A 56780-nucleotide genomic window follows, 5' to 3' on the forward strand; every position below is an offset into this window, starting at 1 on the left:
CGCTCATGCTGCCGGACAGATCCACCGCCAGCATCATCTGTCGCGCCTCGCGCGGCGGCTGGATCACCACGCCCAGCTGTTGCGGACGCGCAAGCGCCGCACACAACAAGAACCAGCCCAACCATGCCAACCAGCGCGGCATCCGCAATGCCGGCACACGTTGCGCCTGTGCAACCGCATGCAATTGATCGGCGTAGGGCACGCGCAGCGCAGCCGCATCGGCACGCCGCTGCGGCCAGAACCACATCAGTAACGGCAGCGGCATCAACCACCATGCCCACGGCCACGCGCAGTGCGCGAGCGCGTCCTGCCATTGCGACCACTGCAGCCAGTTCATCGCTGGCCCCGCATCAGACTCAGAAAACGCTGTCGCGCCAGTGCCTGCACGGCATCCAGATCTGCAACCGCCGGCGCGCGTTGAAATCCGCCATCCAGCACGGTGCGGCCCGGCCCTTGCGAAAACGCTTGGGTCTTGCTTTTGCGGCCATCCAGAAACTGCAACCACGCCTCGCCCTGCAACCGATCGGCCTGCGCATCGACGCTGCGCGCCGCACGCCGCAATAACACCGACAGCGTCGCCAAGCGCTGCGCGGGAGTTGTCGTGCTCTGCAGTTCGGCATCGAATGCCGCCAACCAACGGCGCTGCTGCCGACGACGACGCCACCACCAGAACCATGCGGCACCCAACACCAGCACCACTGCGGCAATCACCAACCACCACCCCATCGCCAACGGCCACCACGACGGCGACGGCGGCAGATGGACATCGCGTAACGGGAGCGATTGCGGCGCCATCGTCATCGACCCCGCACGGTGTTACTGCCGCCCAACCAGGCATCGCTGGCATCGTCGGTAGACAGGCGATGCAAGCGCACACCGCGTGCGTGCAATACCGACGTCAGTTGTTCCAGCGGCGCGACGAATTCGGCCTGCCAGCGCGCGCGTCCGGCCTGCGTGGAGAGATCGATCGCAATGCGCTCGCCCCGCACATCGAAGGTGAGTGCACGTGCAGGTGGTGCCAATTCCAACGGGTCGACCAGCACGATCACCACGACCTCGTGATGCAATGCCAAGCCCGACCAGCGCGCCTCGGAGATCTTGCTGGCGCTACGTGCATCGGCCAACACGGTCAGCCGCGCACCGGGGCGCAGCAAGCGTGCAGCATGATCCAACGCAACATCCAGCCCGGCATCAGCCGACGGCGGCTGCGCGTACCAGCGCGCCAATGCGTCCAGCACCGGCAACACACCGCGCTGGCCGGAACGCGGTGCGATCGGTGCTTCACTGGCGGTGCCACGCAGTGCGGCAATGCGGTCGCCCTGCCGCTGCGCCAACCACGCCGCAACGGCCCCCGCACGCGCCGCCTGCACCGATTTGTAGCGCACCCGCGTGCCGAAGAAGAGCGATGGCGCGGTGTCAGCCACGATCAGGCTCAAGCGTTCGCGCTCGGCCTGGAAGAGTTTGGTATGCGCTCGCCCAGTGCGTGCGGTGACGCGCCAATCGATATGCCGCGCATCGTCGCCGGCCACGTACTCGCGCGATTCGGCGTATTCCATCCCACGCCCGCGCGTTGCCGCCGGCACCGGCCCCACCAAGCCATGCCGGCCACGGCCTGGCTGACCGCGATGGGTCACGGTGCCGCGCAGCGCGATCAACTCCGCAAGCGTTGGGCGCAGACCATCGCCGGCGACGGACGACGGAACAATTGCAGAGGGCGAGGACGGCATCGAAGACATCGGATTCTGGCGAGAGGGCGGCATACCTCAGCGACACGCTACCCGATCAGGGCAGCGGAATCTTTTCCAGCAGGGCGGCGACCAGGCGTTCGCCATCCCAGCCTTCGGCGGTGGCCTCGTAGCTGGGCAGCACGCGGTGGCGCAGCACGTCTGGCGCAATCGCGCGGATATCGTCCGGCGTCACGTAGTCGCGCCCCGCCAGCCACGCACGCGCACGCGCGCAGCGCTCCAGCGCAATCGAACCGCGCGGGCTGGCGCCCCAGGCAATCCGCCGCGCCAATGCCGGGTCATAGCGCTGCGCATCGCGCGAAGCAAGCACGATCTCGATCAGATAGCGCTCAAGCTGCGGCGCCAGATGCACATCCAGCACCACACGTCGCGCAGCGAAGACGTCTTCCAGCGGAATCTTGTCGGGCACCGTCTCGTGCTTTTCCAGCGTATCGCGTGCGGCTTCGCGCGCCAGGCGCAGAATCTCCGCCTCGGCATCGGCCTGCGGGTAGCCGATACGTACATGCATCAGGAAGCGATCCAGCTGCGCCTCGGGCAACGGGAACGTGCCCTCCTGCTCGATCGGATTTTGCGTCGCCATCACCAGAAACAGCTGCGGCAACGCATAGGTGTGCCGCCCGACGGTGACCTGGCGCTCGCCCATCGCCTCGAGAAGTGCCGACTGCACCTTGGCCGGCGCGCGATTGATCTCGTCGGCCAGCAAAATCGGATGGAAGATCGGCCCCGGCATGAATTCGAAACGGCTGTCCTGCGGCCGCCAGATCTCGGTACCGGTCAGATCGGAAGGCAGCAGATCCGGGGTGAACTGCACCCGCGCGAAATCCGCTTCCAGCCGCGAAGCCAGCGCCCGGATCGCGGTGGTCTTGGCCAACCCGGGCGCGCCTTCGACCAGCAAATGACCATCGGCCAGCAAGGCGATCAGCAGCCGTTCGACCAGCGCAGACTGGCCCACGATGCGCTGCGCCAGCGACTCGCGCAGCAAGGTGAATTGACGATGCAGCCGGTCCTCGGTGGGCGCGGCGGCGGCTTCTGGGGGTAGCAGCGGCGGTGCGTTCATAGGCTCAGTGTGACCGATTCGAGCGCGATTGGTTCACTGAGCAGCATCAGGATGTTCAGCGAGTACCCCAAGCATGACGCGCGTCACCGGCATCGCTATCTGGCCGGAAGAGCAAACTGACCGAATCGAACGCTTGGACAGCGTACGCATTCTCAGGCTCGACCAATCTTTGACGTCATAAAAGCTCAAAGACTGACCTTAGCCGGAGCACAGCAAATCGTGTAACTGTTGGCGGTGCAATTCATCACAAAAAAGGCCGCTCTCGCGGCCTTTTCTGAGTCAATCCTATCTCACGGAGTAGCGCTAGCTACACGCAGCACCTTGGGGGTCACGAAGACCAGCAACTCGGCCTTCTCCTTGCTCCGCCCACGCTTTTTAAACAGGTTACCGAGGAACGGGATGTCGCCCAGGAAAGGAACCTTGGAGACGCTCTCGCGGTCCGTAAATTCGTAAACGCCACCAATCACCACCGTCTCGCCATCTCCAACAAGAACGGCAGTATTGACTTCCCTTCGATTGATTTCAGGAACGGTGCCGTAACCATCTAGCACAATAAATCTAGCAACCTCATCCTTCTTTACATTCATATTCAAGAAAACGCGATTGTCGTTGGTAATCGTAGGCGTAACCTTGAGTTCAAGTAACACCTCCTTGAATTGAACGTTTGCCTGTGACTGGCCACCTCCGCTTGCTGCCGTAATGGTCACATAGCCAATTTCTCTACCCTGCTTGATAACGCCTTCACGCTGATTCGCAGTTACGATCCGCGGGTTGGAAACAACCTCACCGCGCCCCTCCTCCTGCATTGCCGACAATTCCATGTCGAGAGCAAAATTCCGCCCCAACAAGGTATAAGCAATTGAACCTGCAGTGCTGGTCGTGAATGTCCCAGCAGGAAGATTAAAATTCAGTCCCGCAGGTACATTGTGTAACCCGTCGTTGATGATAGATACATTATTCGCCGTGCTACCGCTGATAACGCCAGTGTTGTCGCCATACTGACGACGGCCCGCAATACCAAACCGCGCGCCCAGATCTCGCGCGAACGTATCGGTCGCGATCACGATGCGGCTTTCGATCAACACCTGATCCACCGGACGATCGATATGCGAGATCAGCTCGCGCATCTGCGCGACCTTTTTCGGGATGTCGCTGATCATCAACGTATTGGTGCGCTCATCGGCAACCAACCGACCACGAGGAGATAGAAAACCATTGTCCTGCTGACCTGCACCGCCGCCGCCCTGGCCACCGCCCTGACCGCCACCGCCGCCGCCACCAATCCCCTTCGCCTCGGTCAGCGCTTTGAAGATCACAGCTGCATTGTGGTAATTGATCTGCACGTAATCGGTAATCAGATCCTCGCGATTCTCGATCGCGATACGGGCGTCTTCTTTATCCTGCTCGAACTTGGCCAGCTCCGGCTGCGGGGCGACCCACACCACGCCGCCGTCGCGGCGCTTGTCCAGGCCCTTGGCGCGCAGCACGATGTCCAGCGCCTGGTCCCACGGCACGTTCATCAGGCGCAGCGTGACATTGCCCTGCACGGTGTCGGAGGCGACGATGTTGAGGTTGGATTCCTCGGCAATCAGCTGCAGCACGGTGCGCACCGGCACGTCCTGGAAGTTAAACGTCACCGGGCGGCCGCTGTAGCCGCGCGCAGCGATCTGCGCTGCTGCCTGGGTGACCGCTGCAGGGCTCACGCCACCAACCGCAGGCTGGCCTTTGCGCGGGGTGATCTCGACCACGTATTCGTTGCCGGTCTGATAGGCCAGCGAATCGAACGCACCCTTGGTCGACAGCACCAGCTGCGAACCGGAACCGGACGGCTTCACTTCAACCCGCTGCACCGGCGTTGCGAAGTCGGTGACGTTGAGCGGGCGCTGCAGTTCGGCAGGCAGCCGGGCGTTGCTGATGTCGACCAGCACGCTGTCGCCCTGCGTGCGCAGATCCGGGCTGGCGCCCTGCCCGTCGAACTGCAGGATCAGACGGCCAGAACCATCCTCGCCACGTTTGAAATCGATCTTGGACACCGCCAGGCTCGCCGGAGCGACCTTGGCCGGATCCTGCGCAGGCTGCTTCAGCGCCGCCGCTGCGAACGCGCTGCCGCTCGCCACTGCCAGCGCGAACCCCAACGCGCAGGCCTGGAACATCGCGTGGCGTCGAACCGGACGCAGCCGCCGGGCATTGGAAAACGTCATCGTGCTATCCCCTATCACTTTATTGATCATCCAATGCGAGTGCGGCCGGCCGTTCAAGCCATCCACCCGCACCGTCCGGCACAAGTTCAATCAGCTCGATGCGGTCTTCGTAGACCCCGGTCACCCGGCCATCGCTCTGTCCCAGATACACACCCGGCCGCACCCGGTAAGTCACCTTGTCAGGCGCCATCACCAGCGCGATCAAGCCCGACCCACCGCCAATGGTCCCCACCATGTCGAGGGCGTCGAGCGGATAGGCTTCCAACGGTTCCTTGCGCCGGTTCGGATCCGGACGCGTACCGTTGCTGCCTTCCGCAGTGACCCAGGCATCGCTGAACGGGTCGCGCATCACCTGCGCGGCATATTCGAATGTCTCGAACTGCTGCATCACCGGCAATGGCTCCAACGGCGGCGCCGGACGTGCGCGCACCTCGGCGACCCAGGCTTCCAGATTCGGTGCATCGCCCGGTGTGCTGGTCACACCGCGCGTGCACGCCGGCAATACAGCAATTAACGCCACGCAGGACAGGATCTTGAGCAGTTTCATGGTCATTGGCCGCCCTTCTTCGCAGCGTCGGCCGCAGCCTTTTCCTGCTCGGCCATTTCCTCATCGTCCAGATAACGATAGGTCTTGACCGTGCCGGAAAGTTCCAGCGCCCCGCGCGGGGTGATACCGGCCTTGGGGTCCTTCGGCTTGAGGTTGATGTCGTGCATGGTCAGGATCACCACGCGCGGCAGCGAGGCGACACCGCTGACGAAGGCACCGAACTGGTGGTAACTGCCCACCATGCGCAGCGCGATCGGCTTTTCGGCATAGAACTCCTTCGGCGATTCCGGACCCGGCTGGAACAGCTCGTTGGACAGGCCGCTGGACAACGCGGTCTGCGAGATGTCGATGATCAGGTCCGGCATCTCGGTCTTGCTGGGCAGCTGACGCAGCATCTGCTGCAGCACCTGTTCCATCTGCGCGAGCTGCTGCTTGAGCGGCTCCAGATTCACCGCGCGACCCTGCTGGGTCTCGAACTCGGTGCGCAGCTGCGTTTCGGTGCCTTCCAGACCTTCGAGTTCATCGCGCTTGCCGCTGATCAACAGGAACCAGGCCAGCACCAGGATGAACAGACCGACCACCACGCAGAACACGATGCGTGCCTGCTGCGGCCAACCGCCGATGTTGTTGAAGTCCAGATCGCTGAGCTTGAAGGATTTCTTACTCATGACGCTGCCCCCTGCTGCGGCAGATTGGCGGGCGCTGGCGCTGGCTGCGGTGCTGCCGCAGGTGCGCTCGGCGGCGTTGCAGGCGCAGGCGCCGCTGCAGGAGCAGCAGGCGTGGTACCAGTAGGCGTTGCACCCGGCGCAGCCGGATCCACCACCGCGGGCGCGGTGCCGTTCTTGTCGGCCTCGTTCGGATTGGCCAACTTGACCTTGAGCGTGAACACGTACGGCAGCGCCTTGGTTTCCATCGACGATCCCGCAGGTTGCCCGGCCTTGTCCTGGCTCTTGGCCTCGATGATCGACAGATCAGGATTGGTCATCCAGCCCGAGCCTTCCAGGTTGCGCATGTAGGCACTGACGCGCGCATTGGATTGCGAGCGGCCTTCCAGGGTCAGGATGTCTCCGTCCTGCTTGATGTTGGTCAGCGCCACGCCATCGGGAATGGTGCGCACCAGCGAATCGAACAGATGCACCATCTGCGAGCGATTGGCCTGCAGTTCCTCGATGACCTTCTTGCGCGCAAGCAGGCGGTCCTTCTTCTTGTCGAGTTCCTTGATCTCTTCGTTCTGCGCCTTAACCTTGTCGATCTCGGTGGTCAGGAACGCATTGCGTTCGGTCTGGCCACTGATCTGCGCGTCGTAATAGAACCAGATCAGTCCGGACAGCAGCACGCCAGCAAGCGCTGCGAAGCCGAGCATCGAATAGAACTCACGCTCACGCGCCTTCCGGCGCTCGGCGCGCCAGGGCAATAGATTGATTCTTGCCATCAGTCAAAGCTCCTCAGGGCCAGGCCGGTGGCAATCATCAATGCAGGCGCATCCAGCGCCAGCGCATGGGCCTGAACCTTCGGGCCGAGCGTCATCTGTGCAAGCGGGTTGGCGACCACGGTGGTCACGCCGAGCTGCTCTTCCACCATCTCCGGCAGGCGCGACAGCGCGGCGCAACCGCCGGCCAGCACGATGCAGTCGACGCGATTGAATTCACTGCCCGCGTAGAAGAACTGCAACAGGCGGCTGATCTGCTGCACCGTCGCCTCTTTGAACGGCTCCAGCACTTCGACCTCGTAGCTCTCCGGCAACCCGCCCTGACGCTTGGCCAGGCCGGCTTCTTCATAGGTCAGGCCGTAACGGCGCATCACTTCATCGGTGAGCTGCTTGCCGCCGAACACCTGCTCGCGGCTATACAGACTGCGACCGGAACGCAGCACGCTCAGCGTGGTCATGGTCGCGCCGATGTCCACCAGCGCAACCACTGCATCGGCAGCCACCGGCAGCTCGCTGGCGACCAGGGCAAACGCGTTTTCGACCGCAAAGGCCTCCACGTCCATCACCTTGGCAACCAGACCACCGAGTTCCAGCGCGGACTGGCGCAGTTCCACATTCTCCGAACGCGAGGCAGCCAGCAGCACCTGGACCATGTCCGGGCTGTTGGGCATCGGGCCGAGCACTTCGAAATCGAGATTCACTTCCTCGATCGGGTACGGAATGTAATTGGTGGCCTCGAGTTCGACCTGGGCTTCCATATCACTGTCGTCCAGATCGGCCGGCATCGGGATCAACTTGGTGATCACCGCCGACCCGGCCACGGCCGCAGCCGCGTTCCTGGCCTTGCTGCCGGAACGATTGATGGCGCGGCGAATGGCTTCGCCCACCGCCTCCACTTCGACGATGTTCTTTTCCACGACCGCGTTCGGCGGCAACGGTTCCACCGCGTAATGATCCACGCGAAAACGATTCCCGCTACGTGACAGCTGCAAGAGCTTGACCGCAGTGGAACTGATATCGACACCAATCAGTGGCGATTGACTCTTGGGTAGAAGCCCCACGGAAACTCCCCTGCCGACGGGCACTTGGACGCATGTCTGCGCCCTCGTATTAATAATCAAATTTTAACAGTTGACAAGCCCTTCACGCGCAAAGCAATCGCCCCACGACGTGATCCCCAGCGCTATCTTCTGCGATCCCCAGAGTTCGGCCCCAGCCAAACCCGGCGTCATCTATACTCTGTGACCAAGAAATCTGCAATCGGAATCTCTCTTACATGCCCCGTATTCGCCGTTGGTTGGGCTGGATCCTGGCCACGCTCGTCGTGCTCGCACTGCTTGGCGCTATTGCTGCCGGCGGCCTGTATTACGCCATTTCCTCGAAGTTGCCGGACGTGCAGTCGCTCAAGCAGGTCGAGCTGCAGGAGCCGATGTACGTCTATGCCAGCGACGGCCGCCTGATGGCAGTGTATGGCGAGACCCGGCGCTACCCGATCCAGATGAAGGACGTGCCGCTGCGCCTCAAGCAGGCCTTTCTGGCGACCGAGGATGCGCGCTTCTATCAACATGGCGGTGTGGACTACAAGGGCATCGGCCGTGCGGTCTGGCTGCTGGCCACTACCGACGCCAAGCGCGTGCCGGGTGGGTCGACGATCACCCAGCAGGTGGCGCGCCAGTTCTTCCTCAGTTCCGAGTACAGCTACACCCGCAAGCTCGCCGAGATCCTGTTGGCGCGCAAGATCGAGAGTGAACTGAGCAAGGACGAAATCTTCGAGCTGTATCTCAACAAGAGCTTCTTCGGCAACCGCGCCTACGGCGTGGGTGCCGCGGCCGAGTACTACTACGGCAAGAAGATGAGCGAGTTGAGCCTGGACGAGATGGCTTCGCTGGCCGGTATCCCCAAGTTCCCGTCCAGCGGCAACCCGATCAGCAACCCGGAGCGTGCGCAGGAACGGCGCGATTACTATGTGTTGCAACGCATGGCCGAGCTGGGCTTTGTCACCCAGGCCGAAGCCGATGCCGCCAAGGCGGTGCCGATGCACGCGAAGCCTCACGAGCCGCCGGTCGAGGTCTATGCCCCTTATGTGGCCGAGTTGGTGCGCCAGGAAATGATCGCCAAGTACGGCGGCGATGTGCTCAACAAGGGTTACCACGTCACCACCACCATCGACGCGACGCTGCAGACCGGCGCCGATGCGGCGATCGCAGAAGGCCTGCGCCTGTACGACCACCGGCATGGCTGGCACGGCGTGGAGCAGCATTTCGATGTGGCCGCCGATGCCGATGCCGATGCGCCGGCGCTGGCCAAACATCTGTCGGGCGTGTTCACCCAGGGCGGCCTGCGCGCAGTGATCGTGGCGCGCACCAACGCCGACGGCGGCGTGACCGTGGTACAGAGCGACAAGACTGAGTTGACCCTACCGGCCAGCGCCAGCCGCTGGACCAACAAGACGCCGGCCAAGCTGCTGACGCGCGGCGACCTGACCCGCATCCGCGCCGGCGAAAAAGACGGCGAGTGGATCATCGATCAGTTGCCGCGCGGCCAGGCCGCGCTGGTATCGCTGGACGCCAACAGCGGCGCCCTGCGCGCACTGGTCGGCGGCTTCAGCTTTGCCGGCAACAAGTTCAATCGCGCCACCCAGGCGCGCCGCCAGCCGGGCTCGAGCTTCAAGCCGTTCGTATATGCAGCCGCGTTCGAGAAGGGCTTCAATCCGGCCTCGATCGTGCTCGATGCGCCGGTGGTGTTCCGCGACCGCCGCGGCAAGACCTGGTCGCCGCAGAACGACGGCGGCGGTTTCCGCGGCCCGATGCGCCTGCGCGAGGCATTGGTACAATCGCGCAATCTGGTGTCGGTGCGGCTGTTGGACGCAATCAGCGTCGATTTCGCACGCAAGTACATCAGCCAGTTCGGCTTCCAGGAAGCGGAGCTGCCGCCCAACCTGTCGATGTCGCTGGGCACCGCGTCGCTGACGCCGCTCTCGGTCGCGCGTGGCTATGCGGTGTTCGCCAACGGCGGCTCACGGGTGGAGACCTGGATCGTGGACGAGGTCAAGGACCGCGACGGCAACGTCATCTTCAAGGAAGTGCCGGCCGTGGCCTGCCGCACCTGCGCGACGCAGGGCGGCACCGCCGCACCGGTCAGCCAGGTGGTGGACGGCTTCAACTTCGGCGCGCCTGCGTTGCCCAAGTCGATCGAACCGGCGACCGCAGCGCCGGCCACACCAGCGGAGACCACCCCGGCAGCCGTTGCCGAAACCAAGATCGCGCCGCGTGCCATCGACGAGCGCACCGCGTACCAATTGGTGTCGATGATGCGCGACGTGGTCCAGCGCGGCACCGGCACCGCGGCAAAGGTGCTGGGGCGTGAGGACGTGGGCGGCAAGACCGGCTCGACCAACGACCATCGCGATGCCTGGTTCTCCGGGTTCGGCGGCCCTTACGCCACTACGGTGTGGGTGGGTCGCGACGATTTCCGCTCGCTCGGCTATCGCGAGTACGGCGGCAAGGCCGCACTGCCGATCTGGATCGACTACATGCGTGTCGCCTTGAAGGACAAGCCGATCGCCGCCAACGACCCGCCCGACGGCATGACCCAGGCCACCATCAATGGTGCGGTGGAATGGGTGAAGAACGAAGATCTGGATCGTCTGCAGGATTACGACTACGGCCTGCAGGAACAGCAGGACGAGAAGGCGTTCGATATTTTTTGAGTGCCGGGATTGGGGATTCGGGAATCGCAGCGGCATCGCGCCCGATCGGTTCCCCGAACGGTTTGGCGACATCGACTGTCCCCGGCCGCATAGAGCGCACTGGGCAATCATCGTTACGTGTGATTGCCCTTATCAGTGAAGACATGACGCATTCGCCACGCCGTCATGCGGCTGTTGTAGAGTCGAACCAGGTTCATTAGGGGAGCCCGGTCATGCACCACGCGCGCGAGCACGCCGATACGCGAACCCGAGAGCGTCGCCACCGATTGGCGCACGAAGCCGCCCGGCTGATGGCCGAAGGCGGCATCCGCGATTTTCATCAGGCCAAGCTCAAGGCGGCCAGCCGATTGGGCATCCATGACGATGCATCGCTGCCACGCAACCGCGAGATCGAAGACGCATTGCGCGAATATCAACGCCTGTTTGCCGGCCCCGCGCATGGCGTGCGACTACGCCAGCGGCGCGAAGCCGCATTGCGTGCGCTGGAGTTTCTCGGCCCGTTCCAGCCGCGACTGACCGGCCCGGTGCTCGAGGGCACCGCCGACGCCAATGCGCCTGTGCAATTGCAGCTGCATAGCGACGATGCCGACGCAGTGCAGCGGTTTCTCGAAGAACACCGCATCCCGGCCGAATTACGCACGCGCCGGCTGCGCCTGGATCGCGAGCGCAATGGCGAGTTTCCGGTGTGGTTATTCAGTGCCGAGGATCTGACTTTCGACCTGACCGTGCTGCCCTACGACGCATTGCGCCAGGCACCGCTATCGCAGCTGGACGAAAAACCGATGCCGCGCGCATCGGCCGCGCAAGTACGTCAGCTGCTGGCCGACGAGGACGGCCGCAACTCTTTGCAACAGCTGCGCTGACCGCAGCTCGCCGTAACGATCGGCGACCGACGGCAACGCCCCACCCATCAAAGCAAACGCCCCGCAATGCGGGGCGCTGGTTCAAGCAGACAACCGCAAGCGCTTAGCGCTGGCCGGCGTCCTTATAGTCGCGCTGGTCGTAGCCGGTGTAGATCTGGCGCGGACGGCCGATCTTCATTTCCGGGTCGACCTGCTGCTCCAGCCAATGCGACACCCAGCCGGCGGTGCGCGCGATGGCGAACATCACGGTGAACATTTCCACCGGGATATTCAGCGCCTTGTAGATCAGGCCCGAGTAGAAGTCGACGTTCGGGTACAGCTTGCGCTGCACGAAGTAGTCGTCCTTCAGCGCGGCTTCTTCCAGCTTCAGCGCCACTTCCAGCAGCGGGTCGTTGACGCCCAGCTCGCCCAGCACCTTGTGGGTCATCTCGCGGATGATCTTGGCGCGCGGGTCGAAGTTCTTGTAGACGCGGTGACCGAAGCCCATCAGACGGAACGAGGAGTTCTTGTCCTTGGCCTTGGCCACGGCGGATTCGACGTTGTCGGCGGTGCCGATCTCTTCCAGCATCTTCAGCACGGCTTCGTTGGCGCCACCATGTGCCGGGCCCCACAGCGCGGTGATACCGGCAGCGACCGAGGCATACGGATTGGCACCGGTCGAACCGACCAGACGCACGGTCGAGGTCGAGGCGTTCTGCTCGTGATCGGCATGCAGGATGAACAACAGATCCAGCGCCTTGGCGACCACCGGATTGATCTCCAGCGGCTCGCTCGGCACTTCGAACATCATGTGCAGGAAGCGGTCGACGTAGTTGAGGTTGTTGCGCGGGTAGCGGATCGGCCAGCCGATCGAATAGCGGTACGCGGCAGCAGCCAACGTCGGCACCTTGGCGATCAGACGGATGGCAGCCTGACGGCGCTGCTCCGGATCGTTGAGGTCCAGGGTGTCGTGATAGAACGCCGACAGCGAGGCGACCGAACCGGCCAGCATGGCCATCGGGTGCGCGTCGTGGCGGAAGCCACCGAGGAAGTTCTTCAGCGACTCGTGCATCATCGTGTGATGCGTGACTTCGTGGTCGAACTTCTGGAACTCATCCGCCGTCGGCAGTTCGCCGTTCATCAGCAGATACGAGACTTCCAGGAAGCTGGACTTCTCGGCCAACTGTTCGATCGGGTAGCCGCGATACAACAACACGCCGTTGTCGCCATCGATGTAGGTGATGGCCGACTTGCAGCTGGCGGTGGCGGTAAAGCCCGAGTCGTAGGTGAACAGACCGGTTTCTTTGGTCAGCTTTGAAATATCGACGCAATCATTGCCAAGCGTGGGCTTGAGTACCGGCAGAACAACCGACGTGTCGCCGGCGTTGAGCGTGACCTGATCAAGATCGGACACTGTGTACGCTCCTTCAGTGGAAGGCGCCTGTCACCAAATGGGCAGGCACGTGATGGAAGTCCAGGGCATCGCCCCGGATCACGTCATTATCGCACAGCAACATTTTGGCCGTCGCTTGGACAGAAGTCGTAGACGCACCCCGTCCGGGGCGTAAAAAACGAAGTTGTCACCGCCCAAAAAACAACGGCCGCGCAATGCGCGGCCGTTGCCGGTACAGCCCGTCCTGCAAGTTCAGCGCGCGTAGCGCTTCTGGAACTTGTCGATACGGCCGCCGGTGTCGATCACCTTGTGCTTGCCGGTATAGAACGGGTGCGATGCCGAGGAGATATCCACCTTGATCAGCGGATAGTCCTGGCCGTCTTCCCACTTCACGGTCTCTTTCGAGCTCATGGTGGAACGGGTCAGAATCTTGAAATCGGACGTCACGTCGTGGAAGACGACGTCGTTGTAGCTGGGATGAACGTTATCTTTCATGGACTTGGCGCCGGGCTGCCTGGATAAGCCGGTCATTATAGCGGCCTACCTTTGCCCGGCGCAAGCTGCGTCCTAACCGGCTGCCAACGCCGCCTCGACCAGGCCATGGAACCGCTGGCGGTCGTAGTCCAGCAGCAGGTTTGCGTTGTCGGGCGCGCCATCTCGGCGATTCCAGTCCACCACGGTCATGCCGCGGGTATGGGTGCCGGTCAGCTCGATGTGGACCGGCCGCCGCTCCAGCCGCTGCGCGCCCTCCGGATGCAGCGCGAAGGCCATCGCCAGCGCATCGGCGGCGTACCAGTGCTCGCCACGGCTGTCTTCGGACCACAGCCGGGTCTTGCGCGAGATTTCCTCGTAGAACTTCGCGCGCGCCGAGTCGGCCGCCAGCCATTGCTCGACATCCCGATGCAGCAGGCCGTGCGCGATGGTGGCCTCCCAGTCGGCGACATCGAACTGCGGAAAACTGCGGAACACGATATGCGCCGCTTCCGGGTCGAAGCCGATATTGAATTCGGCCGCCACGGTGATATTGCCGTGCCCGGTCAGCGCCCCGCCCATTACCACCAGCCGCGCCACGCGCTGCGGCAGGGTCGGATCCAGCGTAAGTGCCAGGGCAAGATTGGTCAGCGGGCCGAGCGCGACCAGCAACAGCTTGCCCGCGTGCTCATGCGACAGGCGCAGGATGGCCAGCGCGGCATGCTCGGCCTCGGCAGTGCGCCTGGCCGGCGCGAGACCAACGTCGCCAAAGCCATCGATGCCATGCACATGCGCCGCATCCACCGACGGATGCAGCAGCGGCTGCGGGCAGCCCGCGTAGACCGGCACATCCTCACGGCCCGCAATCTCGCAGACCTTCAAGGCGTTGCGCACGGTGTGCTCCAGGCCCACGTTGCCGGCGGCGATGGTCAGGCCGACCACCTCATGACGCGTGTCATTGAACGCCATCAGCAGCGCCAGCGCGTCATCCACGCCCGGGTCGGTGTCGATCAGCAGCGGTATCTTCTTTGTCATGGGATTCGGGATTGGTCATTCGGGATTCGTTGCCGCATCTTCGCAAGGATCGGCGAGGCACGCGAATCCGCTACACACCCAGATCGCAGCGACCTGGCTTTTACGAATCTCCAATCTCTAATTACCAATCCCCGCTTCACGCTCAAGCGGCGGCGTAACGCACCGCACTGCCGATCCAACGCGCAACCACACGATCGGCGATCTCCGGCGCTTCGGCCAGCAGCCGTTCGGCAAGCACCTGCACGCGCGGCAGCAACCCGGCATCGCGGGCCAGATCGGCAATGCGAAAACTCGCCAGGCCGGTCTGCCGGGTACCCAGCAATTCGCCCGGGCCACGCAACTCCAGATCCTTTTCGGCGATCACGAAGCCGTCGTTGGTCTGGCGCATGGTTTCCAGACGCTGCCGCGCCATCATCGACAACGGCGCCTGATACAGCAGCACGCAACTGGACGCAGCCGCGCCGCGGCCGACCCGTCCGCGCAGCTGATGCAACTGGGCAAGACCCAGGCGCTCGGCGTTCTCGATGATCATCAGCGAGGCGTTGGGGACGTCCACGCCCACTTCGATCACGGTGGTGGCGACCAGCAGATCGGTGTGGCCCTGCTTGAAATCCAGCATGGCTTTTTGTTTTTCGGCCGGCTTCATGCGGCCGTGCACCAGCGCCACGCGCACGCCCGGCAACTGGGCCGATAGCGCTTCAAAGGTGACCTCTGCGGCCTGCGCTTCGATCTTTGGCGGGCCAGGCGGCGCGCCTTTGCCGGGCTCTTCGCTTTCTTCGATCAAGGTGCACACCCAATACGCCTGGCGCCCTTCGGCGCAGGCGGCGCGGATGCGCTCTACCAGGTCCGGGCGACGTTCTGCGCTCAAGACAATCGTCTGCACCGGCGTGCGCCCCGGTGGCAGTTCGTCAATGGCGGAAACATCCAGATCCGCGTAGGTCGACATCGCCAAGGTGCGCGGGATCGGCGTGGCGGTCATCACCAACTGATGCGGTACGCTGCCGGCAGCCGCACCCTTGTCGCGCAGGGCAAGCCGCTGATGCACACCGAAGCGGTGCTGCTCATCGATGATGGCCAGCGCGAGGTCGTGGAAGACCACCGCCTCCTGCATCAATGCATGCGTGCCGACGACGACCTGCGCCTGGCCGGAGGCCACCTCGGCCATCGCCGCAGCACGCGCCTTGCCGGTGACCTTGCCGGCCAGCCAGACGATGCGCACGCCCAGCGGTTCCAGCCAGCCACGCAGGTTGGTGAGGTGCTGCTCGGCCAGCAGTTCGGTCGGCGCGGCCAGCGCCACCTGCTTGCCCTGCTCCACTGCCAGCATCGCCGCCAACGCGGCGACCACGGTTTTACCGCTGCCGACATCGCCCTGCACCAGCCGTAGCATCGGCGATGGCTTGGCAAGATCGCGCGCAATCTGCTCGAACACGCGCTGCTGCGCGCCGGTGAGCTGGAACGGCAATGCCGCGCGCAGTTGCTGCACCAAGGTGCCGTTGCCCGGCAGCCTCGGTGCACGAAAACGCTGCAAGGCGATGCGTTGGCGGCGCAGGCTGAGTTGATGCGCCAACAGTTCTTCGAGTGCCAAGCGTTGCTGCGCCGGGTGACCGCCTGCGAGCAATTGCTGCGGGTCGGTGTTGACCGGCGGGCGATGCATGGTCAGCAACGCGGCGCGCAACGAGGGCAGTTGTTCGTCCTGCAGCCAATGCGGGGGCAGCAATTCCAGCGCGGCCTCCGGCGGCAACCGCTCCAGTGCCTGGCCGATGAGCTTGCGCAGCGTGGCCGGCCCAACGCCCTCCAACACCGGATAGACCGGGTCCAGGCTATCGCCCAGCCCGGCATCTTCGCCCTCCGCCAGCACACGGTAACTGGGGTGCACGATCTCCCAACCGTTCTGCCCCGGTTTGGGCGTGCCGAACACCCGCACCCGCGTGCCCGGCGCGAACTGCGCCACCTGGGCCGCGCGGAAGTGGAAAAAGCGCAGCACCAACGTGCCGTGCGAGTCGTCCGACACCGCTACCCGCAGCACCGGCCGGAAGCGGAAGCCGCGCTCCATCGCATCGACGCGGCCTTCGATCTGGGCCGGCACGCCGCCCTGCAACTGCGCGATCGTGGTCAGCCGCGTGCGGTCTTCGTAACGCAGCGGCAGATGCAGCCACAGATCCTGCAAGGTAAAAATGCCACGCGCAGCGAACTTCTCGGCCACTTTCGGGCCGACCCCGGGCAGGCTGGACAGCGACGCCTGGCCTGCAACGGCCAGGCTCGGCGTGACGGTGAGCGCGCGTGGCACGGCAGATCGAATCGGATCAGTCGAACTGGATCACTCGAGCACCATTACCGCATCGACTTCGAAGCCGGCGCCCTTGGGCAGACCGGAGACTTCGATGGTGGAACGCGCGGGGAACGGCGCCTGGAAATACTCCTGCATCACCGCGTTGACGGCGGCGAACTGGCCGAGATCGGTCAGGTACAGGCCCAGGCGCACGATCTTGTCGAGCGAGCCGCCGGCTGCTTCGGCCACCGCCTTGAGGTTGTCGAAGCAGCGACGCGCTTGCGCACCGATGTCGCCCGGCACGATCTCGCCGGTCGCCGGATCCAGCGGGATCTGCCCGGAGAAATACACCGTGTTGCCGGCACGCACGGCCTGCGAGTACGGGCCAATGGCGGCAGGCGCCTGGTCGGTATGGATGATCTGGGACATGGAAACTCCGCTGCAAAGGTGTGTGCAGCAGTTTAGGCGTTTGTGCGGATTTGCTCGACTGTTGCGCGCGTTTTACTGACGGCCGACGCTTTGCACCACATGCAAGCGCCGCAGCCGGCGCATCACTTCGGCCAGATGGCGGCGGTCGCGGACCTGGATGTTGAAGCGCAGCACCGCCGCATTGAAATCGCGGTCCAGGTAATCCACACGCTCGATGTTGGACTGGCTCTGCGCGATCGCCGCCGCAAGCTGGGCCAGCACGCCGGTGCGGTTTTCCACCTCGACCACCAAGGCGGTGTCGTAATCGCCGGTGACGCCCGAATCCCAGTCGATCGGCACCCAGCGTTCGGGCGATTTGCGCAGTTCGGCCAGGTTGGTGCAATCCAGCCGGTGCACCACGATGCCTTTGCCGGCGGTGTGGTAGCCCATGATTTCGTCGCCGGGAATCGGCTGACAACAGTTGGCGAAGCTGATCACGCCGCGCTCGCTGCCGTCGATCAGGATCTTTTCGTGCGAATGCTTGGAATGACCGCCGCCGCGCAGTTCGGCGTAGGCCATCAGCGCCTGCGCAGCCTGATTGGGCATCCAGTTGCCCAGCGCCACGTCGGCCAGCAAGGCTTCCAGACGCGGATAGCGGTGCTCGCTGAGGAAGGCGTCCAGGCGACCCTTGGGCAACCGTTCCAGCGAGCTGTCCATCGCCTCCAGCGCGCGATCGAGCATGCGGTGGCCGAGTTGTACGGCATCTTCGTGTTCGAGTTGCTTGAGCTGGTGGCGAATCGCGGTGCGCGCCTTGCTGCTGACCACAAATTCCAGCCACTGCGGTTTGGGCGTGGCCGAGCGCGCGGTGATGATTTCCACCGCCTGGCCGCTGACCAGCTTGGTGCGCAAGGGCACCAGCTTCTTGTCCACGCGCGAGGCGACCGCGCGATTGCCCACGTCGGTATGCACCGCGTAGGCAAAATCCAGCGCGGTGGAATTGCGCGGCAACGCCAGGATCTTGCCCTTGGGCGTGAACAGGTAGACCTCGTCGGGAAACAGATCGACCTTGACGTTGTCCAGAAACTCCAGCGACGAGCCGGCGGCGCGCTGCGAATCGATCAACTCCACGATCCAGTCGTGCGCACGGCTCTGCGCGCTGTTGGGCGAGGTGGAACCGACCTTGTAGGTCCAGTGCGCGGCCACGCCGCGTTCGGCGATCAGGTCCATCTCTTCGGTGCGGATCTGCACTTCGATCGGCGAGCCGTACGGGCCGAACAACACGGTGTGCAGCGACTGGTAGCCGTTGGCCTTCGGGATCGCGATGAAATCGCGAAAGCGCCCGTCCAGCGGCTTGAACGTGGCATGCACCGCGCCGAGGGCGTGATAGCAATCGGCCACCGAACGCACCACCAGACGGAAGCCGAATACATCCATCACCTGGTCGAAGGATTTGTTCTCTTCGTGCATCTTGGAATAGATGCTCCAGGGCGTCTTGATGCGACTGACCAGACGATGTTCAAGCCCTTCCTTGGCCAGCCGCTGCGACAGCTGCACTTCCACCTGCGCCATCGATTCGCGCCGCACCACCGGCTGGCTGCGGATGTGCTTTTCGATGATGGCGTGACGCCATGGATACAGCGCGCGAAAGCCCAGGTTCTGCAACTCGGACTTGATCAGGCTCATGCCCAGGCGCTGGGCGATGGGCGCATAGATTTCCAGCGTTTCGCGCGCGATGCGGCTGCGCGCCTCGCTGCTCTGCGCGCCCAGCGTGCGCATGTTGTGCAGGCGGTCGGCCAGCTTGATCATGATCACGCGCAAGTCGCGCGACATCGCCAACAGCATCTTGCGGAAACTTTCTGCCGCCGCTTCCTGGCGGTCGCGGAACTTGAGCTTGTCCAGCTTGGTGACGCCATCGACCAGCTCGGCCACCGCTTCGCCGAACTCGGAGGCCAGCTCTTCGCGGGTCAGCGGCGTATCTTCGATGGTGTCGTGCAGGATCGCGGCGATCAGCGATTCCATGTCCAGGCCGAGTTCGGCGAGTACGCCGGCCACGGCGACCGGATGGGTGATGTAAGGCTCGCCCGACTTGCGGGTCTGGCCGGCATGCGCGGTGGCCCCTACTTCCCAGGCACGGCGCAGGATCGGCAGCTGCTCCTTGGGAAGGTAGCTGGCAGCGCGTTCAAGGTGCAGGACGTAATCGGGGATGGCCGGGTCGGGAGACGAGGACGTCACGACGGTCGCCTGGGCAGTGGGGCCTGGGTTCATGGCGGAAGACTATGCCAGCGGCGCAGTCACGGCAAACGTTTGCGCACTACGCGCGCGAAAGCGGCCCGCAAACGAAAACAGCCCGCACAAGGCGGGCTGTTCGGATCGATCGCAGCGATGCGAGCAATCAATCGTCGTTCTTGGACATGTCTTCGTCGGCGACCACTTCGGCGGCGGCCCATTCCAGCGCTTCGCGCTCTGCGCGCTCGCGCTCGGCCTTCTCGACTTCATCGATCAGCGCGTTGTCGATCCGGCGGGCGGCGATCTCGCGCAGCGCCATCACGGTGGGCTTATCGCTGGCGTCTGCGTTTTCGATCAACGGCTGCACGCCGTTGGCGAGCTGACGGGCACGCTTGGAGGCCATCATGACCAGCTCAAAACGGTTGTTCACGACTTCCAGGCAATCTTCTACGGTAATGCGGGCCATGCGGGCTCCCGGCGACCAGCAACGGCCGCGCATCGAATGAGGGAAAGGGGGCGGAGTGTACGCCGGGGCCGCTGGGCGGGCAACCGGCTGTCATTCAGTTTGCTTTGGAATCAGCCACTTGGAACAAATCGATCAAGACGCAGCGCCTCCTGGTGCGCAGAACAGCCCCGCAGGCCTGGCCGGCCGTTTCCCCCAAGCCGCGGCGACATGCGGGCAGAATGCCGATCTTCAGCTGCGGCGTCGTCGCACCGTGACACCGAGGATCGCCGCTCCACCCACCACACCAGGAACTCAGTCAAGCAGCGCCTGGATCAGGCCGGCATGCCGCTGCTGTTGCGCCTGCCGACGCAGCCGGCTGGCGGTGAAGATGGCGCACATCTCCGAGACGGCGGTGTCGAAGGTCTCGTTGATGATGACGTAATCGAATTCTTCGAAGTGCAGCATCTCTTCACGTGCGGCGGCCAGGCGCTGCGCCATCACGTCCTCGCTGTCCTGCCCGCGCTTGCGCATGCGCTCGTCCAGCGCCTGGCGCGATGGCGGCAGGATGAAGACACTGACCGCGTCGGGGACTTTCTGGCACACCTGGCGCGCGCCCTGCCAGTCGATTTCCAGCAGCACATCGTGGCCGGCAGCCAGCTGCGGCTCCACCGACTGCCGCGCGGTGCCCTTCCAATCGCCATGCACCAACGCATATTCGAAGAAGTCGCCCGCTTCGATCATGCCCTGGAACTCGTCGGCGGAGACGAAGTGGTAGTGCTCGGCATGCCGCTCGCCGGGCCGCGGCGCGCGCGAGGTGAACGAGATCGACAAGGCAATCTTGGGATCACGCGCCAGGGTGGCGTTGACGATGCTGCTCTTGCCGGCGCCGGAGGGGGCCGCAACGATATAGAGGGTGCCGCGCATTTTTAGGGAATAGGGAGTCGAGAATAGGGAATGGGGCACCGCGCGGAGCAAGCAGGCCGAGGGGAATCGTACCTGCTTTGACGATTCCCCATTCCCGATTGCCTACTTACGGCTACTCGATGTTCTGCACCTGCTCGCGGATCTGGTCGATCAGCACCTTCAGATCCACCGCCGCGTTGGACGTGCGGCTGTCCACCGACTTGGAGCCCAGCGTATTGGCTTCGCGGTTGAATTCCTGCAGCAGGAAGTCCAATCGACGGCCGACCGGTTCGCGCTGCTTGAGCACGCGGCGGATCTCGGAAATATGGCTGGACAGGCGATCCAGTTCCTCGTCCACGTCCAGCTTCTGCAGCCACAGCACCAGTTCCTGCTCGGCGCGCCCCGGGTCCACCGGATGCGGCAGATCGGCCAGGCGTGCGGCGAGCTTGGCGCGCTGACCTTCGCGAATGACCGGGATCAGCGTGCGTACTTCGGCGGCGATGCGTTCGATGGCATCCACCCGCTCGCTGATCGCCTCGGCCAGCTTGCCGCCTTCACGCTCGCGCGCGGCGACGAAACTGTCCACTACCTCATCGAGCAATGCCAGGGCCTGCGCCTGCAACGCCGGTGCGTCCACGTCCTGCACCTGCAGCACGCCGGGTAGCTGCAACAGATCGGTAAAGCCGACCTGCAGCTTGGGGAACATACCGTCAAGGCGCGTGGCCAGTGCGCCCAGTTCCTGCAGCAGCGATTCGTTCACAGCCAGGGTCTGCGCGTTGTCGGGCGCGCGCAGGCGCAGCGCCAGATCCAGCTTGCCGCGGCTGTTTTTTGCCGCCACGCGTTCGCGCAGCATCGGCTCCAGCGCACGCAGTTCTTCGGGCAGGCGCACGCCTATTTCCAGAAACCGGTGGTTGACCGAGCGCAGCTCGCAACCGAGCGTGCCCCAGGGCGTGATGCGTTCGCCGCCAGCAAACGCGGTCATGCTTCGAATCATCGTCAGTCCCGTGCCTTCAAAGCGCGAATGGTACCCTAGCCGCCCGCGCTGGCTGACCGCCTCGCCACGCGCTGACCCAGACCCACCTCCCGACTTCCGGACTCATCGCATGACCTTTTCCCGTCCCAGCGGCCGCACGGCCGACCAGCTGCGCCCGGTGCGCATCGAACGCGCTTTCACCCGTCACGCCGAAGGCTCGGTGCTGGTCAGCTTCGGCGACACGCGCGTGCTGTGCACCGCCAGCGTGGAAAACCGCGTGCCGGGGTTCCTCCGCGGCAAGGGCGAAGGCTGGGTGACCGCCGAATACGGCATGCTACCGCGCTCCACCCACACCCGTTCCGACCGCGAAGCCGCGCGTGGCAAGCAAGGCGGGCGCACGCTGGAAATCCAGCGCCTGATCGGCCGCGCACTGCGCGCCTGTGTGGACCGCAATGCCCTGGGCGAGCGCACCATCACCCTGGACTGCGACGTGCTGCAGGCCGATGGCGGCACCCGCACCGCTGCGATCACCGGCGCCTACGTGGCGCTGGCCGATGCGGTGAACCTGCTGCTCAAGCGCGGCGACATCAAGAAGCATCCACTGATCGGCGCCGTGGCCGCGGTGTCGGTGGGCATCTATCGCGGCGAGCCGGTACTGGATCTGGATTACCCCGAAGACAGCGACTGCGACACCGACATGAATGTGGTGATGAATGACGGTGGCGGTTTCATCGAGCTGCAGGGCACTGCCGAAGGCCACGCGTTCCGCCGCGACGAACTCAACGCGCTGCTCGCCCTGGCCGAAAAGGGCATGGGCGAATTGTTCGCCCTGCAACGCGCTGCGCTGGCCGGATGAGCCGTCGCATTGCCCTGACCACCTTGCTGGTCGCCGATTACGATGCGGCGATTGCCTGGTACACCGGCGCGCTGGGTTTCCACGTGCTGGAAGATCGCGCACTTGGCGACGGCAAACGCTGGGTGGTGATCGGCCCGGGCAGCGCGCAGGACGCCGGCTTGCTGCTTGCGCAGCCGGCCGACGCCGCGCAGCAGGCACGTATCGGCGACCAGACCGGTGGGCGGGTGGATCATTTTCTCTACACCGACGACTTCTGGCGCGACCACAAGGCCATGCAGGCGTTCGGCGTGGAATTTCTAGAAACCCCGCGTGAGGAGCTGTACGGCACGGTCGCTGTATTCCGCGACCTGTACGGCACCAAGTGGGATCTGCTGGAGCCCAAGCAATGAAACAATTGGTCCTGGCCAGCGGCAACGCCGGCAAGCTGGAAGAACTGCGTGCCATGCTCGCAGACCTGCCGCTGCGCATCGTGGCGCAGGGCGAACTGGGTGTCGAAGACGTGCCGGAAACCGGCCTGACCTTCGTCGAGAACGCCTTGATCAAGGCGCGTCATGCCAGCGCGGTCACCGGCCTGCCGGCACTGGCCGACGACTCCGGCCTGATCGTCGATGCCCTCGGCGGCGCGCCCGGCTTGTACAGCGCGCGCTATGCCGGCAGCCCGACCAATGCGCAGGCCAACAACGCCAAGTTGCTCGAGGCCATGCGCGCCGTGCCGGCAGAGCGCCGCGGCGCGCGGTTTTATGCGGTGATCGTGCTGCTGCGTCACCCGGAAGATCCGCAACCGCTGATCGCCGAAGGCAGCTGGGAAGGGGTGATCACCACCGAACCGCGCGGCGATGGTGGCTTCGGCTACAACCCGGTGTTTCTGGACCCGGTGTACGGCCTGACCGCTGCGGAAATGGAGACTGCGTTGAAGAACCGGCTGAGTCACCGTGCGGTGGCGTTGGCCACGTTGCAGCACAAGCTGCACGCCCTGTCGCTGTGAACGATGGCCTGATGCAGTGTCCGACCTGATTCCACCGCCGCTGTCGCTGTACGTGCACCTGCCGTGGTGCGTGCGCAAATGCCCGTACTGCGATTTCAACTCGCACGCGGCCAAGGGTGTGCTGCCGTTCGAGGAGTACGTGGATGCGCTGATCCGCGATCTGGACAACGATTTGCCGCTGGTGTGGGGCCGCGTGGTGCATTCGGTGTTCTTCGGCGGTGGCACGCCGAGCTTGTTTCCGCCCCAAGCCATCGACAGATTTCTGCAAGCGGCGGCTGCGCGGCTGCGCTTCGCACCGAATCTCGAGATCACCCTGGAAACCAATCCAGGCACCGCCGAGCATGGCCGCTTCGATGGTTATCTCGCGGCCGGCGTAAATCGCCTGAGCTTCGGGGTGCAGACCTTCGACGATGTGGCGCTGCAGCGGCTCGGTCGCATCCACGACAGTGCCGAGGCCGAGCGTGCGATCAAGCTGGCGCAGGATGCCGGCTACGACAATTTCAATATCGACCTGATGTACGCGCTGCCCGAGCAAACCCTGGCACAGGCCGAGCGCGATCTCGAGCGTGCCTTTGCGCTGCAGCCCACGCACATGTCGCATTACCAGCTCACGCTGGAGCCGAACACGGTGTTCTTCGCGCGGCCGCCCAAGGGCATTCCCGATGACGACGCGGCCTGGGACATCCAGGAACATTGCCAACGTCTGCTTGCGGACGCCGGCTACGCGCAGTACGAAGTGAGCGCCTACGCCAAGCCCGGGCGGCAATGCGCGCACAACCTCAATTACTGGCGCTTTGGCGATTATCTGGGCATTGGCGCCGGTGCGCACGGCAAGATCAGTTCCGGCGCCGAGCAGCACGTACTGCGCCGCTGGAAGCACAAACATCCGCAGAGTTATCTGGCCAGCGCCGGCAATGCGGCATCGATCGGCGGCGATGAAGTCGTGCCGCGCGCGCGGTTGCCGTTCGAATACATGCTCAATGTATTGCGCCTGCACGAAGGCTTCCGGCTGAGCGATTTCGAAGCCTCCACCGGTCTGGAGGCGTCAGAGATCGCAGCGCCGTTGGCGCCCGCGGTCGCGCAGGGTTGGATGACCGAGCAGGACGGACGCGTGATACCGACCGAACTGGGCCGCCGCTTCACCAACGACGTGGTCGAGTTATTCCTGACCTGACGCTGGTCAGCAAACCCTCGCGAGCGCCCGTCATCCGCGCGTGACCGGCACGGCAGGTCTGGAGTGTTCGAGTGGTCCATCGTACCGAGCAACGGCCGCGCCTGGCCGCTCCAATGTCGCGCGGCGACAGGGAAAACATGCTACATAGCTCACGCTTCGAACCGAGCACACCTCCCCGGATGTCCACGCCTGCCTCTTCCCTGCAGCACACACTCAGCGGCCCGATTGCCGATGCGCCGGTGTCCGCGCGCGGCCGGCATCTGCTCGCGGCACTGCACGCGCACTGCGTGCAGGCGCTTAGCGGGCCGCTGCGGCTGACCATCGTCGAGCTGGAACGCGAGTTGCTGCATCAGGCCGAACATGCGCGCAACAGCCAGATCCAGGCCGAAACCTACGCGCAGACGCGTGGCCTGCGCGATCATATCGATCGGTTTCCGCAAGCCTTTCTGCAGCAGCTGGCGCAGGATCTGGCCAACCTGCGCGAGCGCCCGTCGCTGACACCGCTGGCCGATGCGCCGGCGCATCCGCAGATGCTCACGCTGGTGGAAGACACCGATATCGACCGCGACATCGTGCTCAGCGAGATCGCGCGCCGCGAAACCTCGCGCCGTGCCGATGCGCTGCAATTGCTGGCGCAACGGTTGGCGGTGATCGGCGTGGTTGCCGAATTCGAACTCGAAGAAGTTCCGCTCGGTCCGTACGCGCTGTGCCGCCTGCTGCGCCAATGCGGCGAAACGCTGGGGCTGAGCCTGGATGGGCAACTCACGCTGTACCGCGTGTTCGAGCGTCAGCTGATCGAGCGCCTGAACGATCTGTATGAGCGTGTCAACAGCGTCCTCGCACAGGAAGGCATCCTGCCGGGGCTGATCTATCACCCGTATCTGGTCAAGCCCACGCAGGTGCAGACGCGGCGTGCGCTGCCTGCATCGGCCACTGGATCGCAGGATGCTGCACCCACCAGCGCGCGCGCGATGCCGCCGCGTGGCGGGCAACCGGCGACCGGCTGGAGCGGGCAGTCCGCACCGACACCGTGGCAGAGCGCCTTGCTGGATCCGTCCGATTCTCCGATGACACTGGCTGCGGCTACATACGGTGAGCAGGCAACACCTGCATTGAGCGATGCAATGCAGGCGCTTGGCGGCCTGATGTCTTCGGCACGTCAGTCGCAGGCGGCCGGCAACACAGGTCCATCCGCGCCTCACAGTTTATCGAATCACAGCGCTGCCAATCACGGCACAGCGCCCGCAACAGGCTCGCAGGCAACAGCTGAAAGAGCATTTCCCCAGCTGGCTTCCACGGCAGTGCCCAAAGCCGCGCTCAGCGACGCGCTGGCCAGCCTGCAAGGCGCGTTAGCCGCGCAATCGACTGCAGCGGCCGGCATCGATGCGGTGCAGCGGCAGGTGCTGGAGTTGCTGCGCGCCCAGCACGGCCCGGACGCGGCGCTATCGTCGCAGGACACCGACACCTTCGACCTGCTCGGCCTGCTCTACGCGCAGATGCAACGCGAAGTGCGCGAGCAGACCCCGGCGCAGACCTTGCTTGCCAAGTTGCAGGTACCGGTGGTGCGCGCGGCATTGGCCGACACGCATTTTTTCGTGCGCGATCAGCATCCGGTGCGCGAATTGCTCAACACCGTGGCCGAGTCCGGTGCGGTGTGGCTGGGCGAGGACGATGTCGACCCGCAGTTGCTGCACAAGCTGGGCAATGCGGTCGACAAGATCGTCAACGACTATCAAGGCGACGAAAGCGTCTTCGCTGCGGCCAACGACGAGATCCAGACGCATCTACGCGCACTGGCGCGCAAGGCCGAGGTCGCCGAGCGGCGCCACGTGGATGCCGCACGCGGCAAGGAACGGCTGGAATCGGCCAAGCAGCAGGCCGCCGATCGCATCGAGGATCTGTGCGAGCAGAGCGCGCCACCGCGTTTCGTGCAATCGCTGCTGCGCCAGGCGTGGTCGGACGTGCTCACGCTCACGCTGCTGCGGCAAGGCGAGCAATCGCCCGAATGGGATGAGCGCCAGGCGCTGACGGCGCGTATCGCTGAGGTCACCTGTCTGAGCAAGGGTCAGCCCACCGACACTGCGCTCGGTGGCGATGTCCAAACCGCACTGCTACAAATCGGCTATCACCAGGACGAAGCAGCGGCGATCGCACGGCGCCTGTCCACGCCCGGTGGCGAAGACGAGATGACCTCGCGCACCGAACTCACCGCCAAACTCAGGGCGCGCACGCGGCTGGGCGACCAGGGCGACAACGCCCCGCGCAAGGACATCGCCACACCGCGCTCGCCGGCCGAAGAGGCGTGCTACACGCAGTTGCGCAGCCTGCCATTCGGTACCTGGTTCGAATTCGTGGTCAACCAGCAGGGCGACCTGCGTCGGCAACGGCTGTCCTGGTACAGCCCGATGACCGACAACGCGTTGTTCGTCAATCAGCGTGGGCAAAAGATCGGCGAGCAGTCGCTGGATGGTCTGGCGCGGCTGATGGCCGGCGGCCAGGCGCGCCTGCTGATCGAAGAAAAATCGCGTCTGATCGACCGCGCCTGGCATGCCACCGTGCGCACGTTACGTCACCTTGCCGGCCAGTCGCCTGCTGCAGAGGTCGCCCCATGATCCAGGACACCCGTCGCGCACCGCGCCGTCAACCGACCGATCTGGTGCCGGTCACCGACATGCTCAGCGAGGCGCAGATCGGCCGGGTCGGTAACGTGTCGGAAACCGGCATGCTGTTGCTGGCTTCGGTTCCGCTGCATGACGACGCCTTGTATCAATTGCGCTTCACCCTGCCCGAGCGCGTGGGCCGCGCCACCGAGATCGATGTCGGCGTGCATCTGCTGTGGTCCGAAGCCGCGCACGCCCCCGGACAGGCCTGGGCCGGTTTCCGCTTTCTGACCATGTCGGAGCCACATCGGCGACGTCTGCGCGCCTGGATCGCCGAAGAACACATGGCCGGCTGAAGGCACAGCGCCGCTGCCAGGATTGCGGCAAAATTGCGCATTGCCTTTGCATTGCCGATCGAGCCCCGCATGACCCAGCCGTCCTTGAGCCACCTGTATTCCGACCACCTGCGCACGCTGACCGCACGCGCCGATCAGGCGCTGCAACGCGGCGGCTTCGATCATCTGGTCGTGCCCAGCGGCAGCCTGCATTACCAGGTGTTCGACGACCGCGATTACCCATACGCGGTCAACCCGCAGTTCAAGGCCTGGGTGCCGCTGACGCGGGTGCCCAACAGCTGGCTGATCTACACCCCGGGCAGGCGCCCGACGGTGATCTTCTACCAGCCGTTCGACTACTGGCATGTGGTGCCCGACGCCCCCAGCGGCTGGTGGGTGGAGCACTGCGACATCCACATCATTCGCACCCCGGACGAAGCATTGACGCTGCTGCCCAAACAGCCCGAGCGCTGCGCGATTCTCGGCGAAGCGCAGAGTGCGCTCGGCGCCTATGTGCCGAACAATCCGCAGCCGGTGATCGATTACCTGGACTACCAGCGCGCCTTCAAGACCCCATACGAACTCGCACTGCTGCGCATTGCCCAGCAGCTGGCAGTGCGCGGCCATCGCGCCGCCGAAGCGGCATTCCGTGCAGGCCAGAGCGAGTTCGGCATCCACATGGCGTATTGCGCAGCCGTAGGCCAGGACGCCAACGAACTGCCGTACGGCAACATCATCGCGCTCAACGAACACGGCGCAGTGCTGCACTACACCGAACTCGGCCAGCAGCCGCCGCAACCGCTACGCAGCTTTTTGATCGATGCCGGCGCTTCGGCCTACGGCTACGCCAGCGACATCACCCGCACCTATGCCGCCGACCCGGGCAGCGAATTCCAGGCACTCATTGATGCAGTCGACGCCGCACAGATCCGCATGGGCCAGAACGTGCGCGCGGGCGTGGATTACAAGCAGCTGCATGTGGAGGCGCATCTGGCGTTGATGGGCATCCTCAAGGACTTCGGCATTCTCACCGTGTCGCCGGAGGCTGCGCTCGCCACCGGTGTCAGCGCCGCGTTCTTCCCGCACGGGCTGGGCCATCTGATCGGCTTGCAGGTGCATGATGTCGCCGGCTTCGCAGCCAGCGACCGCGGCGGCCGCATCGAGCGCCCCGCCGGTCACCCGTATCTACGCCTGACCCGCGTGCTCGAACCGGGCATGGTGGTCACCATCGAGCCGGGCGTGTACTTCATCGACATGCTGCTGGACGAAGTGAAGAAGAACGGCCACGCCGCCAGCATCGACTGGGCGCGCGTGGCACAGTTCAAACCCTACGGCGGCATCCGCATCGAAGACGAATTGGTCTGCACCGATGACGATCCGGAGAACCTTACCCGCCCGGCATTTGCCGCAGCGGCCTGATGATTTAACGGGAAAGCAACGTCATCGCACTGCTAACGACCAAGGACTCGATCAATCATGGATTGTCTTGGCACGCCCAAATACCTCTCACTTTGTAGTTGCCAGTTTGATCAGCACTGAGAGGCCCCCACGTAATAAGCTTTACAGATTGAGTAGAACTGTACATGCCTTTGCATTTGCGCCAAGCCGTCCCCCACTGGTCATTGAATGTCCCCTTCTCGGTTGGTCTTGTTGAATATGATGTAAGCGGAAATGCTTCACCAATCTGGGATCCAAAAACGGGAGCAATAGCCAGACACGTGGTCAATACAAGTGCAGTAACACACAAGCCACGGCGCGATGCCAGGAGCTGCATAAAAGTAGATTTCATAGGAACTTTTTCCAAGAAGTCAGACAAAGAGCGGTGGAGCACAAACAGGAGAAGCCACGTTGCTGCAAGAACGCAGACGGCAGATAACGTGGCTTACGATAACCCAAGGCTTGCACACCGCCACCTGGAACACTTCGCTTCCTGCATTACAAGATCGCGCAAGTGACCCCCGATCACCGCCTTCATGCAATACGCCAAGAAACAGCACAGACTTCCACGGCGCCAACGGCATCAGCGCTGGTGCACCCTAGAAAATCCAAGCGCAGTCACGCTGACAGTCAGGTGCGGCAGGTAGACCAATACCTGACTGATGTCGGCTGTAATTTTGCGAGTTTGATGGTGTAGACACCGCCTGCCCATGCAGCACGTCGCTCCACCGCCCTCGTTCTGTGTGGAGGACACTCTTACTGCCGCAACGTCCCCACCATCTCCGCTTCGATCTCGTCGGCACTGCGCGCCAATGCGTCGGTCAACACGCAATGGCCCTCTGCGGTGATCAGCACGTTGTCTTCGGTGCGGATGCCGATGCCGCGCCACCTGGCCTCCACCGTGGTGTCGTCGGCGCTGATGTACAGCCCCGGTTCGATGGTGAATACCATGCCCGGTTCGAGCAGGCGCGAGTCGCCCGCCAGCCGGTAGTCGCCCACATCGTGCACATCCAGGCCCAGCCAGTGACCGGTCTTGTGCCGATAAAAGCGCTTGTAATGGCCGTCGGCGATGTTGCGCTCCAGCGTGCCCTTGAGCAGCCCCAGGCGCAGCAATCCTTCGGTCAAGGTTTCCACTGCGGCCAGATGCCCGGCTTCGTACGCTACGCCGGGGCGCGCCTGCGCGAGTGCGGCAGCCTGCGCCGCACCGACCAGATCGTGCAGCGCGCGCTGTGCCGGCGTGAAGCGGCCATTGACCGGGAAGGTGCGGGTGATATCGGCCGCATAGCCGCGATATTCGGCGCCGGCATCGATCAGCACCAGCTCGCCGTCGCGGCTGCGCGCGTTGTTGGCGCGGTAGTGCAGCACACAGGCATTGCTGCCGGTGCCGACGATACTGCCGTATGCCGGCCATGCATCGGCGGCGCGGAATTCGCGCTCGACCTCGGCCTGAAATTCGTACTCATGCACGCCCGGCCGTGCCAATCGCATCGCGGCGCGATGCGCACTTACGCTGATGTCGGCGGCGTGCTGCATCAACGCGATTTCATCGCGCGATTTGAACAGCCGCTGCTCGTGCAGCAGATGCCCCAATTCCAGGAATTCGTGCGGCGGTTGCGCGCCGTGGCGCACCTGCTCGCGCACGCGCTTGAGCCAGCCGATCAACTTGAGATCGAAATCGACATCGCGCCCGAAATGGTAGTAGACGCGGCTACGGCCTTCCAGCAACCCCGGCAGGATCTCGTCGACATCGTCGATGGGATACGCATCGTCCATGCCGTAATGCGCCACCGCGCCTTCCTGACCTTCGCGCGGGCCATCCCAGGCTTCGCGCTCGGCATTGCGCTCGCGGCAGAACAGGATCGCCTCGCCATGCTTGCGCCCGGGCACCAGCACCAGCACCGCTTCCGGCTCCGGAAAGCCGCTCAGGTACCAGAAATCCGAGTCCTGCCGGTACGGGTAATGGGTGTCGTGGCTGCGTACCCGCTCGGGTGCGGCCGGCAGGATCAGAATCGCCTGCTCGCCGGCCATCTGCATCAACTGCTTGCGCCGGCGCGCGTATTCGGCCGCGCCGATCCCGGTGAGCTTTTTCATGTCGGTTGTGCGATCAGTTCAAACGTTGGCGGAAACGCGGCCCCATCACGCAGTCGCCATGCAGCAACAGCACCGCCACGCGCACAAACTCTTCGATCTCGGCCAGCGCGGTGTCGTCTTCGTCGGCGGCATCGAAATCGTCGCTGGAGGCCTGCGCCAGCCGCGCCAGATCCTGCAGGGCTTCTTCGCCTTCTTCGGTCAATGCCGGGCGCTGCTTTGCAGCCAGGCCGAACCCGCCCAGGAAGGCACGGCACCAGTCGAACAAGGCATCGGTACGCGCCGCCAGCGGTGCGCCGTCGTCGATCAGCAAGAGTTCGAAGGCGAAATCGCGGTCTTCCAGTTGCGCGACCGTGGCCTGCCGCATCTGGTCCAGCGCGCCGCCCTGCTTGGGTGGAACCTGCGCCACGTCGGCCAGCACGTGCCCCAGCCAGTCGCCGCTGTCGGCGCCACCGCCGGAGAGCCATCCGCACAGCCCACCATGCAACTCCGCCGCCGAGGACGCCAGCGCCAACTGACGACTTTCGTTTTGCACAGCGGTTACGTCAGGCAGATCCATCAGGTCATCCAGGCTAAGAACAGAAGGGGCCGGCACACGGGCCGGCGATCAGACTGCCCAGTGTATCAAGGCACCCCGCGTCGGCCGCTACTGCCGCGTTCCATGGCGCGTTCCACGCGCACGACGCCGGCCTGGCTGGACGCGGCGCCAGCCCTTGTCGGGACTGGCCTGACGACAGGTGCAGGGGCCGTAATCGCGCGCTTGACCGCCGCGCGCACGCGCCCCTATCGTGAGCACATGGACAACGCTGCCGCCCTCGCCCAACTCCGCGCACTTACCGCCCGCGTGGAGGCGTTGGTCGAGCGCACCCAACGGTTGACCGACGAGAACCGCAGCCTGCGTCATCAGCAGGAGCAGTTGATCGGCGAGCGTGCGCAGTTGTTGACCAAGAACGAACAGGCGCGCTCGCGCGTGGAAGCGATGATCGTGCGCTTGAAGTCTCTGGAGCAACACACGTGAGCAACAACGAGCCGGTCAGCGTGCGTATTCTGGATCGTGAATACACGGTTGGCGTCACCGCAGACGAACGCGAGGGTCTCACTGCTGCGGCACGCCTGCTGGATCTGCGCATGCGCGAGATCCGTGGCAGCAATCGCATGGCGGCGGTGGATCGCGTTGCAGTGCTGGCCGCGCTCAATCTGGCGCACGAACTGCAGCAACTGCGCGAACAGCAAGCGCTCTACGAGCGTGAGTTGGCGAACACACTGGACAACTTGAATCGTCGTCTCGACAGCGTGGCCGACACACCGCGTTGAGTGCAATTCGCACTGTCGTCGCAAATATGAATTTTCAATCGTGCCGGCCGACGAATGGGCTAGCCATCGCGCAGCAGAGGTCTATACTTCACCTGCGTTCTCTGCTGTAAACGACAGCGTGCAAAACATTCGCCTTGTCCCTTAATTACGACCACGGGGGCGCGACGAAGCCGGGAGTGCAAGTCCGCCTTGTAGCGGGAAGCCCGATGGCCTCACAGCGTCCCCACTTGAACCCCGGGTTCAAGGTCGTTTCGCCCGCATCGTTCATGGCGGAGAATGCAAATCTGAAACGGCGCCTTCGGGCGTCGTTTCTTTTTGTGCGTCTGAAACAATGCGTCATCCCTTCCGCCATGAGACACCCATGACCGACGACCGAGACGCATTGCGCCAGCAGTTGCGTGCGCTGCGCCGCAGCCTGCCGGCGACACAACGATTGGCTGCCGCCGATGCGCTGGCCGAACGCCTGCTGGCGCTGCCGTTCGCGCCGCAGACCGGTGCCGTGGCCGGGTATTGGGCGATGGATGGCGAAATTGCGCTGCACCGGTGGCAACTGAGCCTGCCGGCCGGCGTGCGCTATTGCCTGCCGGTACTGGACGGCCGCGTGCTGCGCTTCGCGCCGTGGCGGCCGGGCCAGGGGCTGGTCAGCAACCGCTACGGCATTCCCGAGCCGGACGTGGAGCGCGCCGAGCTGCTTGCACCCGAGGAAATGGCATTGGTGATCACGCCGCTGACCGGCTTCGATGCGCAGTGCCGGCGGCTAGGCATGGGAGGCGGCTGGTATGATCGCAGCTTCGCGTTCCGGCATCGCCAGGCGCCGCCGCCCTGGCTGGTCGGCGTCGGCTTCGCTGCACAACAGGTTCCCGCCTTGCCCGCCGAATCGTGGGACGTGGCGGTGGATGCTGTCTGCACCGAACGCGCCACCTTCCTGAAAAACGACACCGTGTCCGTATGACTGCCCGCAAGCGCTATTGGTTGATGAAGTCCGAGCCGGACACGTTTTCCATCGATGATCTGGAGCGTGTCGGCACCGAGCCGTGGAACGGCGTGCGCAATTACCAGGCGCGCAATTTCATGCGCGACGGCATGCATGTGGGCGATGGGGTGTTTTTCTACCACTCCAACTGCAAGGTGCCGGGCATTGTTGGCATCGCCAAGGTCGCCAGCGCGGCGTACCCGGACGACACCCAGTTCGACCCCAAGTCCGATTACCACGACCCCAAGGCCAGCCGCGAAGACCCGCGCTGGATGCTGGTGGACGTGTCCTTCGAGCGCAAACTCAAACGCACGATTGCGCTGGACGAAATCAAGCAGCAAGCCGATGCGCTGGGCGAAGGCTTCCCCTTGATCGCCCGCGGCAACCGCCTGTCGATCCTGCCGGTGACTGCCGCGCAGTGGAAGCTGCTGCTGGCGATGGAGTAGCCGGGAGTAGAGATTCGGGATTTGAGATTTGCAAATCCCGGCTCAGCCCAGCCGCTCTCGCGATTCCCCAATCCCGATTCCCCAATCCCGAGCTCTTACCCATGTCCGAAGCAAAACGCCTGGCTGCCGAAAAAGCGATCGATTACGTGGAAGACGGCATGATCGTCGGCGTGGGCACCGGCTCGACGGTGGCCTACTTCATCGACGCCTTGGGCCGCATCAGCCATCGCATCAAGGGTGCGGTGTCCAGCTCCGAGCAGAGCAGCGCGCAGCTCAAGCGCCACGGTATCGAGGTGCTGGATCTCAATCACACCGGCAACCTGTCGCTGTATGTGGACGGCGCCGACGAGTGCGACCCGAACCGCTGCCTGATCAAGGGCGGCGGCGCGGCGTTGACGCGCGAGAAGATCATCGCCGAGGCCAGCGAGCGCTTCATCTGCATCATCGACCCGAGCAAGCAGGTGCCGGTGCTGGGCACCTTCCCGTTGCCGGTGGAAGTGATTCCGATGGCGCGCAGTTTGGTGGCCCGTCAGATCCTGGCGCTCACCGGTGGCCAGCCGGTGTGGCGCGATAACGTGATCACCGACAACGGCAATGTGGTGCTGGACGTGCACAACCTGCAGATCACCGACCCGGTGGCACTGGAGCGCAGTTTGAACCAAATTCCCGGCGTGGTCTGCGTGGGCCTGTTCGCGCGTCGCCCGGCCGATGTGGTGATCGTCGGTGGCGAACCGCCGCGCGTGATCTGAACGATGACGCGCGTGCGTTGGAACGCGCGTTTCCGGCCTGCGTTGCGACGCGGCTGCGGGCCGGCCACCTACTGCACGCAATGACCGGCCCAACCCACCACGCCGGCTTGACGCACGCGGCCGCTTGGCAGAAGGTGCGCCATCCCCCGCCACGCTGGTACGCCGCATGCGCCATTTTCGCTTTCTCGCCCTCGCCTGCCTGATCCTGCTCAGCGGCTGCGCCAGCGCCGGTAGCGCGTGGGTGGAACTGGCCGGCACGCGTTACCAGGTGGAACTGGCGCAGAACGATGCCGACCGCGCCAAGGGGCTGATGTTCCGCGATGCCATGGCCGACAATCACGGCATGCTGTTCATCCACGACCGCCAGGAGCCGCTGGCGTACTGGATGAAGAACACCAAGATCGCGCTGGATATCCTGTATTTCGACGATGCGCGCCGGCTGGTGTCGCAGCAGCGCGACGTACCGCCGTGTTCGGCCGGCGATGCCTGCCCGCCCTACCCCAGCAAGCAGCCCGCCCGTTACGTGCTGGAGCTCAATGCCGGCCAGGCCGCCAAGCTCAATTTACAGGACGGCGCCACGCTGAACTTCAGCCCGGACATCCCGAAGCTCAAGTAAATCTCACACCACAGGCCATTCCTGTCAGGAAGTACCGGACTTGAACCACGCGCCGCTTGCCGACACTCTTGGCAGCATGGTCGACATGCTCCCACTTCCCCATTGGACCGCGCTCGCCAGCCTGGACGACGAAGCGGTGCCGTTGATGTCCACCGCGCTGCTGATCGCACGCGACGAGTATCCGCAGCTGGATGCCGAGCTGTACGACACGCTGGTGCAGAGCCACGTGGAGCATCTGCGCCGTGAGGTGGAGGCGATCGATCTGTGGCCGTTGAAGATGGCGGCGGTCAATCGCTATCTGTTCGACGAGCTAGGGTACTCGGGCAATCACGACGAGTATTACGACCCGCGCAACAGCTACCTCAATCAGGTCTTCGAGCGCCGGTTGGGCAACCCGATCTCGCTGGCGATGGTGCAGATCGAGGTCGCGCGCCGGCTGGGCATTCCGCTGGCGGGGGTGTCGTTTCCCGGGCATTTTCTGGTGCGTTTGCCGGTGGACGATGGCGTGCTGGTGATGGACCCGTTCAACGGCGGCCGCCCGCTGGGTGTGGACGAGTTGCGCGAGCGTGCGCGTCCGCATCTGGGTGGCGAGGTTCCCGACGACCGCGCCCTGGCGCAGATTCTCGACCCGGCGCCGCACCGCGCGATCCTGATCCGCATCCTGCGCAATCTGCACGGCGTCTACGCCGATGCCGAGCACTGGGACCGCGCCGCGCGCAGCGCCGACCGCATCCTGAAGCTGGTGCCGGACCAGCCCGAAGCGCTGCGCGACCGCGGCATGGCCTATCTGCATCTGGGCCACCGCAACGGCGCCCGCCACGATCTGTCGCGCTATCTGGTGCTCAATCCCGGCGCGCAGGATGCGGGCAATCTGCATGAGCATCTGGTCGAGCTGAACGGTCAGCGCGCGCACGCGCACTGAAATCACCACCAGCTGTGCGTTCGTCGGCGTCACGCGAGCGGGCGCAGGCGAGGTTCTGGCGACAAAAACGCAGTCACTCAACTGCGCTGCAAGTGCCTCAGTCGATCTCGATCATCTCGAAGTCGTCCTTGGTCACGCCGCAATCGGGGCAGGTCCAGGTCTCCGGGACGTCTTGCCAGCTGGTGCCCGGGGCAATGCCTTCTTCGGGGATGCCGTCGGCCTCGTGGTAGAGAAACCCGCAGACGACGCACATCCAGGTGCGGTAGGTGGTCGTGGATGTCTCGCTCATCGGATAATCGCGGTCACGCAACGGTGGGACTGCATTGTCCCATCCCACCCACCGCTTCCGGAAGCGCTGCCATGCCCGACCTGCACAACGCCCGCGGCGTCTACCTGATCACTCCAGACGAGCCCGACACTGCGCGCCTGCTCGCGCGTACGCGACCGCTGCTGCCTGTCGTCACCTGGCTGCAGTACCGCAACAAGCAGGCCACCGCGCCGCTACGATTGGAACAGGCCAGCGCGCTGCGCGAGGCCTGCGCTGCGCACGGTGTGCCGTTGATCATCAACGACGATGCGCAACTGGCGTTGCAGGTGGGCGCGCAGGGCGTGCACCTGGGCGAAGACGATGGCGAGGTGGCGGCGGCACGCGCGCTGTTGGGCGCGCAGGCCATCATCGGGGTGTCGTGCTACGACGAGATCGCGCGTGCGCAGGCGGCGGTGGCGGCCGGTGCGAGCTATGTGGCCTTCGGTGCGTTCTTCCCGACCACGACCAAGGTGACGACACGTCGCGCCTCGCCTGCGCTGTTGCAGCAGGCCGCTGCGCTGGGAGTGCCACGCGTGGCGATCGGCGGCATCGCGGCTGCGCAGGTGCCGGAGTTGGTAGCAGCGGGTGCCGAGTTGATTGCGGTGGTCAGTGGCGTATACGCCGCGCCGGATCCGGTCGCAGCAGTGCAGGCATATCGGGCCGGGTTTGCGCAGTAGCGCTGCTGGCAGACGACAGAGTTGCCGGCGACACGTGCTGTCCAAGACGCAAGACCATCAGGATTTCGAGTCGTAGCGATGTTTGATGCAGTCGGAAGCTCAGGTCAAAAGCTTGGTTGGTCGAGGGCGCGGTGCCCTCACCGCTCGCGGGACACGCCGCAAGTACGTCCCTGTAGGCTCGGTGGCGGCATCCATGCCGCCACACGGTCCCGCAATCGGTAAGGACACCGCACCAGAGAGTTTGCAGACGGCTTNGTTGATGGCCTTGCGTTAGGAAGCTGATCGGACCAGGCGTCATCCAAACAACGCACGTCATGCACTGCTTGCACCATGCACACCGACATTCTCGACTGGTCCTTGCCCGCCTACCGTCGCGGGACCTTACGCGGCATGGATGCCGCGTAAGAGCCTACATGGACGTACTTGCGGCGTGTCCCGCGACGGTAGGCGGGCAAGGGCCCTGCAGCAAACCCGTATATCAGCCGCTCTACAAGTGATCTATCCGCATCGCCCACCCCACTCAAAACAACCGAGTGATCGAGTCGTCGCGTCGGATAGATGCAGGCAACAGCTCAGTGGACCGAGGGCGCGCTGCCCTCGCCGCACCAGAGCGTTGGCCGTGACCCGGTAAAAAGTCGCGCGGGTCGCGTGTCTTATTCAGACGATTGAAGCTGGTTAGAGCCCCATCACCCAAAAAAAACAGCGACGCGTGCCATCACGCGTCGCTGCTGGTTTTGACTCCGTCGCCCAACGCGATTAGAAGTCGTAGCTCAGCGTCACCCGGCCCGAGCGCGGGGCCTGATAGGCGACGACCTGATCCCATAGCGGGTTGGTGGTGTTGTCGGGCAGCTGCGAGAACGGGTAGATGTTGGTCGCGGTCTGCTCGTTGGTGATGTTGAACACGTCGAAGCGTAGTGCCAGCTTGCCGGCGGCGAATGCCGGCTTGTAGGTCACCCCCATGTCGAGCTGCGCGATCCAGCCCAGACGCCCCTGCGAACCCGGAGGCGATGCCACGCCGGTGCCGGTTTCCGGGTTGTAGCAGTAGTGGTACGGCCCGCCGGTGATCGCGCTGCCACCGTAGCCGGCCGGATCCGTGCCGGGGTAGTTGTCACCGTAGTAGTTGCCCAGGCAGTTATGCGGCGCACCCGAAATCAGGCTGAAGTTAGCCGACGCGCCCCATTGCGGATTGAACTGGTAGAAGCCGAACAACTTGAGCTGATGGCGGTGATCGTTGGATTGATCGCCGTTGAAGTGTTCCATCAGCGCCGCGTGGTCCCAGCTCTGCGTCGTGGAGACCGATGCCTGGCCCTGATAGCTGCCCAGTGCCCCGCCGGTGCGCCACAGGTCCGAACGTACCTGACCTTCGGTGGTGCCGTAGCTATGCGACCACACGTAGTTGACCTTGGCATACCACTGGCCGTCGAACGGGCGCTCCAGGTTGAACTCCACCGCCGAGTAATTACGCTTGAACTTCGGGAAGCCCGCAGCCTCGCGGCTTACCGCCACTTCATGGAACTGGCCATCGGTGCCGATCACGCCCCAGGTGTTGGTCTGGCCGGGATTGATCAGCGATGCACCAGCAACCTGCGAGAAGTCGATGGTTACGCCTTGCGCGGCGGCGGCAGCGATCAACGCAGTGTTGGAGACGTCGTAGTTCTGATCGTCGATACCCGCATTGAGGCGGCGATGCGTGCCGCGCACGCCCAGCACCCAGCCCGTATCCAGCTGCTTGGTGAAACCAAGGATGATCTCGTCCTGGTTCTCGCCTTCGATGTCCTTGACCACCGCGGTACGTACATCGGCGATGCGACCGAAGCGCGAGTTGGCCGACACTGCCGAACCCAGCTGCTGCGCCACGATCGGCGTGCCATCAGCATTGATGCCGCTGTAGGTGAAGTAGGTATCGGTGGTGGTGGCCGGGGTGAACAGGCTCACTGCCGACAGCGGCAGGCCGAGATAATAACGGCCGATGTTGCCGAACACCTTCAGGCTGGAATCGCCGTTGACGTCCCAGCTGAAGCCCAACCGTGGCGCCCAGGCATTGTCGACTTCGATATAAGGATCGCCAGACGGGGTGTAGTTGGTGAATTCGTCCTTGCGCAGGCCGATGCTCAACAGCAAATTATCGGTGACCTGCCACTTGTCTTCGATGTAGTAGGCGCGTTGCTTGGCCTCGTACGAATACAAGCTGGTGTTGATATTGCGCACCGCGTAATAGCCGCTCGATCCGTTGACCGGATCGACCAGGCCTGGGCTCGGCGCACCGATGCCGCCAGCTTCGTTGGCAGACTGGCTGACCAGTCCACCCGTCAGGAGGCCATTGGGATCGTTGGTCTGACCATAGGTCCACGCAAAGCCGGGGCCGGAGAGCACCGAGCCCACGTCAATCCCTTCGGACTTCTGGTTATCGATACCGAAGTTGAGCGTGTGGTGGCCGATACGCCATTCCAGATTCAGGCGCTGATTGTCTTTCTTGTATTCGCGGTCGGGCGAGCTGACCGAAGTGACCAGCTGACTGCCGATGCGCGGCGTACCGCCGGTGTAGGCCGGATTCTGCAATGCAGCGCTGTTGATGACCGGGCCACCAGCCGCGTTGTAGTTGAAAGGCGTCAGCTCGTCGGGCGTGCTCATCTTGCCGTACAGCGCGGTCACGGTGAGGTTGTCGTTGAGATAGCCGGTGTACTTGCCGGTGAACAGGGTCGGGCCGGTTTTCCAGGTGGATTCGTCGGTGAAATAACTGCCGCGCGTACGATCGACATAGTTGTAGCGGTAGATGGAGCCGTTGGTTTCGGCCTCGTCGCTGGCGCCGGTCACCTCGATCAGGTGGTTGTCGGTGATGTTCCAGTCCACCTTGGCGTACCAGCGCTTTTGCTTGTAGTCGTAGTCGGTGAGGCCACCGGTGCGGCCGTTGTCGGTGTCGCGATTGGTGCCGACGCGCACGCCGTCCGAATCCACCTGCTCGGCCGCCAGGAAGAAGAACAGCTTGTCCTGGATGATCGGCCCACCGACATAGGCGCTGTAGGTGGTCTGGTTGGCTTCGGCCTCGCTGGCCGGCTGGTACAGGCCGTTGGCTGCGCGGGCATACCGGTAGGCGGCATTGTTGACGGTGCTGGCCTGCGCATCCGGGCGCCAGTAGATATCGCGCTGGTTGGCCTTGAGGCCGTTCGGCTCCCAGATCACCGCGGTGCCGAACTTCCACTCGTTTGTACCGCGCTTGCCGATCTGGTTGATCACGCCGCCGTTGGCGCGGCCGTATTGCGCGCCGTAGCCGCCGGTGAAGATTTCCTGCTGGTCGATGGCGCCGTACGGAAGGGTCAGACCGCCAAGATTGTTGCTGATGGTGGTGGTGTTGAAGCCATTGAGGTAATAGGCGTTTTCGCTGGCGGCCGAGCCGCCGAAGCTGGGCAGCGAACCGCCGAGCGGGCCGTTATCGAAGCCACCGCTGTTGACCACCACGCCCGGCGCCAGCAAGGCGATGGCTTCTGCAGTGCGGCCCAGCGGCAGTTGCTGCAGCTGCTCGGCGGTGACCACGGTGCGCGTGTCCACGCTGCTGACGTCGATGGTGGTCAGGCCTGCGGCGGTGACGGTGACGCTATCCAGGGTCTGCATACCGCTCCCCGCAGCGGCGGCGAACGACACATCGGTGTTCGCGCCAACGGTGATCGCGACGTTTTCGCGGGTTTCCACCGCTGCGCCATCGCGCTTGACCGTGACCTTGTAGGTACCCAGCGGCAGATTGCCGGCGGTGTAACGGCCGCGCGCATCCACTGGCACCTCGCGGGTAAAACCGCTGTTGTTTTCCACCAGCACGCTGGTGCCGCTGCTCTGCCCCACGCTGCCGACGATGCTGCCGCTGGTGGACTGCGCGTGGACGCTCCCCATCGCCACGACCAGCGCCAACGCCAAGGCACGCTTCTGGATACTACGGTTCATGCTTTCTCCCCAAGTCTGGAACTGTCGGCAACGCGACACAAATGAACGGCGCCAATGGCTACCGGAATCACACTTTCTGAACATCCGGATCGAAGCGCCAATGACCACCCGCCATCAGCTCATGCCCCAAACCATCGATACCGTCCCGTTCGATCATAGGCAGCTGCGTTGCCCTACCCGCCTGCTCCGACGGGTAGGCAGGCACACGGTGGGTAGGCGGATAGGGGCCGCAAGCCTGACAATGGCGCGTGCGCTGCCCGTGGTCGGGCAGCGCCGCCCCATCGGCATCACTCAAGGATCTACGTGCATGAACCACTCCCGCTCCCACGCCCTGTTCGCCCAGGCGCAGACCCTGCTGCCCGGCGGCGTCAACTCCCCGGTGCGGGCGTTCAAGTCCGTGGGCGGCGAGCCGTTCTTCGTGGCGCGCGCCGATGGCCCGTATCTGTATGACGTGGACGACAACCGCTACATCGACTACGTGGGCTCGTGGGGGCCGATGATCGCCGGCCACAATCACCCGGCGGTGCGCGAGGCGGTGGAGCGTGCGATCCGCGATGGGCTGTCGTTCGGTGCGCCGTGTGCGGCCGAAGTGACCATGGCCGAGACGATCAATCGGCTGGTGCCCTCCTGCGAAATGGTCCGCATGGTCAATTCCGGCACCGAAGCCACGCTGTCGGCGGTGCGCCTGGCGCGCGGCGCCACCGGGCGCAATCGCATCGTCAAGTTCGAAGGCTGTTACCACGGCCATGGCGACTCGTTTCTGGTCAAGGCCGGCAGCGGCATGCTCACTCTGGGCGTGCCGACCTCGCCCGGCGTGCCTCCTGGCCTGAGCGAGCTGACCGCCACCCTCACCTTCAACGACTTCGAAGGCGCCACGGCGCTGTTCGACGACATCGGCGCCGATGTGGCGGCGGTGATCATCGAACCGGTGGTGGGCAACGCCAACTGCATTCCGCCGCAGGCCGGCTACCTGCAGCACCTGCGCACGCTGTGCACGCGGCACGGCGCGCTGCTGATCTTCGACGAAGTGATGACCGGGTTCCGCGTGGCGCTCGGTGGCGCGCAGGCGCATTACGGGGTGACCCCGGACCTGAGCACCTTCGGCAAGATCATTGGCGGCGGCATGCCGGTGGGCGCGTACGGCGGCCGGCGCGACTTGATGGAGCAGATCGCACCTTCCGGCCCGATCTACCAGGCCGGCACCTTGTCGGGCAATCCGGTGGCGATGGCGGCGGGCCTGGCGATGCTGGAGCTGGTGCAGGAGCCGGGCTTCCACGCGCGCCTGAGCGCGCAGACCAGCGCGCTGTGCGAGGGCCTGGAAGATGCCGCCCACGCGGCCGGCATCGCGGTCACCACTAACCAGGTCGGCAGCATGTTCGGGCTGTTCTTCACCGACGAAATCGTGGAGAGCTACGCGCAAGCCACCGCCTGCGATATCACCACTTTCAATCGCTTCTTCCACGCGATGCTGCAGCGGGGCGTGTATCTGGCGCCATCGGCGTACGAAGCCGGCTTCATGTCCAGCGCGCACGACGCTGCGGTGATCGAAGCCACGCTTGCAGCGGCACGCGAGGCATTTGCGGAAGTGGCGCGCTGAGGCGCATTCATGCGGGTCGCTGCGGGATTCGATTTGCGCAGTGACCACCGCAAACTTTGCTTTTGTCTTGTGGCTGTCATACCTTTCTGAAAGGTGTCCACGGACGGGCATGGGTGGGGACCCTCGAAGCAGCGGATGTGTCGTCGTCGCCGGTCACGGTGACGCCTGGTGCGTCGCCGCTGTTTCATCACGATCTGCAGTGCGTCGAGTCGGCGCGCTGCCGACGCTTGCCACGGCCGCCCTCGCCTCATGCTCAAGCCTGTTGCGTTGCTTACTCCGCGCCCGTCACCGTCGCGCGATTCCGTTCTTCCCGATTGGCTGCTTGCCAGCAAGCTGGAGCCGCCGCTGTCGCGCCCTGGTGCGGTGGTGCGTGGCGCGTTGCTGGCTGCGCTGGATCAGGCGCACGCCCGCCCGCTGACGCTGTTGCTGGCACCGCCAGGGTTTGGCAAGACCACCCTGCTGACGCAGTGGCATGCGCAGCTGTGCGGGCGCGATCACGCCGCTGTGGCGTGGCTGTCGCTGGATGAAGAAGACGCCCACGCCGCGCGCTTCCTCGGCCATCTGGCCTTGGCGCTGCAGAGCGCAGGGGCGGATCAGGCACTGTGCGCAGCGGTGCTGCATAACCGCGATCAGGACCCGCGCGAGGCGGTGACGGTGCTGATCCGCGCGCTGCGCGCCGCACCACGGCGCATCAGCGTGATTCTCGACGACTACGACCGGCTCGGCAGCGGCATCGTCGACGAGCTGGTGTTGCGCCTGGTCGAACACAGCGGCGGACGTCTGCACCTGTTGCTGGCCACCCGACGCATACCGGCGCTGCCATTGGCGCGCCTGGATCTGCAGGCGCTGCTCAGCCGCGTGGGCAGCGCACAACTGGCGCTGGACGAGCGCGAAGCGCAGGCATTACTGGGGCCGCAGGTACCCGCGCCGGTCGTGGAAGAATTGCTGCGTTACACCGAAGGCTGGCCGGTGGCGCTGCATCTGGCGCGGCTGTGGCTGGAAGGCGGCGCGCAACGTCAGCAGGAAGTGGCCGCGCGTTTCTCCGGGCGCAGCGCGCAGATCGCCGCGTACCTGGCCGAGCAGGTGGTCAACGATCTGGATGCCGACACGCGCGATCTGTTGTTGCGGACCAGTGTGCTGGAGCGCGTCAACGCCGCGCTGGCCGATGCGGTGCGCCAGCGCGATGACAGCGGCCGGCTGCTGGCGCGGCTGGAACATTTCCACGGCCTGCTGGTGCCCATGGATGGCGAACGCGAGTGGTTTCGCTATCACCCACTCTTTGCCGACTTTTTGCAGCAGCTGCTCGATCGCGAGCATCCCGGCCAGGCCATGCAACTGCATCAACGCGCCGCGCGCTGGTTCGGCGATCATCAGTATCTGGCCGAAGCGGTGCGGCACGCATCGCGCGGCGATTGCGGCGATCTGGCGGCCAGCTACATCGCGCGCGCCGGCACCTGGCAATTGTTGCTGACCCACGGCACGCATGCAGTGCGCGCGCTGCTGCGTCACTTCGAACACCGCACCATCCGCGACACCCCGGCGCTGAATCTCACGCAAGCGCATCTGCATGCGAAGCTTGGCGAATTCAGCCACGCGCGGTTGTTGCTGGAACGTTTCCGCGACTTTCCCGCTGCACTGCGTGAGCCCTTGCAGCGCGATTACACCGTGGTGGTGGCGGCACTGCGCGATCGCCTCGATGAGATCTGCGGTAACCCGCATGGCCTGACCCAGATCGCCGCACAAGCCTCCGCGCTGGACGAAGACGACCATCTCGGACGCGGCATGCTGCTGTGCATCTGTGCCACCACCGCCATTGCGCAAGGCGCCTTTGTACTAGCCGAACGCTATGCCTTGAACGCACGCGATGCGATGCAGCGTGGCGGCAGCGAACTGGGTGCGAGCCAGGCGCTGTTGTCGTTGGGCCAGAGTTTTTTCTATCGCGGTCGCCTCAGCGACGCCGAGGCCTGTTACCAACAGGCACTGAGCGGCTGCGCACGCACGCCGCAACTGGATCGCGTGCTGGAAGCAGCCGCCAACTGCCTGCTGGCGCAACTGCATTACGAACGCGGGCATCACGATGATGCGGCCGATCTGCTGCATCCGGCGCTGGAATTGCTGGAGCAACACGACGGCGGCATGGACGTGCTGGCGGCCGCTTACGACACCGCACTGGGATTGGAGCGCGTGCGCGATCACAGCGGGCGCAGTGCCTTGGCGCTGCTCGAGCACGTGGAACAGATCGCGCATGGGCGCAAGCTGATGCGGCTATCGGAACTGGCCGCAGCCTGGCGCCTGATGCTGTTGCTGGAGCATCCAGGCAATGCCGCCATCGACGTCCTGATCGCGCGCACCGGCGGTGAATCCGGATTGGCGCATACCCTGCGCTCGGCGCACCGTTGGCGTGACCGCGCGGCGATGGGCTTTGCGCTGGCACGCTGGCATCGCCTGGCCGGCCGCAGCAGCGCGGCGCTGACCATCCTGGGCCAGATCGAACACGCCTGCCTGGCCAACGACAACCTGTGCCATCTCGCCCGCACCCGTGCGCGCATCGCCCTGGTGCTGCAGCAACGCGGCGAACTGGTCGCCGCCCTGCCGCATCTGTACAGCGCGCTGGATCATGTGGCGCTGACGCAAAGCTGGCAGGCGATCGTCGAACTCGGCCTGCCGGCAAAGGCGATGCTGCGCTCGCTCCGCCAACACGACCCGCATACCGTGGGCGGCACCACGCGTGCGCTCACCATTCAAGCCTTGCTCGAACGCCTCAGTGGCGACGAAGACCCGGCCGGCGATATTTTCAGCGAACGCGAACTGGAAGTGCTGGCACAACTGGCGCGTGGTTATTCCAACAAACAGATCGCACGCTGTTTGCACCTGTCGGAAAACACCGTCAAGTTCCATTTGAAAAATCTCTATCGCAAGCTCGACGCGCGTAGTCGCGAAAGCGCCCTGGCGCAGGCCTTGCAACGCGGATTATTGCGGGCGGCCGATCCGCATGCTGGCCCGGATGCGGCACCGAACTGATCCGAGCGCGTGTATCACAGCCTGCGCTTGACGCGCATGTGCATGCGTTGCGACATCGCCTGTCAGGCGATGTCGCAGACCCCATCAGCCAAAACTCAGCGTGCCTTTCATCATTGCCCAATGGCCCGGGAATGAGCAGAAAAAGGTGTAGTCGCCGCCCTTGCTCAACTTGCTGGTCGCAAAGCTCACCGTGGTGCTGTCGCCGCCGCCGATGACCTTGGTATGCGCGATCACGCGGGGGTCGGCTTTGGGTAGATAGCTGTCGGCGATGCTGGAGCGTACGCCGGCATTGGCGACGGCTTGAAAATCGGCAGCCTTGGTCAACACCCAGTTGTGGCCCATCACCGTGGCGGCCATCTTGCCGGAGTGCTTGAGGGTGAGGTCCACCTGCGTGCAGTCGGGCGCCAGCTTGATCGTGCTCTGGTCGAACTTCATCTGATCGTTGCCGGTGATGGTCACCGTGCAGGTACGCGCCCATGCCGAAGGTGCGAGCAGCACCAGTCCAAGCACCGCAATCGTCGAAAACAGCTTCAAAGGAACACTCCTGCGATAAAAGATGCGCGACGCCCAGCGCGCCTGGTCACCCCAACGCGTTCGCATGCGCCGGTGTGACCAGAGTAACGCCTCATGCGTACCGGAAAAAAGCATCCATCGGATCATGCACATCCGCGGTGGCTTCCGTCAGCGGCAATGGGCCGCGCTTGCCGGCCATCACCTGCACGAACGCCTGCTTGAAGCGTGCCATCTCCGCTTCGGTGCCAACCGTGATCCGCGACCAGGTCGGCCACACCGGCCAGCTGCGGCCGATGAACACGCCAAAGGTGGCCATGTCGTCCTTAAAGCCGGCAGCCGGGCGCTTCACATCGACCATGAAGCAGTTGCTCTCCGATGCGGTGCAGGCGTAGCCCTGCTTGGCGAGAAACGCCATCACATCCTTGCGCGTGGCCGCCGTGCGTGCGCGGCGCTGCGGCACCAATGCCGGATCCCGTAGGCTGGCCAGTCCTGCAGCAGCGGCAGTCACCGGCAGGCTGTTGACGCTGTAGAACATCAGCTTGGCCAGCAGGTCCGGGCGTGCAGCTGCATAGCCCAGGCGAATGCCGGCCATGCCGTAAAGTTTGGAGAAGGTGCGCAACACCACCACGTCTTCGCCTGCGGCGACCATGTCGACCACGCTGCTGGTGCTGTTCGCAAAGTGGATGTAGGCCTCGTCCACCACCAGCACGCTGCCCTTGGGCTTGTGCGCCAGTGCGTAATCCAGATCCTGGCGTGCAGTCACCGAGCCGGTGGGGTTGTTGGGGTTGCAGATGTAGATCACGCCCGGGCTGGCGTCGGCGGCGCACATCGCCTGCACGTCGTGCGAGAAGTCCTTGCGCAGCGGCACCTTGATCAGTTTGGCGCCATTGCGGGTGGCGGCGCGCCAACCGGATTCGTAGGTGGGATCTGCGGTGACGAGCGCGGCGCTGGGCGAGGTGAACGCCAGCATCGTGTAGTCCAGCGGCTCGGTGGAACCGGCGTAGGCCATCAGGTGATCGACCGGCAGCTTGAGCTCGGCGGCCAGGGTATTCATCAGTTCCATCTGCACATCGCGCAGATAGCGCCCACCTTGCGGTGCGATCTGCGCGATGGCTCTCACCGCTGCCGCCGACGGGCCATCCGGGAATTCATTGGAGCCGATCATCACCGGCGACAACGCGCTCGCCGGTGTCGGCACGATGGCGGCGGAGCGTTCGGCGGCGCTGGCCAACAGCGGCAGCGCACTTGCCCCTGCAGCGCCGGCAAACAGCGCGGAGTCACGCAGAAACGTGCGGCGCGAAAGAGCAGTTTTCATCACAACCTCCAACAATATGGCAATGCGGATTCAAGGACGAACGGCGACCACTTCGATTTCCACCCGATACAGCGGATTGCCCAGCGCAGCGATCTGGAATGCAGAGCGCGCCGGCAGATTGGGCTGCTCCTTGGTGCCGAAGAACTGACGGTAGCCTTCCATGAAACCGTTGAAATCCATCTTGCCGCCCATCGCTGGATCGCCGACCAGAAACACCTGCATCTTCACCACATCGCCCATGCCCAAGCCCAGCGCTGCGAGTTGCTGTTTGATCTGATTCAACACGCTGACCGTCTGCGCCTTGGTGTCGCCATACGCAGCGGCCGAATCTTTCGGCGCACTGGTGTCCACCACGGCCGGTACCTTGCCGCTGACGTAGACGGTGGCCTTGCCGGCGGGAATTTCCACTGCGGCAGCGATGGGGAAATCGCTATTGGGAATCTTGTGGCGGATCACCTCGGCGGCATGCGCGGCGGTGAGACCTGCGGACCACAGCATGGCGGTGAGAACGGCGGTCACTGGACGGAACATGGCAACTCCTTGCATGAGAAAGAAAGAATCAATGACGCAGCAATTTGACGTCGTCGGCGGTGACCACCTCGGTGTGATCGTTGCCGAAGTGCGTGCGCACATAGCTCACCACTTCGGCCACCTGGCGGTCGTTGAGCATCTCACCGAAACCGGGCATGCCGGCGTGGCCGTCGAGCACCATCATGGTGACGTAGGGGCCGGCGGCGAGCTTGGGATTGCCGGCAAGCGCGGGATAGTCGCCCGCGCCTTGTGCGCCGCGCCCGGCCGGCATGTGGCAGCCCTGGCAGATCGCCTGATAGACATCCTGGCCGGATGCCTTGGCAAAGCCTTGTTGCGGAAACAACTGCGTGGCATCGGAACTCTGCGCCTGCGCCTCATATGCGCCCGGTGGCAGCAACAACGCAGCAATCACAACGACGAACGTGGCGGCGGCCAAGCGTGATAACAGGCTCATGCGCGCCCTCCTCCGGCCAGCACTTTGCGATGCAGACGGCCCACGACATCGTGCGCAGACAGAATCGCACCTTCCTGCCAGGCCGGGATGTAGGAGACGTGTTCGCCAGCCAGTGCCAGCCGACCGTCGATCTGGCACAGCGGCGTGTAGTGTTCGGCACGTGCCTGCTCGCTCCACATACCGAAACAGCCGTGCGTGAACGGCACGCGGTGCCAACCGACCGAAATACCATTCTCGAACTCGCGCGGATATTGCGGATGCAATTGCGTGCCGTATTCGACCGCCTTGCGCACGCGCTGCTCCGGCGTCATCGAGGTGAACTGGTAAGCGTCCAATCCCCACACATACGCGCCGAGCAGCACGCCCTTGCCTGGGCTGTGATAGTTGGTACTGGGGTAGCTGATCAAGGTAATCGGCAGATCGGTGTAGCTGATGCCGCCGTAAATGGCTTCGTCCTCTTCCCAGAAGCGGCGCTTGAATTGCAGGCCCACTTTCACCGATGCCGCATACGGCACCTGGCCGATCGCGGTGGTCATCGCGTCGCTGGCGGTGACCGGAATGCGGCTGAGCACCGATAGCGGAATCGTGCAGATGCACCAATCGGCACTGGCGATGCGTTCTTCACCACCGTGCGCGGCATCCTGCCAGGACACGCGTACGCCGCTGCCGTCCTGATCGATCTTGGTGACCTTGGCGTTGTAGGTGATGGCATCGCCGAGCTGGCCCGCGAATGCCTTGCCGATCTGGTCCATGCCGCCCACCGGCTGAAACATGGTGGTCTGCATCTCATAGTTGTTGCCGGCCGCCAGCGTGGTCCACAGGCGCGAGCGCAACACATCCTGCACGCTGAAAGGATCGGAGAATTCCGGCTTGCCGGACAGACCGCCACCGGGATAACGCGCAAAACCGCGGCGCTCGCTGCTCTCCTTGCCTTTGACGTAGCCGAACTTGTGATCCAGCGCGCCCCAGGTCCGCAAGGACTCCAGCAACACTTCCTGGTCTTCGCGGCTCACGCTCTTGTCCAGGGCGTGCTGCTGTGTGCACTTGGCCAGCAACTCGGACACGTGGCCCTTGTAATCGGCATCGATGGCGCGAAAGCGCTGCGGTTTGCCGCCGAAGCCCTTTTCGCTATGCAGCAGCGCGTTGTAATTGACCTGATTAAAGGCTTCCAGCGCCACGCCGAATTGCTTGCAGTAACTCAGCACCGCCTTGTGGTGATGCGGAATGCGCCACGGGCCGGGATTGAGATACAGCCCCTGGTCGAACTGGCAGTGCTGCGTTGCCCCGCCCAGTTCGGTGTAACGGTCGCCGCCACGCAGCGTCCAATTGCGGCCGCCGGGGCGGTCGTTGTATTCCAGCAACTGCACGCGATACCCGGCCTTGCGCAGTTCGAAGGCCGCCGCCATGCCAGCCAGGCCCGCGCCCAGAATCAGCACCGAGGCGCCCTTCGGGTCGCCATCCAGTTGCAGCGGCCCTTTGAAATTTGATTCGGCTGCCATGCCCAGGCTGCTCATCGCCTGATACATCATCGCGCCGCCAGCGGTCATGCCGATACGCGCCAGCAATTGCCGCCGCGTCATCGCCCCAGAGTGGTTGCCTTGCATCAACGCGTAGTCCTTGCATGTCATGGATCAAGTACGACCGACAAAAACAATGGCGCGGCCGGCAGCGACGCCGGCCGCATCACTGGCTCAGAACTTGTAGGCCAGGCTGGCGAACAGCTGGCGTGGTGCGATCAACTGATACGAGCCGGAGCTTTCGTTCGGGAATACCGCACCGATCGCATCGTCCTTGTCGAACAGGTTGTAGACCGACAACTGCAGTCGCCCACCTGCAAGAAACCCTGCATCCTCGCCCTGATAACCCACGCTGCCGTTGACGATAAGGGTGGCATCCACCTGATCGGTATTGAGCGTGTCGCCATAGCGCTTGCCGGTGTATTTGGTATCGAGGTTGACGAAGAAATGTTCGCCTTCCCAACCGCCGTTGACGCTGAACATCACCTTGGGCGAATCCGGCACTTCGTTGCCTTCCACCTGCACCAGATTGCCGCTGACCGGGCCGAAATAGTTGTCCTGGAATTCGGATTTGTTCCAGGTCAACGAGGCGCCCAGCCGCCAGCCCGGCGCCGGCTTCCACATGCCGGACACCTCCGCGCCATAGGTCTGTACGTCGCCGACATTGGCGTAGACGGTGGGTGCCACCACCAATGGATCCGGATCGGTCAGCGCGATGATGCGGTTTTCGTAATCGATCTTGTAAGCGGCGATATAGCCGCTCCACTGGCTGGATTCGGCGCGGATGCCGATGTCGATGTTGGTGGATTCTTCCGGCGCGATATCCGGATTGAACGCACCGGAGGTCAACGCCAGCCGCGGGGCGGAGCTGAAGTTTTCTGCGTAGTTGGCGAACAGTTGCACGCCTTCGGCAAGCTGGAAGCTGGCGCCGACCTGCGGCTGGAACCAGTCGCTGTTCTTGATGGTGACATCGCGGCGCACGCCGACATTGAAATCATCCAGATTGGCGATGCCGTTGTAATCGCGCTTGACATCCAGGCCCTTGGCGCCGAATTCCATCGTGAGCCGGTCATCGAGCAGGCGCAGCGTGTCCTTGATGTAGAGCTGCTTCACCTCGGTGGAGAAGTGGTTGTCGTAGTAGATGACGATCGGCAGCGAGCCCTTCAGCAAGGCGCCAGTGGCCGGGTCCAGGTTGTACAGCGGGCGCACCTGATCGAAGTCGTAATTCTCGTACCAGGCGCCGACTTCGAGCTTGTTGTGTTCGGTCTCCCACGACACTGCGGTGGTCACACCATAGCGATCGCCGCCCATGATTTCTTCGCGGCGGGTCATCGCACCGACGTTGGTGACGTTGCCATTGGCATCGACGATCTGGGGGTCGTTGATGGCGATATCGGTACGCCCCGGCGTGCCGGCGATGGCATCGTTGTATAAACCGGTGGCGGTGCTTGGTGGGGTGCCGCCGACGCCGTAACCATGCTTGTTTTCGTAGTAGCCGGTGAAGGTGAAACCGATCGCATCGTTGAACAGGAAATCGCCGTGCAGGCTGAGCAACGAATCGCGTCGGCCGTTCTGCCATTCGCTGTAGTGCTCTGCGTCCACTTCCGGATTGCCGGTGATGCGTTCGTGCAGATCCCACGCCACCGAGCCGTCGGAGTTGTACGACTGCACGTCGTAGTCCTTGCGGTTGTTGTAGATCCAGCCCAGCGTCAGGCTGCCCACGTCCCAGGCCTGGCGGATCTTGGCTTCGAAGTGATCGCTCTTTTGCGTGGCCGGCTCCATGTCCCACACCCCGCCCTGCGTGCGCGATGCGGAGAGATACGCGCTCGGGCCGCCTTCCCACCAGTCCGGCGTATCCAGGCGCACGAAGCTGCGCACCAGATCGTCCGAGCCGATGGTCTGGGTGAGATTGCCGCTCCAGGTATCGCCCCCCTTCGGTGGCAGGCTGGTGTAGCGGATCGCACCGCCGAGTGCGTGATACGAGGGCTGGGTGACATCGCCGGAGCCTGCCGACACGGTGACGTCGAGCAGGTTCTCGCTGGACACGTAACGGGTGATTGGCCCTCCTTCGCGGGTGTCGAAGGTTTCGATCGGGATGCCGTCCAGGGTCACGCCGATCTGGTTGGCAGAAAACCCGCGGATGGTCATCGAGTCGCCGAACTCGTACAGGCCGAACGGGTCGGTGGTCTGCACATTCACCCCGGGCAGGCTCGCCAGTAACTGCTGCGGCGCCACGCCGGGCACCTGGGCCTGGATGTCGGCCACCGAGATCGACGCGGTCGTGCGTGTGGAACCGGTGCCCACCACGCTGACCGCATCGAGCGTGCGCGCTTCCTGTGCCAGTGCGGGCAGGCTGTGTGCGCCGGCCAGCAACAGGGTCATCGAGGCAAGCGTGTGGCGACGCGTGGCGGAGGTGAGAATGGCGGCGACCGAGACCGCCAGCTGATCGGTTTTGAAGCGCTTAGGCATGCAATCGACCCCTGGATGCGTGTGGCGTGCTGAGTGACCGGGCCGCTCCCCCAGACCGGCTGACACCGCAAATGCGGCATGCATCGACCATAACCAGCGCAGTTCCGCCGCAAGCCGCGCGCGGAGGGTAGGGGCAGCGCGGGTGGGTAGGTTGCCGCCGAATTCAACGATCTGAATACGTACTGCCCCCACCCACCTGCGCGCATCCGGTCATACCAGCTCTCGCATGCTTGCCATGACGTCGCAGATCGACAACGCTGCGCAGCCGCATCATGAGTCCGCGCATGCCGCTTGCAGCACCCTCTTTGTTACTGCTCGATTTCGATGGCGTATTGGCCAGCTACTCGCGGCCGCGCCGCGTGGCTGCACTTGCTGCAGCAGCTGCCTGCACGCCGCAACGGGGGCAGCAGGTGTTGTTCGAACAGGGCCTGGAGCGTGCCTACGATGCCGGGCTTATCGACACGCAGGACTACCTGGCGCAATTGAGCGAGGGGCTGGGCGGCGTGATCGATCGCGCCACCTGGATCGACGCACGCGTGGCGGCGTGCCGCGCGGACCCCTCGGTGGTGGCGCAGGTGCTGGCGGTATCGGCGACGACGGCCGTGGCGGTACTCACCAACAATGGGCCGTTGATGGTGGAGGCGATCGAGCGGATCGTGCCTGCGCTGTTTCCGTTATTGCAGGGGCGCGTGCTGTGCAGCGGCGCACTCGGCGGCCGCAAGCCCGATGTGCAGGTGTATCAGCGCGCGCTTGCGCAGCTGGACGCCACTGCAGCAGCGTGCACCTTGTTTGTCGACGACCTGTTCGTCAACGTGCGTGGCGCGCGTGCAGCAGGCCTGCACGCGGATACGGTGCGCGATGCGCGCGGCTTGCGGCGGGTGTTGAAGCGGTATGGATTGGCGTAGGAGAGCCGGGATTCGAGATTGGACAATCGGGAATCGCCGGCGAATCTTCCTTCGCCATCATGGCCGGCGCGGTGCCGGCCACGATGGCGCGGAAAGCGCAGCTCTGCATCACTGCTGCGCGACGTACTCGGCAATCGCAAGGCGCAAACGTTCCAACCCATCAGCCAGCTCGGCATCGGTCAAATTGAGCGCCGGCACAAAACGCAAGACATCCGGCCCCGCCTGCAACAACAGCAAACCATGCTTGGCTGCAAAATCCAGGATCGCCCCGGCCTGCCCGGCATGCGTCGGGGCCAGCACTGCACCCAGCATCAAGCCGCGCCCGCGGATCTGTGCGAACACGCCAAACTCGTCGTTGAGCGCGTCCAGACCGGCGCGCAACGCGGCCGACTGACGCTCTACGTTCTCGGCGATCTGCGGCGAAGCCAGCTTGCGCAGCGCCACGCGCGCCACCGCTGCGGCCAACGGATTGCCGCCGAAGGTGGTGCCATGCGCGCCGAACTGCATGGTCTCGGCCACCTTGGGGCCGGCCAACATCGCACCGATCGGGAAGCCGCCACCCAGCGCCTTGGCCAGCGTCACGATGTCCGGCGTCACCTGCTCCTGCCAGTGCGCAAACAGCGTGCCGGTGCGGCCCATGCCGCACTGGATCTCGTCCAGCACCAGCAGCGCATCGTGCTGATCGCACAGCGCGCGCACGCGGCTCAGAAAGCCCGGCTCAGCCGGCATCACTCCGCCCTCGCCCTGAATCGGCTCCAGCATCACCGCAGCGACATCGCCCGCCGCCATGGCTGTTTCCAGTGCCGCCACATCGTTGAAATCCACATAGCGAAAGCCGCCGGGCAGCGGCTCGTAGCCTTCCTGATACTTGGGCTGTGCGGTCGCGGTGACCGAGGCCAGGGTGCGCCCATGGAAACTGCCGCGGAAGGTCACGATGACGCGCTTGTCGGCCGGGCGGCCCTGATTGCTGGCCCACTTGCGCACCAGCTTGATCGCCGCCTCGTTGGCCTCGGTGCCCGAGTTGCAGAGAAAAACCTTCTGCGCGAAACGCGAAGCAGTGACCAGTTCCTCGGCCAGCTTCAGCGGCGGTGCGCTGAAGAACACGTTGCTGGTGTGCCACAACTTGCCGGCCTGCTCGGTGAGCGCAGCCATCAGATCCGGATCGTTATGGCCCAGCCCGCTGACCGCGATGCCGGCGGACAGATCCACATATTCGCGGCCCTGGTCGTCCCACACGCGACTGCCCTGTCCACGCTCCAGCACCACCTGGCGCGGGCGGTAGACCGGCAGGTAGTAATGCGCGAGAGACAGGGGCGAATCGGCAGCGGTGCTCATGATGGTGGGTCGCAGAAGCGGAGGGAGAACTCGCATTCTCGCGCATTCGCCGGCCTGCGGCACAATGCGCGCATGCGCCCTTTCTCCGATCCTCAGCTTACCCCTGCCACCGACGACGGCTGGCGCCGGCACTGGTTCGACATCATCTACCGGCACGACACCCGCCCGTCGCGTAATTTCGACCTGATGCTGGTGGTAGCGATCCTCACCAGTGTGGTGGTGATCATGATCGACAGCGTGCCGCGCATCCACTCGCACTCGGCGCACTGGTTGGTGCCGCTGGAATGGGCGTTCACGGTGCTGTTCACCGTCGAATACGCATTGCGTCTGGCAGTGGTACGGCGCCCGCTGCATTACGCACTCAGCATCTGGGGGGTGATCGATCTGCTGTCGATCCTGCCCAGCTATCTGTCGTTCTTCGTGCCCGGTGCGCAGACGCTGCTGGTCGTGCGCGTGCTGCGCATCCTACGGCTGTTCCGCATCCTCAAGCTCACCCGCTATATCGAAGAAAGCGGGCAACTGGTGGACGCGCTGTGGCGCAGCCGGCGCAAGGTGTTGGTGTTCCTGTTCAGCGTGCTCACCATCACCGTGATCGCCGGTGCCACCATGTATGTCATCGAAGGCCCGCAACACGGGTTCACCAGCATCCCGACCAGCATGTACTGGGCCATCGTGACCATGGCCACGGTGGGCTTCGGCGATCTGGTGCCGCAGACCACGCTGGGCCGCTTCGTCACCTCGGCCCTGATCCTGATCGGCTACAGCATCATCGCCGTGCCCACCGGCATCTACACCGCCGAACTGGCCAGCACGCTGCGCGAAGGCGGCCACGCCGGCAAGCGCGATGTCCGCAATTGCCCGCGCTGCGGGCTGGAAGGCCATGCGCCGGATGCGCGGTATTGCCGGCAATGTGCAGAGCCGCTGCCGGAACTCTCCAACGGCTAAATTGTCTTGGAGTGGTTTGGAGTGGTTGGGCAGTGCGGGTGGATCAGGTGTGGAGCGGCTGATCTGCGGCTTAGTTGCAGGGTCCTTGCCCGCTCACCATCGCGGGACACGCCGCAAGTACGTCCGTGTAGGCTCTTACGCGGCATCCATGCCGCGCAAGGTCCCGCGCCGGTGAGCGGGCAAGGACCCGTCGAGATGGTCGGTGTGTGTGGTCCAAGCAATGCATGGCGTGCGTTTTCTGATAACGGCACATCCTGCCAACTTTCCCACACAACGCGATCAACAGACTGGCTTTCATCCAGTCACCGACCAACTTTCTGGTGCGGTGTCCTCACCGCTTGCGGGACCGTGTGGCGGCATGGATGCCGCCACCGAGCCTACATGGAGGTACTTGCGGCGTGTCCCGCGAGCGGTAAGGGCACCGCGCCCTGGATCACTGAGCTCTCGATCAGTGAGCTTTTGACTACATCTGAATTCAGCTACCACTCGAAGTAGCGGTGCCTTCGGAACTTGCACAATCACCTGTTCGATGCGCTTCCACAATGCGAGGGACGCGTGCACAGCATCAATGCGACATGCGGTTGCTCATGTCGATCAGATCGTTGTAGCTGGCCAGCACTGCCTGGCGCGTACCGCCCGGCGGCATCGAGCCGCTTTCCAGCAGCATCTGCTCGCTCTTGTTCAATGGTGTCTTGGTGCGGATACGCTCGACCAGCCGCCCCGACTCGCGCGCAAGCTTGTCGGCGGAACGTTCCATGTGGCCCCACATCGCATCGCCCTGCCCGATCTTGGCCTTCTGCGCCTCTTCCAGAAGGCCTTGGTAGCGCGCCAGCTGGGACTGCGCTGCGGCAAGGTCCGGCGTGTCGTTGTCGAGCACCTGCACCAGTTGCTTGCCTTCGCCGATGATCTTCAGGTGATACCAGGAGGCGCTGCGGCCTTCTTCCTTTTCGATCGCATCGATCTGGGCCTGGCGACGCGTGTCTTCATTATGTTCAAGCGCGGTATTCATGGCTTCGCCGGCTTCGAAGAATGCCTGATAGGCCTGCATCAGCGGCGCGTGCAGCGCCTTCATGCCCTTGCCGTCGTCGCGCAGATAATCCTCGCGGTCGTAGT

Annotated in this window: 51 protein-coding genes and 1 other RNA gene (2 of these 52 running past the window's edge); 22 read left to right on the plus strand and 30 right to left on the minus strand. The window is 64.2% G+C overall.

Features of this window, described 5'->3' with window-relative positions; genetic code table 11:
- From XcyCFBP4188_RS06900 to XcyCFBP4188_RS06940, 9 genes are all read right to left on the minus strand, one after another.
- Window positions 1-337, minus strand: the 5' end (the start) of a protein-coding gene (locus XcyCFBP4188_RS06900) for a vWA domain-containing protein (RefSeq protein ID WP_006451348.1). 671 nt of this gene lie to the left of the window's left edge; only the first 337 of its 1008 coding nucleotides appear in the window; the start codon lies at window positions 335-337; its stop codon lies off the left edge, out of view.
- Entirely contained in the window at window positions 334-795 is a 462-nt protein-coding gene (locus XcyCFBP4188_RS06905) for a DUF4381 domain-containing protein (RefSeq protein WP_043909475.1), read from the minus strand. Before XcyCFBP4188_RS06905 ends, XcyCFBP4188_RS06900 begins: the two co-directional genes overlap by 4 nt.
- Window positions 796-797: 2 nt before the next feature.
- The gene (locus XcyCFBP4188_RS06910; protein WP_043909465.1) at window positions 798-1760 is read right to left on the minus strand and encodes a DUF58 domain-containing protein; all 963 of its coding nucleotides are present in this window, start codon (window positions 1758-1760) and stop codon (window positions 798-800) included.
- Window positions 1761-1782: 22 nt separating this feature from the next.
- Window positions 1783-2802 (minus strand): AAA family ATPase, encoded by a 1020-nt coding sequence (locus tag XcyCFBP4188_RS06915; RefSeq protein ID WP_055824422.1) that lies wholly within the window; start codon window positions 2800-2802, stop codon window positions 1783-1785.
- Window positions 2803-3092: 290 nt separating this feature from the next.
- On the minus strand, window positions 3093-5003 hold the full coding sequence (locus XcyCFBP4188_RS06920) for a type IV pilus secretin PilQ (RefSeq protein WP_043909466.1): 1911 nt from the start codon (window positions 5001-5003) through the stop codon (window positions 3093-3095).
- A 19-nt stretch (window positions 5004-5022) separates the two neighbouring features.
- Window positions 5023-5556, minus strand: coding sequence for a pilus assembly protein PilP (locus XcyCFBP4188_RS06925; protein WP_006451353.1), 534 nt, complete (start codon window positions 5554-5556; stop codon window positions 5023-5025).
- Window positions 5553-6218 carry a type IV pilus inner membrane component PilO gene (locus XcyCFBP4188_RS06930; protein WP_006451354.1) on the minus strand — a complete coding sequence of 222 codons (666 nt, stop codon included), beginning with the start codon at window positions 6216-6218 and terminating at the stop codon, window positions 5553-5555. Before XcyCFBP4188_RS06930 ends, XcyCFBP4188_RS06925 begins: the two co-directional genes overlap by 4 nt.
- The gene (locus XcyCFBP4188_RS06935; RefSeq protein WP_104591837.1) at window positions 6215-6982 is read right to left on the minus strand and encodes a PilN domain-containing protein; all 768 of its coding nucleotides are present in this window, start codon (window positions 6980-6982) and stop codon (window positions 6215-6217) included. Before XcyCFBP4188_RS06935 ends, XcyCFBP4188_RS06930 begins: the two co-directional genes overlap by 4 nt.
- Window positions 6982-8040, minus strand: coding sequence for a pilus assembly protein PilM (locus XcyCFBP4188_RS06940; RefSeq protein ID WP_043888921.1), 1059 nt, complete (start codon window positions 8038-8040; stop codon window positions 6982-6984). Before XcyCFBP4188_RS06940 ends, XcyCFBP4188_RS06935 begins: the two co-directional genes overlap by 1 nt.
- A 215-nt stretch (window positions 8041-8255) precedes the next feature.
- On the opposite strand from XcyCFBP4188_RS06940, the gene XcyCFBP4188_RS06945 reads away from it, so the two are divergent.
- Together XcyCFBP4188_RS06945 and XcyCFBP4188_RS06950 are read left to right on the plus strand one after the other, a co-directional pair.
- Window positions 8256-10688 (plus strand): penicillin-binding protein 1A, encoded by a 2433-nt coding sequence (locus tag XcyCFBP4188_RS06945; RefSeq protein ID WP_104591838.1) that lies wholly within the window; start codon window positions 8256-8258, stop codon window positions 10686-10688.
- Between the two features lie 212 nt (window positions 10689-10900).
- Complete coding sequence (locus tag XcyCFBP4188_RS06950) at window positions 10901-11551, plus strand: hypothetical protein (RefSeq protein ID WP_043909468.1); 651 nt, start codon at window positions 10901-10903, stop codon at window positions 11549-11551.
- A gap of 103 nt (window positions 11552-11654) precedes the next feature.
- On the opposite strand, the gene XcyCFBP4188_RS06955 is transcribed toward XcyCFBP4188_RS06950, so the two are convergent.
- The 9 genes from XcyCFBP4188_RS06955 to XcyCFBP4188_RS06995 all read right to left on the minus strand — a co-directional run bounded on the left by XcyCFBP4188_RS06955 (window position 11655) and on the right by XcyCFBP4188_RS06995 (window position 21674).
- Window positions 11655-12944: a citrate synthase gene (locus tag XcyCFBP4188_RS06955; protein ID WP_006451360.1), complete on the minus strand. Its 1290-nt coding sequence runs from the start codon at window positions 12942-12944 to the stop codon at window positions 11655-11657.
- Between the two features lie 231 nt (window positions 12945-13175).
- A complete protein-coding gene (locus XcyCFBP4188_RS06960; protein ID WP_043889669.1) occupies window positions 13176-13418 on the minus strand; it encodes a type B 50S ribosomal protein L31 in 243 nt (80 codons plus the stop codon).
- A 72-nt stretch (window positions 13419-13490) separates the two neighbouring features.
- The gene (locus XcyCFBP4188_RS06965) at window positions 13491-14429 is read right to left on the minus strand and encodes a nucleoside hydrolase (RefSeq protein WP_006451362.1); all 939 of its coding nucleotides are present in this window, start codon (window positions 14427-14429) and stop codon (window positions 13491-13493) included.
- Window positions 14430-14571: 142 nt separating this feature from the next.
- Window positions 14572-16716 (minus strand): ATP-dependent DNA helicase RecG, encoded by a 2145-nt coding sequence (gene recG, locus XcyCFBP4188_RS06970; protein WP_006451363.1) that lies wholly within the window; start codon window positions 16714-16716, stop codon window positions 14572-14574.
- Window positions 16717-16746: 30 nt separating this feature from the next.
- Entirely contained in the window at window positions 16747-17127 is a 381-nt protein-coding gene (locus XcyCFBP4188_RS06975) for a RidA family protein (protein ID WP_006451364.1), read from the minus strand.
- A 72-nt stretch (window positions 17128-17199) separates the two neighbouring features.
- The gene (locus XcyCFBP4188_RS06980) at window positions 17200-19371 is read right to left on the minus strand and encodes a RelA/SpoT family protein (RefSeq protein ID WP_006451365.1); all 2172 of its coding nucleotides are present in this window, start codon (window positions 19369-19371) and stop codon (window positions 17200-17202) included.
- A 127-nt stretch (window positions 19372-19498) separates the two neighbouring features.
- The gene (rpoZ, locus tag XcyCFBP4188_RS06985) at window positions 19499-19798 is read right to left on the minus strand and encodes a DNA-directed RNA polymerase subunit omega (protein WP_002812428.1); all 300 of its coding nucleotides are present in this window, start codon (window positions 19796-19798) and stop codon (window positions 19499-19501) included.
- A 291-nt stretch (window positions 19799-20089) separates the two neighbouring features.
- Entirely contained in the window at window positions 20090-20701 is a 612-nt protein-coding gene (gene gmk / locus XcyCFBP4188_RS06990; protein WP_006451366.1) for a guanylate kinase, read from the minus strand.
- 112 nt (window positions 20702-20813) lie between these two features.
- Window positions 20814-21674, minus strand: a complete 861-nt coding sequence (locus XcyCFBP4188_RS06995) for a YicC/YloC family endoribonuclease (protein ID WP_006451367.1) — start codon at window positions 21672-21674, stop codon at window positions 20814-20816.
- Window positions 21675-21783: 109 nt separating this feature from the next.
- Here XcyCFBP4188_RS06995 and rph point away from each other — a divergent pair, with 109 nt between their 5' ends.
- The 7 genes from rph (at window position 21784) to pepQ (ending at window position 29022) form a co-directional block, all read left to right on the plus strand.
- A complete protein-coding gene (gene rph / locus XcyCFBP4188_RS07000; RefSeq protein WP_005996762.1) occupies window positions 21784-22509 on the plus strand; it encodes a ribonuclease PH in 726 nt (241 codons plus the stop codon).
- Window positions 22506-22898 carry a VOC family protein gene (locus XcyCFBP4188_RS07005; protein WP_006451368.1) on the plus strand — a complete coding sequence of 131 codons (393 nt, stop codon included), beginning with the start codon at window positions 22506-22508 and terminating at the stop codon, window positions 22896-22898. The genes rph and XcyCFBP4188_RS07005 overlap by 4 nt, the downstream gene beginning before the upstream one ends.
- The gene (rdgB, locus tag XcyCFBP4188_RS07010; protein ID WP_006451369.1) at window positions 22895-23494 is read left to right on the plus strand and encodes an RdgB/HAM1 family non-canonical purine NTP pyrophosphatase; all 600 of its coding nucleotides are present in this window, start codon (window positions 22895-22897) and stop codon (window positions 23492-23494) included. The genes XcyCFBP4188_RS07005 and rdgB overlap by 4 nt, the downstream gene beginning before the upstream one ends.
- Before the next feature lie 16 nt (window positions 23495-23510).
- Window positions 23511-24668 (plus strand): radical SAM family heme chaperone HemW, encoded by a 1158-nt coding sequence (gene hemW, locus XcyCFBP4188_RS07015; RefSeq protein WP_104591840.1) that lies wholly within the window; start codon window positions 23511-23513, stop codon window positions 24666-24668.
- Between the two features lie 179 nt (window positions 24669-24847).
- Window positions 24848-27280 carry a DUF1631 domain-containing protein gene (locus tag XcyCFBP4188_RS07020; protein ID WP_006451371.1) on the plus strand — a complete coding sequence of 811 codons (2433 nt, stop codon included), beginning with the start codon at window positions 24848-24850 and terminating at the stop codon, window positions 27278-27280.
- Entirely contained in the window at window positions 27277-27624 is a 348-nt protein-coding gene (locus XcyCFBP4188_RS07025) for a PilZ domain-containing protein (protein WP_006451372.1), read from the plus strand. Before XcyCFBP4188_RS07020 ends, XcyCFBP4188_RS07025 begins: the two co-directional genes overlap by 4 nt.
- Window positions 27625-27693: 69 nt before the next feature.
- Window positions 27694-29022, plus strand: coding sequence for a Xaa-Pro dipeptidase (gene pepQ / locus XcyCFBP4188_RS07030; protein WP_095575420.1), 1329 nt, complete (start codon window positions 27694-27696; stop codon window positions 29020-29022).
- A 774-nt stretch (window positions 29023-29796) separates the two neighbouring features.
- Here the strand turns inward: pepQ and XcyCFBP4188_RS07035 are convergent.
- Window positions 29797-31131: an aminopeptidase P N-terminal domain-containing protein gene (locus tag XcyCFBP4188_RS07035; RefSeq protein WP_006451374.1), complete on the minus strand. Its 1335-nt coding sequence runs from the start codon at window positions 31129-31131 to the stop codon at window positions 29797-29799.
- Between the two features lie 13 nt (window positions 31132-31144).
- The gene (locus tag XcyCFBP4188_RS07040) at window positions 31145-31687 is read right to left on the minus strand and encodes a YecA/YgfB family protein (RefSeq protein WP_006451375.1); all 543 of its coding nucleotides are present in this window, start codon (window positions 31685-31687) and stop codon (window positions 31145-31147) included.
- A 237-nt stretch (window positions 31688-31924) separates the two neighbouring features.
- Here XcyCFBP4188_RS07040 and XcyCFBP4188_RS07045 point away from each other — a divergent pair, with 237 nt between their 5' ends.
- The 8 genes from XcyCFBP4188_RS07045 to XcyCFBP4188_RS07080 all read left to right on the plus strand — a co-directional run bounded on the left by XcyCFBP4188_RS07045 (window position 31925) and on the right by XcyCFBP4188_RS07080 (window position 36148).
- Window positions 31925-32146 (plus strand): TIGR02449 family protein, encoded by a 222-nt coding sequence (locus tag XcyCFBP4188_RS07045; protein WP_043889867.1) that lies wholly within the window; start codon window positions 31925-31927, stop codon window positions 32144-32146.
- The gene (locus XcyCFBP4188_RS07050; protein WP_104591841.1) at window positions 32143-32442 is read left to right on the plus strand and encodes a cell division protein ZapA; all 300 of its coding nucleotides are present in this window, start codon (window positions 32143-32145) and stop codon (window positions 32440-32442) included. Before XcyCFBP4188_RS07045 ends, XcyCFBP4188_RS07050 begins: the two co-directional genes overlap by 4 nt.
- 95 nt (window positions 32443-32537) lie before the next feature.
- Window positions 32538-32722, plus strand: a non-coding RNA gene (gene ssrS / locus XcyCFBP4188_RS07055) — 6S RNA.
- Window positions 32723-32803: 81 nt separating this feature from the next.
- Window positions 32804-33394 carry a 5-formyltetrahydrofolate cyclo-ligase gene (locus tag XcyCFBP4188_RS07060; protein ID WP_006451378.1) on the plus strand — a complete coding sequence of 197 codons (591 nt, stop codon included), beginning with the start codon at window positions 32804-32806 and terminating at the stop codon, window positions 33392-33394.
- Entirely contained in the window at window positions 33391-33861 is a 471-nt protein-coding gene (locus XcyCFBP4188_RS07065) for an EVE domain-containing protein (RefSeq protein ID WP_167393509.1), read from the plus strand. The genes XcyCFBP4188_RS07060 and XcyCFBP4188_RS07065 overlap by 4 nt, the downstream gene beginning before the upstream one ends.
- Before the next feature lie 101 nt (window positions 33862-33962).
- The gene (rpiA, locus tag XcyCFBP4188_RS07070) at window positions 33963-34610 is read left to right on the plus strand and encodes a ribose-5-phosphate isomerase RpiA (RefSeq protein ID WP_006451380.1); all 648 of its coding nucleotides are present in this window, start codon (window positions 33963-33965) and stop codon (window positions 34608-34610) included.
- A gap of 166 nt (window positions 34611-34776) precedes the next feature.
- Window positions 34777-35226 (plus strand): DUF192 domain-containing protein, encoded by a 450-nt coding sequence (locus XcyCFBP4188_RS07075; RefSeq protein ID WP_006451381.1) that lies wholly within the window; start codon window positions 34777-34779, stop codon window positions 35224-35226.
- Window positions 35227-35266: 40 nt separating this feature from the next.
- Window positions 35267-36148, plus strand: a complete 882-nt coding sequence (locus XcyCFBP4188_RS07080) for a SirB1 family protein (RefSeq protein ID WP_043909470.1) — start codon at window positions 35267-35269, stop codon at window positions 36146-36148.
- A 97-nt stretch (window positions 36149-36245) separates the two neighbouring features.
- Here XcyCFBP4188_RS07080 and XcyCFBP4188_RS07085 read toward each other — a convergent pair whose 3' ends face one another.
- Window positions 36246-36485 carry a rubredoxin gene (locus XcyCFBP4188_RS07085; RefSeq protein ID WP_043909472.1) on the minus strand — a complete coding sequence of 80 codons (240 nt, stop codon included), beginning with the start codon at window positions 36483-36485 and terminating at the stop codon, window positions 36246-36248.
- A gap of 23 nt (window positions 36486-36508) precedes the next feature.
- On the opposite strand from XcyCFBP4188_RS07085, the gene thiE reads away from it, so the two are divergent.
- Window positions 36509-37132, plus strand: coding sequence for a thiamine phosphate synthase (thiE, locus tag XcyCFBP4188_RS07090; protein WP_006451384.1), 624 nt, complete (start codon window positions 36509-36511; stop codon window positions 37130-37132).
- 756 nt (window positions 37133-37888) lie between these two features.
- On the opposite strand, the gene XcyCFBP4188_RS23020 is transcribed toward thiE, so the two are convergent.
- Entirely contained in the window at window positions 37889-41065 is a 3177-nt protein-coding gene (locus XcyCFBP4188_RS23020; RefSeq protein ID WP_167393510.1) for an outer membrane beta-barrel protein, read from the minus strand.
- 307 nt (window positions 41066-41372) lie between these two features.
- Here XcyCFBP4188_RS23020 and hemL point away from each other — a divergent pair, with 307 nt between their 5' ends.
- Both hemL and XcyCFBP4188_RS07110 read left to right on the plus strand, forming a co-directional pair.
- Window positions 41373-42662, plus strand: a complete 1290-nt coding sequence (gene hemL / locus XcyCFBP4188_RS07105; protein ID WP_043909361.1) for a glutamate-1-semialdehyde 2,1-aminomutase — start codon at window positions 41373-41375, stop codon at window positions 42660-42662.
- A gap of 249 nt (window positions 42663-42911) precedes the next feature.
- Complete coding sequence (locus XcyCFBP4188_RS07110; RefSeq protein WP_006451212.1) at window positions 42912-45683, plus strand: winged helix-turn-helix domain-containing protein; 2772 nt, start codon at window positions 42912-42914, stop codon at window positions 45681-45683.
- Window positions 45684-45767: 84 nt separating this feature from the next.
- Here XcyCFBP4188_RS07110 and azu read toward each other — a convergent pair whose 3' ends face one another.
- From azu to XcyCFBP4188_RS07140, 6 genes are all read right to left on the minus strand, one after another.
- Window positions 45768-46217, minus strand: coding sequence for an azurin (gene azu / locus XcyCFBP4188_RS07115; RefSeq protein WP_043909359.1), 450 nt, complete (start codon window positions 46215-46217; stop codon window positions 45768-45770).
- Window positions 46218-46308: 91 nt separating this feature from the next.
- Entirely contained in the window at window positions 46309-47511 is a 1203-nt protein-coding gene (locus XcyCFBP4188_RS07120) for a pyridoxal phosphate-dependent aminotransferase (RefSeq protein WP_006451210.1), read from the minus strand.
- Between the two features lie 30 nt (window positions 47512-47541).
- On the minus strand, window positions 47542-48042 hold the full coding sequence (locus XcyCFBP4188_RS07125) for a RidA family protein (protein ID WP_043909357.1): 501 nt from the start codon (window positions 48040-48042) through the stop codon (window positions 47542-47544).
- 28 nt (window positions 48043-48070) lie between these two features.
- Entirely contained in the window at window positions 48071-48496 is a 426-nt protein-coding gene (locus XcyCFBP4188_RS07130; protein ID WP_006451208.1) for a c-type cytochrome, read from the minus strand.
- Entirely contained in the window at window positions 48493-50100 is a 1608-nt protein-coding gene (locus tag XcyCFBP4188_RS07135; RefSeq protein ID WP_043909365.1) for a flavin monoamine oxidase family protein, read from the minus strand. The genes XcyCFBP4188_RS07130 and XcyCFBP4188_RS07135 overlap by 4 nt, the downstream gene beginning before the upstream one ends.
- 87 nt (window positions 50101-50187) lie before the next feature.
- The gene (locus XcyCFBP4188_RS07140; RefSeq protein ID WP_006451206.1) at window positions 50188-52482 is read right to left on the minus strand and encodes a TonB-dependent receptor; all 2295 of its coding nucleotides are present in this window, start codon (window positions 52480-52482) and stop codon (window positions 50188-50190) included.
- Between the two features lie 284 nt (window positions 52483-52766).
- Here XcyCFBP4188_RS07140 and XcyCFBP4188_RS07145 point away from each other — a divergent pair, with 284 nt between their 5' ends.
- Window positions 52767-53387, plus strand: coding sequence for an HAD-IA family hydrolase (locus XcyCFBP4188_RS07145; RefSeq protein WP_428977231.1), 621 nt, complete (start codon window positions 52767-52769; stop codon window positions 53385-53387).
- 108 nt (window positions 53388-53495) lie between these two features.
- Here XcyCFBP4188_RS07145 and XcyCFBP4188_RS07150 read toward each other — a convergent pair whose 3' ends face one another.
- On the minus strand, window positions 53496-54722 hold the full coding sequence (locus tag XcyCFBP4188_RS07150; RefSeq protein ID WP_104591844.1) for an acetylornithine transaminase: 1227 nt from the start codon (window positions 54720-54722) through the stop codon (window positions 53496-53498).
- A 72-nt stretch (window positions 54723-54794) separates the two neighbouring features.
- Between XcyCFBP4188_RS07150 and XcyCFBP4188_RS07155 the strand changes: the two genes are divergently transcribed.
- Window positions 54795-55667: an ion transporter gene (locus tag XcyCFBP4188_RS07155; RefSeq protein ID WP_006451203.1), complete on the plus strand. Its 873-nt coding sequence runs from the start codon at window positions 54795-54797 to the stop codon at window positions 55665-55667.
- Window positions 55668-56232: 565 nt separating this feature from the next.
- Here the strand turns inward: XcyCFBP4188_RS07155 and XcyCFBP4188_RS07165 are convergent.
- A protein-coding gene (locus XcyCFBP4188_RS07165; protein WP_172839277.1) for a YiiG family protein crosses the window boundary here: on the minus strand, window positions 56233-56780 show its 3' portion. It continues 394 nt past the right edge of the window; 548 of the gene's 942 nt are visible here — the last part of the coding sequence; its start codon lies beyond the right edge, outside the window; its stop codon occupies window positions 56233-56235.

It is taken from the genome of Xanthomonas hortorum pv. cynarae, assembly GCF_002939985.1.
Lineage (GTDB): Bacteria > Pseudomonadota > Gammaproteobacteria > Xanthomonadales > Xanthomonadaceae > Xanthomonas > Xanthomonas hortorum_D.

What these genes read in the sequence shown, in the direction of transcription:
- XcyCFBP4188_RS06935 (WP_104591837.1), bottom strand. Translation starts at nt 6,982, where the DNA reads ATGGCAAGAATCAATCTATTGCCCTGGCGCGCCGAGCGCCGGAAGGCG.
- pepQ (WP_095575420.1), top strand. Translation starts at nt 27,694, where the DNA reads ATGACCCAGCCGTCCTTGAGCCACCTGTATTCCGACCACCTGCGCACG.
- XcyCFBP4188_RS07020 (WP_006451371.1), top strand. Translation starts at nt 24,848, where the DNA reads ATGTCCACGCCTGCCTCTTCCCTGCAGCACACACTCAGCGGCCCGATT.
- rpiA (WP_006451380.1), top strand. Translation starts at nt 33,963, where the DNA reads ATGTCCGAAGCAAAACGCCTGGCTGCCGAAAAAGCGATCGATTACGTG.
- XcyCFBP4188_RS07130 (WP_006451208.1), bottom strand. Translation starts at nt 48,496, where the DNA reads ATGAGCCTGTTATCACGCTTGGCCGCCGCCACGTTCGTCGTTGTGATT.
- XcyCFBP4188_RS06965 (WP_006451362.1), bottom strand. Translation starts at nt 14,429, where the DNA reads ATGACAAAGAAGATACCGCTGCTGATCGACACCGACCCGGGCGTGGAT.
- XcyCFBP4188_RS06960 (WP_043889669.1), bottom strand. Translation starts at nt 13,418, where the DNA reads ATGAAAGATAACGTTCATCCCAGCTACAACGACGTCGTCTTCCACGAC.
- XcyCFBP4188_RS07005 (WP_006451368.1), top strand. Translation starts at nt 22,506, where the DNA reads ATGAGCCGTCGCATTGCCCTGACCACCTTGCTGGTCGCCGATTACGAT.
- XcyCFBP4188_RS06905 (WP_043909475.1), bottom strand. Translation starts at nt 795, where the DNA reads ATGGCGCCGCAATCGCTCCCGTTACGCGATGTCCATCTGCCGCCGTCG.
- XcyCFBP4188_RS07140 (WP_006451206.1), bottom strand. Translation starts at nt 52,482, where the DNA reads ATGCCTAAGCGCTTCAAAACCGATCAGCTGGCGGTCTCGGTCGCCGCC.
- XcyCFBP4188_RS06980 (WP_006451365.1), bottom strand. Translation starts at nt 19,371, where the DNA reads ATGAACCCAGGCCCCACTGCCCAGGCGACCGTCGTGACGTCCTCGTCT.
- XcyCFBP4188_RS06950 (WP_043909468.1), top strand. Translation starts at nt 10,901, where the DNA reads ATGCACCACGCGCGCGAGCACGCCGATACGCGAACCCGAGAGCGTCGC.
- XcyCFBP4188_RS07120 (WP_006451210.1), bottom strand. Translation starts at nt 47,511, where the DNA reads ATGAAAACTGCTCTTTCGCGCCGCACGTTTCTGCGTGACTCCGCGCTG.
- XcyCFBP4188_RS06995 (WP_006451367.1), bottom strand. Translation starts at nt 21,674, where the DNA reads ATGATTCGAAGCATGACCGCGTTTGCTGGCGGCGAACGCATCACGCCC.
- XcyCFBP4188_RS07025 (WP_006451372.1), top strand. Translation starts at nt 27,277, where the DNA reads ATGATCCAGGACACCCGTCGCGCACCGCGCCGTCAACCGACCGATCTG.
- XcyCFBP4188_RS07110 (WP_006451212.1), top strand. Translation starts at nt 42,912, where the DNA reads ATGCTCAAGCCTGTTGCGTTGCTTACTCCGCGCCCGTCACCGTCGCGC.
- XcyCFBP4188_RS07075 (WP_006451381.1), top strand. Translation starts at nt 34,777, where the DNA reads ATGCGCCATTTTCGCTTTCTCGCCCTCGCCTGCCTGATCCTGCTCAGC.
- XcyCFBP4188_RS23020 (WP_167393510.1), bottom strand. Translation starts at nt 41,065, where the DNA reads ATGAACCGTAGTATCCAGAAGCGTGCCTTGGCGTTGGCGCTGGTCGTG.
- XcyCFBP4188_RS06930 (WP_006451354.1), bottom strand. Translation starts at nt 6,218, where the DNA reads ATGAGTAAGAAATCCTTCAAGCTCAGCGATCTGGACTTCAACAACATC.
- XcyCFBP4188_RS07150 (WP_104591844.1), bottom strand. Translation starts at nt 54,722, where the DNA reads ATGAGCACCGCTGCCGATTCGCCCCTGTCTCTCGCGCATTACTACCTG.
- rdgB (WP_006451369.1), top strand. Translation starts at nt 22,895, where the DNA reads ATGAAACAATTGGTCCTGGCCAGCGGCAACGCCGGCAAGCTGGAAGAA.
- XcyCFBP4188_RS06920 (WP_043909466.1), bottom strand. Translation starts at nt 5,003, where the DNA reads ATGACGTTTTCCAATGCCCGGCGGCTGCGTCCGGTTCGACGCCACGCG.
- XcyCFBP4188_RS07135 (WP_043909365.1), bottom strand. Translation starts at nt 50,100, where the DNA reads ATGCAAGGCAACCACTCTGGGGCGATGACGCGGCGGCAATTGCTGGCG.
- XcyCFBP4188_RS07060 (WP_006451378.1), top strand. Translation starts at nt 32,804, where the DNA reads ATGACCGACGACCGAGACGCATTGCGCCAGCAGTTGCGTGCGCTGCGC.
- XcyCFBP4188_RS07065 (WP_167393509.1), top strand. Translation starts at nt 33,391, where the DNA reads ATGACTGCCCGCAAGCGCTATTGGTTGATGAAGTCCGAGCCGGACACG.
- XcyCFBP4188_RS07040 (WP_006451375.1), bottom strand. Translation starts at nt 31,687, where the DNA reads ATGGATCTGCCTGACGTAACCGCTGTGCAAAACGAAAGTCGTCAGTTG.
- hemL (WP_043909361.1), top strand. Translation starts at nt 41,373, where the DNA reads ATGAACCACTCCCGCTCCCACGCCCTGTTCGCCCAGGCGCAGACCCTG.
- XcyCFBP4188_RS06915 (WP_055824422.1), bottom strand. Translation starts at nt 2,802, where the DNA reads ATGAACGCACCGCCGCTGCTACCCCCAGAAGCCGCCGCCGCGCCCACC.
- gmk (WP_006451366.1), bottom strand. Translation starts at nt 20,701, where the DNA reads ATGCGCGGCACCCTCTATATCGTTGCGGCCCCCTCCGGCGCCGGCAAG.
- rpoZ (WP_002812428.1), bottom strand. Translation starts at nt 19,798, where the DNA reads ATGGCCCGCATTACCGTAGAAGATTGCCTGGAAGTCGTGAACAACCGT.
- XcyCFBP4188_RS07125 (WP_043909357.1), bottom strand. Translation starts at nt 48,042, where the DNA reads ATGTTCCGTCCAGTGACCGCCGTTCTCACCGCCATGCTGTGGTCCGCA.
- XcyCFBP4188_RS06945 (WP_104591838.1), top strand. Translation starts at nt 8,256, where the DNA reads ATGCCCCGTATTCGCCGTTGGTTGGGCTGGATCCTGGCCACGCTCGTC.
- XcyCFBP4188_RS06910 (WP_043909465.1), bottom strand. Translation starts at nt 1,760, where the DNA reads ATGCCGCCCTCTCGCCAGAATCCGATGTCTTCGATGCCGTCCTCGCCC.
- XcyCFBP4188_RS07155 (WP_006451203.1), top strand. Translation starts at nt 54,795, where the DNA reads ATGCGCCCTTTCTCCGATCCTCAGCTTACCCCTGCCACCGACGACGGC.
- XcyCFBP4188_RS06925 (WP_006451353.1), bottom strand. Translation starts at nt 5,556, where the DNA reads ATGACCATGAAACTGCTCAAGATCCTGTCCTGCGTGGCGTTAATTGCT.
- thiE (WP_006451384.1), top strand. Translation starts at nt 36,509, where the DNA reads ATGCCCGACCTGCACAACGCCCGCGGCGTCTACCTGATCACTCCAGAC.
- XcyCFBP4188_RS07035 (WP_006451374.1), bottom strand. Translation starts at nt 31,131, where the DNA reads ATGAAAAAGCTCACCGGGATCGGCGCGGCCGAATACGCGCGCCGGCGC.
- XcyCFBP4188_RS07145 (WP_428977231.1), top strand. Translation starts at nt 52,767, where the DNA reads ATGCCGCTTGCAGCACCCTCTTTGTTACTGCTCGATTTCGATGGCGTA.
- XcyCFBP4188_RS06975 (WP_006451364.1), bottom strand. Translation starts at nt 17,127, where the DNA reads ATGTCCCAGATCATCCATACCGACCAGGCGCCTGCCGCCATTGGCCCG.
- XcyCFBP4188_RS07045 (WP_043889867.1), top strand. Translation starts at nt 31,925, where the DNA reads ATGGACAACGCTGCCGCCCTCGCCCAACTCCGCGCACTTACCGCCCGC.
- rph (WP_005996762.1), top strand. Translation starts at nt 21,784, where the DNA reads ATGACCTTTTCCCGTCCCAGCGGCCGCACGGCCGACCAGCTGCGCCCG.